This is a genomic window from Jannaschia aquimarina, from assembly GCF_000877395.1.
Lineage (GTDB): Bacteria > Pseudomonadota > Alphaproteobacteria > Rhodobacterales > Rhodobacteraceae > Jannaschia > Jannaschia aquimarina.
The window spans coordinates 1-53623 of the sequence record NZ_JYFE01000013.1 but is presented as its reverse complement, the minus strand read 5'-3'; the positions used below and the strand labels follow the sequence as shown (position 1 = coordinate 53623).

The 53623-nt window shown below is 67.9% G+C and carries 52 protein-coding genes and 1 tRNA gene; 36 read left to right on the top strand and 17 right to left on the bottom strand.

Translation table 11 applies throughout. From position 1 onward, the window contains the following. Positions 1–115: 115 nt before the first annotated feature. Positions 116–1963 (bottom strand): ABC-F family ATP-binding cassette domain-containing protein, encoded by a 1848-nt coding sequence (locus tag jaqu_RS02175; protein ID WP_043917299.1) that lies wholly within the window; start codon positions 1961–1963, stop codon positions 116–118. A 169-nt stretch (positions 1964–2132) separates the two neighbouring features. On the opposite strand from jaqu_RS02175, the gene ndk reads away from it, so the two are divergent. The 3 genes from ndk (at position 2133) to jaqu_RS02160 (ending at position 4582) form a co-directional block, all read left to right on the top strand. Further along, positions 2133–2555 carry a nucleoside-diphosphate kinase gene (gene ndk / locus jaqu_RS02170; RefSeq protein ID WP_043917298.1) on the top strand — a complete coding sequence of 141 codons (423 nt, stop codon included), beginning with the start codon at positions 2133–2135 and terminating at the stop codon, positions 2553–2555. 94 nt (positions 2556–2649) lie between these two features. Continuing rightward, positions 2650–3162, top strand: coding sequence for a DUF2383 domain-containing protein (locus jaqu_RS02165; protein ID WP_043917297.1), 513 nt, complete (start codon positions 2650–2652; stop codon positions 3160–3162). 64 nt (positions 3163–3226) lie between these two features. Further along, entirely contained in the window at positions 3227–4582 is a 1356-nt protein-coding gene (locus jaqu_RS02160) for an MATE family efflux transporter (protein ID WP_043917296.1), read from the top strand. A gap of 213 nt (positions 4583–4795) precedes the next feature. Here jaqu_RS02160 and jaqu_RS02155 read toward each other — a convergent pair whose 3' ends face one another. Both jaqu_RS02155 and jaqu_RS02150 read right to left on the bottom strand, forming a co-directional pair. Then, on the bottom strand, positions 4796–5257 hold the full coding sequence (locus jaqu_RS02155) for a DNA polymerase III subunit chi (RefSeq protein ID WP_043917295.1): 462 nt from the start codon (positions 5255–5257) through the stop codon (positions 4796–4798). Then, positions 5250–6728: a leucyl aminopeptidase gene (locus jaqu_RS02150; protein WP_043917294.1), complete on the bottom strand. Its 1479-nt coding sequence runs from the start codon at positions 6726–6728 to the stop codon at positions 5250–5252. Before jaqu_RS02150 ends, jaqu_RS02155 begins: the two co-directional genes overlap by 8 nt. A 122-nt stretch (positions 6729–6850) precedes the next feature. On the opposite strand from jaqu_RS02150, the gene lptF reads away from it, so the two are divergent. The 6 genes from lptF to rsmA are packed head-to-tail and all read left to right on the top strand — an operon-like array spanning position 6851 to position 14213. Beyond that, complete coding sequence (gene lptF, locus jaqu_RS02145; protein ID WP_043917293.1) at positions 6851–7975, top strand: LPS export ABC transporter permease LptF; 1125 nt, start codon at positions 6851–6853, stop codon at positions 7973–7975. Beyond that, the gene (gene lptG / locus jaqu_RS02140; protein WP_043917292.1) at positions 7972–9066 is read left to right on the top strand and encodes an LPS export ABC transporter permease LptG; all 1095 of its coding nucleotides are present in this window, start codon (positions 7972–7974) and stop codon (positions 9064–9066) included. Before lptF ends, lptG begins: the two co-directional genes overlap by 4 nt. Further along, the gene (locus jaqu_RS02135; RefSeq protein WP_043917291.1) at positions 9063–11186 is read left to right on the top strand and encodes an LPS-assembly protein LptD; all 2124 of its coding nucleotides are present in this window, start codon (positions 9063–9065) and stop codon (positions 11184–11186) included. Before lptG ends, jaqu_RS02135 begins: the two co-directional genes overlap by 4 nt. Before the next feature lie 11 nt (positions 11187–11197). Then, on the top strand, positions 11198–12409 hold the full coding sequence (locus jaqu_RS02130) for a peptidylprolyl isomerase (protein WP_052500722.1): 1212 nt from the start codon (positions 11198–11200) through the stop codon (positions 12407–12409). Further along, positions 12406–13383 (top strand): 4-hydroxythreonine-4-phosphate dehydrogenase PdxA, encoded by a 978-nt coding sequence (pdxA, locus tag jaqu_RS02125; RefSeq protein WP_043917289.1) that lies wholly within the window; start codon positions 12406–12408, stop codon positions 13381–13383. The genes jaqu_RS02130 and pdxA overlap by 4 nt, the downstream gene beginning before the upstream one ends. After that, positions 13380–14213: a 16S rRNA (adenine(1518)-N(6)/adenine(1519)-N(6))-dimethyltransferase RsmA gene (gene rsmA / locus jaqu_RS02120; protein ID WP_043917288.1), complete on the top strand. Its 834-nt coding sequence runs from the start codon at positions 13380–13382 to the stop codon at positions 14211–14213. Before pdxA ends, rsmA begins: the two co-directional genes overlap by 4 nt. Positions 14214–14529: 316 nt before the next feature. Here the strand turns inward: rsmA and jaqu_RS02115 are convergent, their stop codons facing one another. The 3 genes from jaqu_RS02115 to prfA form a co-directional block, all read right to left on the bottom strand. Next, on the bottom strand, positions 14530–15216 hold the full coding sequence (locus jaqu_RS02115; RefSeq protein ID WP_043917287.1) for a DUF4167 domain-containing protein: 687 nt from the start codon (positions 15214–15216) through the stop codon (positions 14530–14532). A 160-nt stretch (positions 15217–15376) separates the two neighbouring features. Continuing rightward, a complete protein-coding gene (gene prmC / locus jaqu_RS02110; protein ID WP_043917286.1) occupies positions 15377–16270 on the bottom strand; it encodes a peptide chain release factor N(5)-glutamine methyltransferase in 894 nt (297 codons plus the stop codon). After that, positions 16267–17322, bottom strand: a complete 1056-nt coding sequence (gene prfA, locus jaqu_RS02105) for a peptide chain release factor 1 (RefSeq protein ID WP_043917285.1) — start codon at positions 17320–17322, stop codon at positions 16267–16269. Before prfA ends, prmC begins: the two co-directional genes overlap by 4 nt. A gap of 103 nt (positions 17323–17425) precedes the next feature. On the opposite strand from prfA, the gene jaqu_RS02100 reads away from it, so the two are divergent. After that, positions 17426–17638: a hypothetical protein gene (locus jaqu_RS02100; protein WP_043917284.1), complete on the top strand. Its 213-nt coding sequence runs from the start codon at positions 17426–17428 to the stop codon at positions 17636–17638. Between the two features lie 91 nt (positions 17639–17729). On the opposite strand, the gene jaqu_RS02095 is transcribed toward jaqu_RS02100, so the two are convergent. The 4 genes from jaqu_RS02095 to jaqu_RS02080 form a co-directional block, all read right to left on the bottom strand. Further along, the gene (locus tag jaqu_RS02095; protein WP_052500721.1) at positions 17730–18254 is read right to left on the bottom strand and encodes a DUF1499 domain-containing protein; all 525 of its coding nucleotides are present in this window, start codon (positions 18252–18254) and stop codon (positions 17730–17732) included. A 107-nt stretch (positions 18255–18361) separates the two neighbouring features. Continuing rightward, positions 18362–19543 (bottom strand): glycerate kinase type-2 family protein, encoded by a 1182-nt coding sequence (locus jaqu_RS02090; RefSeq protein ID WP_043917283.1) that lies wholly within the window; start codon positions 19541–19543, stop codon positions 18362–18364. Between the two features lie 117 nt (positions 19544–19660). After that, positions 19661–19747 (bottom strand) — tRNA-Leu (locus tag jaqu_RS02085). A 78-nt stretch (positions 19748–19825) separates the two neighbouring features. Continuing rightward, complete coding sequence (locus jaqu_RS02080) at positions 19826–21490, bottom strand: peptidoglycan-binding domain-containing protein (protein WP_043917282.1); 1665 nt, start codon at positions 21488–21490, stop codon at positions 19826–19828. Positions 21491–21612: 122 nt separating this feature from the next. Between jaqu_RS02080 and lipB the strand changes: the two genes are divergently transcribed. The 17 genes from lipB to jaqu_RS01995 all read left to right on the top strand — a co-directional run bounded on the left by lipB (position 21613) and on the right by jaqu_RS01995 (position 37327). After that, positions 21613–22275: a lipoyl(octanoyl) transferase LipB gene (gene lipB / locus jaqu_RS02075; protein WP_043917281.1), complete on the top strand. Its 663-nt coding sequence runs from the start codon at positions 21613–21615 to the stop codon at positions 22273–22275. Between the two features lie 65 nt (positions 22276–22340). Beyond that, on the top strand, positions 22341–22859 hold the full coding sequence (locus jaqu_RS02070; RefSeq protein ID WP_043917280.1) for a hypothetical protein: 519 nt from the start codon (positions 22341–22343) through the stop codon (positions 22857–22859). Between the two features lie 130 nt (positions 22860–22989). Then, positions 22990–24663: a cytochrome c oxidase subunit I gene (locus jaqu_RS02065; RefSeq protein WP_043917279.1), complete on the top strand. Its 1674-nt coding sequence runs from the start codon at positions 22990–22992 to the stop codon at positions 24661–24663. Further along, positions 24663–25181: a DUF2244 domain-containing protein gene (locus jaqu_RS02060; protein WP_043917278.1), complete on the top strand. Its 519-nt coding sequence runs from the start codon at positions 24663–24665 to the stop codon at positions 25179–25181. Before jaqu_RS02065 ends, jaqu_RS02060 begins: the two co-directional genes overlap by 1 nt. Before the next feature lie 131 nt (positions 25182–25312). Further along, positions 25313–26095 (top strand): ABC transporter ATP-binding protein, encoded by a 783-nt coding sequence (locus jaqu_RS02055; RefSeq protein ID WP_043917277.1) that lies wholly within the window; start codon positions 25313–25315, stop codon positions 26093–26095. A gap of 27 nt (positions 26096–26122) precedes the next feature. Beyond that, positions 26123–26881, top strand: a complete 759-nt coding sequence (locus jaqu_RS02050) for a transporter substrate-binding domain-containing protein (protein ID WP_043917276.1) — start codon at positions 26123–26125, stop codon at positions 26879–26881. A gap of 38 nt (positions 26882–26919) precedes the next feature. Next, entirely contained in the window at positions 26920–27633 is a 714-nt protein-coding gene (locus jaqu_RS02045; protein WP_043917275.1) for an ABC transporter permease, read from the top strand. 4 nt (positions 27634–27637) lie between these two features. Then, positions 27638–28330 (top strand): ABC transporter permease, encoded by a 693-nt coding sequence (locus jaqu_RS02040; RefSeq protein WP_052500720.1) that lies wholly within the window; start codon positions 27638–27640, stop codon positions 28328–28330. Positions 28331–28336: 6 nt separating this feature from the next. Next, positions 28337–29122, top strand: a complete 786-nt coding sequence (locus jaqu_RS02035; RefSeq protein WP_043917273.1) for a dimethylarginine dimethylaminohydrolase family protein — start codon at positions 28337–28339, stop codon at positions 29120–29122. 81 nt (positions 29123–29203) lie between these two features. Next, positions 29204–29857: a TetR/AcrR family transcriptional regulator gene (locus jaqu_RS02030; protein ID WP_043917272.1), complete on the top strand. Its 654-nt coding sequence runs from the start codon at positions 29204–29206 to the stop codon at positions 29855–29857. Then, positions 29854–31032, top strand: a complete 1179-nt coding sequence (locus tag jaqu_RS02025) for a pyridoxal phosphate-dependent aminotransferase (protein ID WP_043917271.1) — start codon at positions 29854–29856, stop codon at positions 31030–31032. The genes jaqu_RS02030 and jaqu_RS02025 overlap by 4 nt, the downstream gene beginning before the upstream one ends. Next, entirely contained in the window at positions 31029–32618 is a 1590-nt protein-coding gene (locus jaqu_RS02020) for a 5-guanidino-2-oxopentanoate decarboxylase (protein WP_043917270.1), read from the top strand. The genes jaqu_RS02025 and jaqu_RS02020 overlap by 4 nt, the downstream gene beginning before the upstream one ends. Positions 32619–32671: 53 nt before the next feature. Then, entirely contained in the window at positions 32672–34126 is a 1455-nt protein-coding gene (locus jaqu_RS02015) for an aldehyde dehydrogenase family protein (RefSeq protein WP_043917269.1), read from the top strand. 5 nt (positions 34127–34131) lie between these two features. Beyond that, the gene (locus jaqu_RS02010; protein WP_043917268.1) at positions 34132–34872 is read left to right on the top strand and encodes an SDR family oxidoreductase; all 741 of its coding nucleotides are present in this window, start codon (positions 34132–34134) and stop codon (positions 34870–34872) included. A 40-nt stretch (positions 34873–34912) separates the two neighbouring features. After that, on the top strand, positions 34913–35836 hold the full coding sequence (locus jaqu_RS02005) for a bifunctional riboflavin kinase/FAD synthetase (protein ID WP_043917304.1): 924 nt from the start codon (positions 34913–34915) through the stop codon (positions 35834–35836). After that, positions 35826–36311 carry a YcgN family cysteine cluster protein gene (locus tag jaqu_RS02000; RefSeq protein WP_089268357.1) on the top strand — a complete coding sequence of 162 codons (486 nt, stop codon included), beginning with the start codon at positions 35826–35828 and terminating at the stop codon, positions 36309–36311. The genes jaqu_RS02005 and jaqu_RS02000 overlap by 11 nt, the downstream gene beginning before the upstream one ends. A gap of 2 nt (positions 36312–36313) precedes the next feature. Beyond that, a complete protein-coding gene (locus jaqu_RS01995) occupies positions 36314–37327 on the top strand; it encodes a threonine aldolase family protein (protein WP_089268367.1) in 1014 nt (337 codons plus the stop codon). A 13-nt stretch (positions 37328–37340) separates the two neighbouring features. On the opposite strand, the gene aac(6') is transcribed toward jaqu_RS01995, so the two are convergent. After that, a complete protein-coding gene (aac(6'), locus tag jaqu_RS01990; protein WP_043917266.1) occupies positions 37341–37784 on the bottom strand; it encodes an aminoglycoside 6'-N-acetyltransferase in 444 nt (147 codons plus the stop codon). Between the two features lie 77 nt (positions 37785–37861). On the opposite strand from aac(6'), the gene jaqu_RS01985 reads away from it, so the two are divergent. The 3 genes from jaqu_RS01985 (at position 37862) to jaqu_RS01975 (ending at position 42264) form a co-directional block, all read left to right on the top strand. Next, on the top strand, positions 37862–38188 hold the full coding sequence (locus jaqu_RS01985) for a DUF2834 domain-containing protein (RefSeq protein ID WP_043917265.1): 327 nt from the start codon (positions 37862–37864) through the stop codon (positions 38186–38188). Between the two features lie 39 nt (positions 38189–38227). After that, the gene (lysA, locus tag jaqu_RS01980; RefSeq protein WP_043917264.1) at positions 38228–39499 is read left to right on the top strand and encodes a diaminopimelate decarboxylase; all 1272 of its coding nucleotides are present in this window, start codon (positions 38228–38230) and stop codon (positions 39497–39499) included. Positions 39500–39678: 179 nt separating this feature from the next. After that, the gene (locus jaqu_RS01975; protein WP_043917263.1) at positions 39679–42264 is read left to right on the top strand and encodes a DUF4175 domain-containing protein; all 2586 of its coding nucleotides are present in this window, start codon (positions 39679–39681) and stop codon (positions 42262–42264) included. A gap of 24 nt (positions 42265–42288) precedes the next feature. Here the strand turns inward: jaqu_RS01975 and jaqu_RS01970 are convergent, their stop codons facing one another. Continuing rightward, positions 42289–43212: a zinc-ribbon domain-containing protein gene (locus tag jaqu_RS01970; protein WP_043917262.1), complete on the bottom strand. Its 924-nt coding sequence runs from the start codon at positions 43210–43212 to the stop codon at positions 42289–42291. A 159-nt stretch (positions 43213–43371) separates the two neighbouring features. On the opposite strand from jaqu_RS01970, the gene jaqu_RS01965 reads away from it, so the two are divergent. The 3 genes from jaqu_RS01965 to jaqu_RS01955 are packed head-to-tail and all read left to right on the top strand — an operon-like array spanning position 43372 to position 45781. Then, positions 43372–44049: a cell division ATP-binding protein FtsE gene (locus tag jaqu_RS01965; protein ID WP_043917261.1), complete on the top strand. Its 678-nt coding sequence runs from the start codon at positions 43372–43374 to the stop codon at positions 44047–44049. Then, positions 44046–45005, top strand: coding sequence for a cell division protein FtsX (locus jaqu_RS01960; RefSeq protein ID WP_316243052.1), 960 nt, complete (start codon positions 44046–44048; stop codon positions 45003–45005). Before jaqu_RS01965 ends, jaqu_RS01960 begins: the two co-directional genes overlap by 4 nt. After that, positions 45005–45781, top strand: coding sequence for a lysophospholipid acyltransferase family protein (locus jaqu_RS01955; RefSeq protein ID WP_043917260.1), 777 nt, complete (start codon positions 45005–45007; stop codon positions 45779–45781). The genes jaqu_RS01960 and jaqu_RS01955 overlap by 1 nt, the downstream gene beginning before the upstream one ends. Positions 45782–45978: 197 nt before the next feature. On the opposite strand, the gene jaqu_RS01950 is transcribed toward jaqu_RS01955, so the two are convergent. The 5 genes from jaqu_RS01950 to jaqu_RS01930 all read right to left on the bottom strand — a co-directional run bounded on the left by jaqu_RS01950 (position 45979) and on the right by jaqu_RS01930 (position 51854). Next, positions 45979–46782: a trypsin-like serine peptidase gene (locus jaqu_RS01950; RefSeq protein WP_052500719.1), complete on the bottom strand. Its 804-nt coding sequence runs from the start codon at positions 46780–46782 to the stop codon at positions 45979–45981. A gap of 258 nt (positions 46783–47040) precedes the next feature. Then, entirely contained in the window at positions 47041–47841 is an 801-nt protein-coding gene (locus jaqu_RS01945; protein ID WP_043917259.1) for a trypsin-like serine peptidase, read from the bottom strand. Between the two features lie 56 nt (positions 47842–47897). Then, the gene (gene glcF / locus jaqu_RS01940; RefSeq protein WP_043917258.1) at positions 47898–49301 is read right to left on the bottom strand and encodes a glycolate oxidase subunit GlcF; all 1404 of its coding nucleotides are present in this window, start codon (positions 49299–49301) and stop codon (positions 47898–47900) included. Next, positions 49301–50365: an FAD-binding protein gene (locus jaqu_RS01935; RefSeq protein ID WP_043917300.1), complete on the bottom strand. Its 1065-nt coding sequence runs from the start codon at positions 50363–50365 to the stop codon at positions 49301–49303. The genes glcF and jaqu_RS01935 overlap by 1 nt, the downstream gene beginning before the upstream one ends. Positions 50366–50420: 55 nt before the next feature. Next, positions 50421–51854, bottom strand: a complete 1434-nt coding sequence (locus jaqu_RS01930; protein ID WP_043917257.1) for an FAD-linked oxidase C-terminal domain-containing protein — start codon at positions 51852–51854, stop codon at positions 50421–50423. A 105-nt stretch (positions 51855–51959) separates the two neighbouring features. Here jaqu_RS01930 and jaqu_RS01925 point away from each other — a divergent pair, with 105 nt between their 5' ends. The 3 genes from jaqu_RS01925 (at position 51960) to jaqu_RS01915 (ending at position 53587) form a co-directional block, all read left to right on the top strand. Then, positions 51960–52634 carry a DUF599 domain-containing protein gene (locus jaqu_RS01925; protein ID WP_236687721.1) on the top strand — a complete coding sequence of 225 codons (675 nt, stop codon included), beginning with the start codon at positions 51960–51962 and terminating at the stop codon, positions 52632–52634. Further along, positions 52635–53045 (top strand): CopD family protein, encoded by a 411-nt coding sequence (locus jaqu_RS01920; protein WP_043917255.1) that lies wholly within the window; start codon positions 52635–52637, stop codon positions 53043–53045. It abuts the gene before it with no gap. 197 nt (positions 53046–53242) lie between these two features. Further along, a complete protein-coding gene (locus jaqu_RS01915; RefSeq protein WP_043917254.1) occupies positions 53243–53587 on the top strand; it encodes a hypothetical protein in 345 nt (114 codons plus the stop codon). The last annotated feature ends 36 nt before the right edge of the window (positions 53588–53623 follow it).

Sequence of the window (53623 nt, the reverse complement as noted above, 5' to 3'; positions counted from 1 at the left end):
GCTGCCGTGCGGGCCGCGCAAGGCGGCGCGCAACCGGTCCGTCTGCCGATCGTGCAGACGGGGGGTGCACAGGGGGTGCACGGGGGGTGCACAGCGGATTTCCGCCGATCGGGGCTCAGGCCTCCGCCCGTTCGAGCTTCTCCGCCGCCGCCATCCAGAGCGCCTCGGCCCGGTCCGCCGCCTCGTTCACCTCGGCATATTTGCGGTTCCAGACCTCCAGCTCGCCCACCTTGTCGTCGGCATACATGCCCGGATCGGCAAGCTTCTTCGCCAGCTTGTCGCGCATGGCCTCGATCTTCGCGACCCGCTCCTCGCACCGCCTCACCTCGGCGCGCAGCTCCAGGATACGCTCCCGGGAGGGCTTGGATTTTTCCTTTTTCTTCTCGGGCCTTCCGGATCGATCTTCACGTCCCAGAAGCTCCCCGCGATAGCTCTCCAGATCACCTTCGTAGGGCGCGACCCGCCCGCCCTTCACCAGCCACAACCGGTCTGCCACGAGGCTGAGAAGGTGCATGTCGTGGCTCACCAGAACCACCGCGCCCGAATAGGCCGTCAGCGCCTCTACCAGCGCCTCGCGGCTCTCGATGTCCAGGTGGTTCGTCGGCTCATCGAGAATCAGCAGATGGGGCGCATCCAACGTCCCGAGAAGCAAGGACAATCTCGCCTTCTGCCCACCCGAGAGGCGCCCCACCTCCACCTCCGCATGGTCCGCCCCCAGCCCGAACGTCGCCAGTCGCGCCCGCAATTTCGCCGGGGCTTCATCGGGGCGCTCCCGACGAAGATGGTCCAACGGCGTCTCGTCCAGATGCAACGCATCCACCTGATGCTGCGCGAAATACCCGATACGCAGCTTGGAGGAGGCATGGCGCCGCCCCTCCGCCGCCTGAAGTTCGCCGACCAAGGCCTTGGACAGCGTCGATTTCCCCTCGCCGTTCCGACCCAGCAGGGCGATCCGGTCGTCCTGGTCGATCCGCAGGTCCAGCCGCCGCAGCACAGGCGGCCCGTCGTAGCCGACCGATGCGCCCTCCATCCGCAGGATCGGCGGCGCAAGCTGTTCGGGCTCGGGGAAGGTGAAAACCGTCCGGGCCGCATCCTCGGGCGCGCGGATCGTCTCCATCCGCTCCAGCATCTTGACCCGGCTCTGTGCCTGTTTGGCCTTGCTCGCCTTGGCCTTGAAGCGATCCACGAAGCTCTGGAGATGCGCCCGCCGCACTTCCTGCTTGGCGGCTTCGGCCGCCTGCACCGCACGCCGCTCGGCCCGGGTCCTCGCAAAGGTATCGTAGCCGCCCGTATAAAGCGTCAGCCGCTTGTCCTCGAGATGCAGGATGTGCCCCACGGCCCGGTTCAGAAGCCCCCGGTCGTGGGAAATGATGAGCACCGTATGGGGATAGCCGGCGAGATATTGCTCCAGCCACAGCGCCCCTTCGAGGTCCAGGTAGTTCGTCGGCTCATCCAGCAAAAGCAGATCCGGCGCCGAGAACAACACCCCCGCCAGCGCCACCCGCATCCGCCACCCGCCCGAGAAATCGCGCGTCCGCCGCACCTGCGCCGCCTCGTCGAAGCCCAGCCCGGCCAGGATCGTCGCCGCCCGTGCCTCGGCCGACCAGGCGTCGATGTCGGTCAACCGGGCCTGTACGTCTGCGATGCGGCCCGGGTCGGTGGCCGTCTCGGCCTCCGCCATCAGCGCCGCGCGCTCGGTATCGTGAGACAGGACCGTCTCGACCAGCGTACGGTCGTCGGCCTTGGCCTCCTGCGCGACACCGCCGACCCGCGCCCGCTCCGGCAAGGAGATCTCGCCTGCATCGGGTGTCAGCTCCCCCCGGATGAGGCGGAACAGCGTCGTCTTTCCCGTCCCGTTGCGACCCACGATGCCCACCTTGTGGCCAGAAGGCACGGTGACGGACGCCCCCTCCAGCAAGGGGCGGCCCGCGACGGAATAAGCGAGATCGTTGATGCGCAACATGCGCGCGGGGTGGCCCGCCCGACGGCCCGCGTCAACTCCCCCTTCTCCGCTTTCCAAATATCCCGGGGAGCGCGAGGGGCCGGCCCCTCGCCCCGCTTCGGGATGCGCCCTGTTTCCTTCCCCCCGCCCCCCTGCTAAGCGCCGCGCCAAACACCTGACGGAGACCACGATGGCCACGCAACGCACCTTCTCGATCATCAAGCCCGACGCCACCAAGCGGAACCTCACGGGCAAGATCACCGCCAAGTTCGAGGAGGCCGGCCTGCGCGTCGTCGCCTCCAAGCGCATTCACCTGACCAAGGCTCAGGCCGGCGAGTTCTATGCCGTCCACAAGGAGCGGCCCTTCTTCGACGAACTGACGACCTTCATGGCGTCGGCGCCCATCGTCGTGCAGGTGCTGGAAGGTGAAGATGCCATCGCGAAGAACCGCGAAGTCATGGGCGCCACCAACCCCGCCGAGGCGGACGAAGGCACCATCCGCAAGGAGTTCGCGCTGTCCATCGGCGAGAACTCGGTCCATGGCTCCGACGGGCCGGACACCGCCAAGGAAGAGATCGCCTTCTTCTTCTCGGAACTCGAGATCGTCGGCTGAAGCCGCCCGATCCGAACGATGGACGGGGCCCGCATGGGCCCCGTTTTGCATCCGGCCCCCGGAACCGGCGGCGCCTGGCCCACGTTGGCCGCCTATGCAGGACGATCTTCCCGCCAGCCCGGCCCAGCTTGCCCCGAACCATATCGCCGCGACCGAGGTCGCCGACGTCGATGGCAGCCGTGATGGGGCCACGGAAGAGGCCCTGCGCGACGCGCTGACCGCGACGCTCGACGCGCTCGAAGGCTACCGGGCGATGGAGGGACATGTCGCGCCCGACCTCCAAGGCCTGATCCGGGATTGGCGCGAGGCCCATGAGGGCCATGCCGCAGAGCTCGAGCGCGCCCTCCTCAGGCAGGGCGGCGTGGATGACGAAGGCTCCATGATGGGAACACTGAACAGCGTCGTCGTCACGACGCGCGGAATGCTCGTCGGGATCGACCGCGCGGCGCTCGGGCCGATCGCGAAAGGCGAGCAACGGACGATCGACGCCTATGCGAAAGCCGCCGACAGGGTCGCGTCGCCCGCGGTGCGCGAGATGCTGAACGGGCATCGGACCCGTCTCGTCCACCTTGCCAACCGGACCCAGGACATGGCCGACCGCGCCTGACGCGAGCGCGCCTTCGCATCCCGCCGGTGTTGCCAGACAGCGCGACCGGGCGTAGCACTCGCCCATGGAGTTCCGCCAGCATATCGCTCGCACTCTGACGCTGGGTCTGCCGCTCGTCGGAAGTCAGGTCGCGCAGGTTCTGATCGGCGTGACCGATACCGCGATGCTGGGCCGCTACTCGGTCGAGGCGCTGGCGGCGGGCACGCTTGGATCGACGGCGTTCTTCACGATCTACCTGCTCTGCTCCGGTTTCGCGATTGCGGTGATGAGCCTCGCCTCCGATGCGGCGGGCCGGGAAGACGAGCGGTCCGTGCGGCGCGCCGCGCGGATGGGCCTGTGGCTGTCGGTTCTGGCCGGGCTGGCGCTCATGCCTGTCCTGTTGGCCTCCGAGCCGATCCTGCTGGCGCTGGGCCAGGCGCCCGACATCGCCGAGGGCGCGGCGGCCTATCTCTCCATTGCCGCTTTCGGCCTGATCCCCGCACTGATCTGGACGACCTTCCGCTCGCATCTCTCGGCACTGGAACGGACGCGCATCGTTCTCTGGGTGACCATGGCGGGGGTTGCCGTGAACATCTTGCTGAACTGGCTCTTCATCTTCGGAAATCTCGGGATGCCCGAACTCGGCGTCCAAGGCGCCGCGCTGGCCAGTGCGGGCGTGCAGGTGACCATGGGTGCGCTGCTGGCGCTCTACTCTGCCAAGGGTCCCGACATGGCGCGGTGGGACCTCTTTCGCAATTTGCAGGTCTTCGACCAAGAGGTCTTCGTCCGATTGGCGCGGCTCGGCTGGCCCATCGGCCTGACCCACGTGTCCGAGGTCGGGCTCTTCGCGGCCGCGGCGCTGATGATGGGCGCGCTGGGCACGATCGAGTTGGCGGCGCACGGCATCGCGATCCAGATCGCGGCGGCCGTCTTCATGGTGCATCTTGGGCTCAGTCAGGCGGCCACCGTGCGGGTCGGCCGGTTCTGGGGGGCGGCGGATGCGCTGGGCCTGCGCCAGGCGGCGCTCTCGGCGCTCGTCCTGTCGGGGATCGCGGTTGTGCTGGCAACGGCGGTCTATCTCGGGGCGGGCCACTTTCTAATCGGCCTCTTCCTCGACCGGTCCGAGCCGGACGCGCCCGCCATCCTCGCACTGGGCGTGACGCTGCTGACCTATGCCGCGCTGTTCCAGCTGGTCGACGCGCTGCAGGTCATGGCGCTCGGCTTCCTGCGGGGGATGCAGGACACCCGGCGGCCGATGATCTACGCCATCGCGGCCTACTGGATCGTGGGCATCCCGATCAGCTACGGCCTGGGCTTTCCGGGCGGGATGGGGCCTGTTGGCATCTGGCTGGGCCTCGTCATCGGCCTGTCGGTCGCGGGCATCGCCCTGATCGTCCGGTTCTGGCGCATGGCGCCGCCCGTGGCGCCCCTGCCCGCCTGAGCCCTAGAGGGCGACTGGATCGGCCGGCGGGCACGCCGTCACGGCCCCGCAGGGCGCAGGCGCCGCCGGTTCGCGGATCGGGAGGCCCGGCAGGATGGGCGAAATCGGAACCAGGCTCGCCTGCGCGGCGGTCGTCATGAGGATGAGGGCGAGACAGGTCTTCATGGCGAACCAAGCCGCCCGAACGCGAAAGGTTCCCGAAGCCGGGCCGTTTCAGACGTTCTTCGTCGCCTTCTCTTCCCACTTGCCCGATTCCTCGGACCAGTAGCGCGCGCCCACACCCGCGCCGGTCAGCATTGTCCATTGCGCCCGCGCCCGCGCCAACGCGTCTCCGTCCATCCCGTCGAACAGGATGCAGACCCGCTTTAGCGGCGCGACCTCCTTGGGCGCGACCTCCGCCCCGGCCAGGGCCATCACGCAATGCGGGTCGTTGGCCGCCACGCCTGAGGTCAGGAGGACCGGCTGGCGCGCGTCGTGCGCGCCTCCGGCCAGCCCGTGGGGAAGAAACCGCTCCTTCGGACCGAGCCAGAGCTGTTCATCCAGCGCCTCCAGCAACTCCGGATCCGGGGCGCGCACCGCGACGCGCCACCCCTGCGCCAGCGACCGCTCCAGCAGGACGGCCAGCGTCTGATCCACCGGCCGTCGCGTCAGGTGGTAGAAATAGGCCTCACCCATCGGTCTCGTAGTCGCGGACCAGCCGGTCCAGCGCCCTGACACCCCAGCCGGACGCACCTGCCGGAGACAGATCGGTGCTCTTTTCGAGGCTGGCCACGCCTGCGATGTCGAGATGGATCCACGGCGTCCCATCCTTGACGAAGCGTTGCAGGAACTGTGCCGCGGTGATCGAGCCTGCGGGCCGCCCGCCCACGTTCTTCATGTCCGCCACGCTGGACTTGAGCTGCTTGTCATAGGCCTTGCCCAGCGGCATCCGCCAGGCGCCCTCGCCCTCGGTCTCCGCGGCCTTCAGGAACGCGTTACAGAACTTGTCGTCATTCGAAAACACGCCCGCATTCTCGTAGCCCAGCCCGATGATGATGGCCCCGGTCAGGGTCGCCAGATCGACCATGCCGACGGGCTCAAACCGATCCTGCGCGTACCACATCACGTCGCACAGCACGAGGCGCCCCTCGGCATCGGTGTTGATGACCTCGACCGTGTCGCCCTTCATCGAACGGACGACGTCGCCGGGCCGCTGGGCGCGGCCGTCGGGCATGTTCTCGACCAGGCCGACCAGACCGACCACGTTGGCCTTGGCACCACGCTTGGCGATCGTGTGCATCGCCCCCGCGACGGTGCCCGCGCCACCCATATCCATCGTCATGTCTTCCATGCCCGCGGCGGGCTTGAGGCTGATGCCGCCGGTATCGAAGACCACGCCCTTGCCGATCAGTGCGAGCGGCTTCTCGTCGCCGCCGCCCTTCCACTGCATGACGACGACCTTCGACGGGCTTTCCGAGCCCTGCCCGACCGCCAGCAGGGTGCGCATCCCCAGCTTTTCCAGATCGGTCTCTTCCAGCACCTCGACCTCGACGCCCAGATCCCGCAGCGCCTCGAGGCGAGTGGCGAATTCGGTCGTAGTCAGGATGTTGGCCGGCTCGTTGACCAGATCACGTGTCAGGAACACGCCCTCGACCTGCGCGGACAGGTCGGCGAACTCCGCCCCGACCTCGTCGGGCTTTGCCGCCAGCACGGTAATCGCGGGCGCCCCCTTGCCCGCATCGTCGCCCGTCTTGTGGACGTCGAAGGCATAGCCGCGCAACGCCGCCCCCTGCACCAGCGCGGCGAGGTCGCGCTGCGCGTCGCCGACGATGGCCAGCGCGTCCTTGCCACCCGCGGCGGCCCGGATCGCGGCACCGGCCCGGCGCGCCTGTCCCGCTTCGGGCCGCCGGGGCAGACGACACAGCACGACCGCCTTGGCCGCCATGTTCTGGGGAAAGCGCAGGACCGTCGCCTCCCCGTCCGACATCTTGTCGAAGGCCTCGCTTTCGACAGCGCGCTTGAGCGATCCGCGCGTCAGCCGGTTCACGCGCCGCGCCCCGGGCGAGAGCGTGCCTTCGGCCGGGACGAGGACGGCGACGGCGCCCTCGAGCTCGGCAAGAGAATCGAGATCCATGGCACGGAAGGTGACGGCGGCGGGGGTGGTCATAGGGCTCTCCGGGATCGGTTTCGCAGCGGAACGTAATGCCCGCCGCGCCGGGATGCCAGACGCCCTTCCCGTTCGGGCGCGCCGCCGCTAGGAAGAGACGACCAAGAGGGACCGCACGAGACGTGGGCACGTTCGACCGATACCTGTCGGGCCAGCTTCTGCTGCAGTTCGGCTTCTTCGCGCTGGTCCTGGTGGCGGTCTACTGGGTGAACCGTGCGATCGGGCTGTTCGACCGGCTGATCGAGGGCGGATCATCGCTGGCCACCTTTCTGCAATTTACCGCCTTGGCGCTGCCGTCGGTCATCGGGGCCGTCCTGCCGATCGCCGCGCTGGTGGCCACGCTCTACGGCATCAACCGTCTGTCGTCCGACAGCGAGATGGTGGTCGCGCAGACGACAGGCCTCGGCCCGTGGCGCCTGGCTCGTCCGGTTGCCGTCTTCGGCCTGGCCGTGGGCGCGATGGCCGCGATCCTCGCCCACGGGTTGGAGCCGCTGGCCCGCACCGCGCTGGCCGAACGCGGGCAGGAGCTCAGCGCCGACGTCACCGCCCGTTTCCTGCAAGAGGGCGAGTTCCTGCATCCCGGCGACGGCGTCACCGTCTACGTGCGCGAGATCGCCGAGACGGGCGAATTGCTGGGCCTCTTCCTGCAGGATCGCCGCGACGGCGAGACCCATACCAGCTACACGGCCGAGCGGGCCTATCTGGTCCGCGGCGAGGCGGGCGCCCGCCTCGTGATGCTGGAAGGCATGGCGCAGACGCTGGAGCTTCGGACCCGCAACCTCATCACGACGACTTTCGCCGATTTCGCCTACGATCTGGCTGGGCTGACGGGCGCCGACACGACCCGCAGCCGGGACCCGAGGGAACTGCCAACCGGCGCGCTTCTGGCCGCCGGTCCCGAGGCGCAGGCCGCGACCGGCGCAGCGGTCGCCGAGCTCCGCTACGAAGGCCATGCCCGCATCGCCGAGCCGCTCTTTGCCGCGCTGCTGCCCCTGCTCGCATTGGGGTTCCTGATGCTGGGGGGCTATTCTCGCCTCGGTCTCTGGCGCCAGATCGGCGGTGCGGTGCTGGCGGCGGTGGTGCTTCAACTGCTGTCCAACGTGGCCGAGAACCGCGCGCTCGACGACGCGGGCCTCTGGGGGCTGGCCTACGTTCCTGCGGTGCTAACCGGCCTGCTGGCCTCGATCCTGCTCTGGCGGGCGACGCTGGGCCCCCGGCCCTTGCGCCGGATCCGGTCGGCCGCGTGATCCTTTCGCTCTATATCGCGCGGCGCTTCCTCTCGCTGGTCGGTCTGGTCTGCCTCGTCTTTACCGGCCTTCTGCTGCCCATCGACCTGGCGGAACAATTGCGCCGCCTGGGCGACGACGGGGCCAGCTTCGCCGACGGTTTGCGGCTGGCCGCGCTGAACCTGCCCGCCGCGCTCTACCAGATCCTGCCGCTGATCGTGATCCTGGCGACGCTGGCGCTGTTCCTGTCGCTCGCCCGGTCGTCCGAACTCGTCGTGATCCGCGGCGCGGGGCGATCGGCCCTGCGCGCGGTCATGGCCCCGGCTCTGGCCGCGATGGCCCTGGGCGTCGCGGCACTGCTGGTCGTCAATCCCATCGTCGCGGCCACCCAGACCGCCTACGAGCGGGAGGTCGACCGCTTCCGCACCGGGATCTCCTCGATCCTCTCCATCAGCGAAGAGGGCGTCTGGCTCCGTCAGGGCGACGAGACCGGCCAGACGGTGATCCGGGCCGCCCGCTCCTCGCTGGACGGGACGATCCTCTTCGATGCCAGCTTCCTGAGCTTCGACGGCGACGGTTCGCCGGAGATGCGGATAGACGCCCGGCGGGCTGAACTAGCCTCGGGCGAGTGGCAGATGAACGGCGCCAAGATCTGGCGCCTCGACCGCGGCAATCCCGAAGCGCGCGCCCGCATCGAACTGGCCTACGCGCTGCCCTCCAGCCTGACGATCGAGCAGATCCGCGACAGCTTCGGCGTCCCGTCGTCGATCCCGATCTTCGAGTTGCCCGACTTCATCCGCCAACTGGATGCGGCGGGCTTTTCCGGCCTGACCCACCGCGTCTGGCTGCAACTGGAACTGGCCAATCCCGTGATGCTGGCGGCGATGGTCCTGCTGGGCGCCGCCTTCACGATGCGTCACAGCCGCGCGGGCGGCACCGGCATCGCGATCCTGACCGCCCTCCTGCTGGGCTTCGGCACGTTCTTCCTGCGCAACTTCGCGCAGGTGCTGGGCGAAAGCGGCCAGATCCCCGTCATCCTCGCGGCCTGGGCCCCGCCAACGGCAGCCGCGATGCTCGCCGTCGGCATCATCCTGCATCTGGAGGACGGATGATACGCTGGCTCCTCCTCTGGCTCGTGCTGCTGACGGGTCCCGCCTTTGCGCAGGACGGCCCCGCGACGCTGGTCGCCGACCGGATCGACTTCGACCCGACGCGGCTCGTCGCAACCGGCTCGGTCGAGATCTTCGCCGAGGGCCGCGTCCTGCGCGCCAGCCGCGTGACCTATCTGCGCGACGAGGACCGCCTGATCGTCGAAGGCCCGCTGACCCTTGTCGACGGGCCCGACCGGATCCTGGTGGCCGATTTCGCCTCGCTGGGCGCCGAGCTTCGCGACAGCGTCCTGCAGGGCGCGCGCCTCGTGTTGAACCAGAAGCTTCAGATCGCCGCCGCCCGGATCAGCCGCGACGGAGACGGCCGCTACACCCAGGCCTATCAAGCCGTCGCCTCGTCCTGCGAGGTCTGCGCCGAGAACCCGGTGCCGCTCTGGCAGATCCGGGCCCGCCGCATCGTGCAGGACGAGGCCGAGAACCAGCTCTATTTCGAAGGCGCGCGCTTCGAGGTGCTGGGCGTGCCCGTCGTCTGGCTGCCCGTCATCCGCCTGCCCGGACCGGGGCTCGAACGCTCCAACGGGTTCCTCGCGCCGCGCTTCTCCTCGGACGACCGGCTAGGGACGGGCGTGACGGTTCCCTATTTCATCGCGGTCGGCCCGTCCCGGGATCTGACCGTCGCGCCATTCGTGACCAACACCGGAACGCGCGCGCTGAACCTGCGCTACCGGCAGGCCTTCGACCGGGGCACGATCGAACTCAATGGCGCCATCGCCCGCGACGACACGCGGCCCGGCGACACGCGGGGATACCTCTTCGCCGACGGCACCTTCGCGCTGCCCAGCGACTACACGCTCGAATTCGAGATCGAGCAGGCCAGCGACGATGCCTTCCTGCTGGATTACGGCATCAGCGAAGAGGATCGCCTCGAAAGCAGCGTCCGCGTCTTTAAGGTCGAACGCGACCGCCGCACCTCCGGAGAGATCATCGCGATCCGTACCCTTCGCGAAGGCGAGCGGAGCGACACGCTCCCCTCCCGCGTGGTCACGGTGACCAGAGAGCGGCGGCGCGCGCTATTCGGCGGCATCGCGACCTGGCAACTGGAGGCGCATGGCCGCGAGCGTCCCGTCAGCCGCCCGCCTCCGGGCTTCGGTCCCGGCGCGGCCCGGGACGTGGCCCGCGGCTCGGTCTCGGCGGGCTGGCGGCGCTCCTGGGTGACGGGGGCGGGGGCCGTCGTCTCGGCCTTCGGCGAGGTCCACGCCGACGCCTACCGCGTGACCCAGGACCCAAGCTTCGGCGACGACATCGAGGGCCGCGTCGTCCCGTATGCAGGGCTCGAAGTGCGGCTGCCACTGGCCCGCGCGGGCGCGAACGGTGTCCACCATGTGATCGAGCCTGTGGCCGCCGTTGTCTTCGCCCCCACCTCCCGCAACGAGGTTCCCAACGAGGATTCGCTCACGCCGGAATATGACGAGGCCAACATCTTCTCGACCTCGCGCTTTCCCGGCCGCGACGTGCGCGAGCTTGGCAATCACATCAATATCGGCCTCGGCTACACGCGGACCGCGCCGTCCGGCTGGCAGATCTCCGGTTTCGCCGGCCGCACGATCCGGGACCGCAACTCGAACCAGTTCCGCAGCGGCACCGGCCTCGACAGCAAGGCGTCCGACTGGCTCGTCTCGGTCGGCGCGACCTACGACGACCGGTTCAGCCTGCTCAGCCGCTCGCTCTTCGACGACCAGCTCGACTTCGCCCGCTCCGAGACGATCCTGCGATGGTCCGGCCGCCGGCACGAGCTCGAGACGCGCTACACCTTCCTCGACGCCGATGCCGAGGCGGGCCGACCCCGCGACACGTCCGAATGGGGGCTCGATGCAGCCTACGACCTGGCCCGCGACTGGACGGGACGCGCCAACTGGCGCTATGACTTCGTCACCAACGATGCCAGCCGGGCCGGGCTCGGACTGACCTATCGCTCGGATTGCGTGACGGTGGACTTCGACGTCGAAAGGCGCTTCACGTCCTCCGTATCGCTGGAGCCGACGACGCGGTTCGGTCTGTCGGTCGAACTGGCGGGCTTCGGGGCGGACGACAGGCCGAGGGCGCGCAGACGCTGCGGATTATGAGGGGCGGGAGCATGGGAATTCTGGCACGGCTGGTCGCCGTCTTTCTGGTCGCGCTGGCCGCCATCACGGCGCCCGCCACGGCGCAGAACCTGTTCGAGACGGTGGCCACCGTCGACGACCGGCAGATCAACCGCTTCCAGGTCGAACAGCGGGCCCGCTTCTTCGCCCTGCTGCGCGCGCCAAACGCCGATTTCGAGGGCGCGCGCGACGTGCTGATCGACGAGTCGCTACAGGTCGACGCCGCCCGCCGCGCCGGGATCGAGGTGACGCCCGAGGCGCTGGACGAGGCGATGGTCGAGTTCGCCGCCCGGGCCAACCTGACCCCCGACCAGTTTGTCCAGGCGCTGGAGGCCAATGGCGTCTCTCCGGAAACCTTCCGAGACTTCATCCGCAACGGCCTCTACTGGCGCCAACTTGTCCAGGGCCGGTTTGGCCCCCGCGCGCGCCCCAACGAGGCGGAGATCGAGCGGGCGCTCGCCCAGGGCAATTCCGCCACCGGCATCCGCGTCCTGCTCAGCGAGATCGCCATTCCCCTTACGCCCGAGAACCAGGACGAAGTGACGGCCCTCGCCCGCCAACTCTCCCAGAACCTCTCCGGACAAGACGCGTTCCAGCGTGCGGCGCGTCAGTATTCCCGCGCGCCCTCGGCCCAGCGCGGCGGGCGCCTAGACTGGCTGCCGCTCTCGCAACTGGCGCCGCCCATCGCCGCGCAGGTTCTGGCACTTGGCCCCGGTCAGGTGACCGAGCCGATCAACCTCGGCAGCTTCATCGGCATCTACCTGTTGCGCGACCTCGACGAGGGGCAGCTTGCCGTCCCGGACACGCTGTCCATCGACTATGCCGAGTACCGCATCCCCGGAGGCCGCTCCGAAGAGGCGCTGTCGCAGGCCGCCCGCATCCGCGAGCGGATCGACACCTGCGACGACCTCTACGGCATCGCCAAGGGCCAGCCCGAGGGCACGCTCCTGCGCGAGGTTCGCGCCGTGGGCGAGTTGCCCGACGACCTGCGCCAGTCGCTCGCCACGCTCGACCCCGACGAGACCACGACGCTCCTGTCGGGCAACGGCGTTCTGCGCCTTGTGATGCTCTGCGGCCGCGTCACCGAACAGCCCGAAGGCGCGTTCGAGCAGATCGGGCAGCAGCTTCTGAACCAGCGTCTCGTGAGCTACGCGCAAGGCTACTTGGAAGAGTTGCGCGCCGACGCGGTGATCGAGATCCGATGATCGACCGGCGCGCCCCGGTCGCCGTAACCTGCGGCGAACCGGCCGGGATCGGTCCCGAGGTCGTCGCCAAGGCCCGCGCCGTCGGCGGAGAGGTGCCGTTCTTCGTCATCGGCAATCCCGCCCATTTCGACGGCCACGGCGTCATCATCCGCGAGATCGACACGCCGGAAGAGGCCGCGACCGACGCGCTTTGCGTCCTGCCCCACGACATCCCCGGCCCCGCGACCCCCGGCCACCCCGATCCCGCGCAGGCGGCGGGCGTCATCTCGGCCATTGCCCGCGGGGTGGAGCTAGCATCGAGCGGCGCCGCCTCGGCCATCTGCACGGCGCCGATCAACAAGAAGGCGCTCAAGGACGGCGCGGGCTTCCCCTATCCGGGCCATACCGAATACCTCGCCGCCCTGTGCGGGGATGCGGACGTGGTGATGATGCTCGCCTGTCCGGACCTGCGTGTCGTCCCCGCGACGATCCACATCGCGCTGGAGGACGTGCCCCGCGCCCTGACTCCCGAGACGCTGGAGACCTGCCTGCGCGTGACCAATGCTGGTCTACGCCGCGACTTCGGCATCGCCGCCCCGCGCATCGCCGTGACCGGCCTGAACCCTCACGCCGGCGAGGGCGGCACGATGGGGCGCCAGGAAACCGACTGGATCGGCCCCCTCGTCGACCGCCTCGCGCCGGAACTGGGCTGCTTCGGCCCGCTGCCCGCCGACACCGCCTTCCACGCCGTCGCCCGCGAAGGCTATGACGCCGCCGTGGCGATGTATCACGATCAGGCGCTGATCCCGATCAAGACGATCGACTTCGCGGGCGGCGTGAACGTGACGCTGGGCCTGCCCTTCATCCGTACCTCGCCCGATCACGGCACCGCCTTCGATATCGCGGGCACCGGTCAGGCCGACCCGACCTCGATGGTGGCCGCGCTCCGCCTCGCCTGGGAGATGGCCGGCCGCCGCGCCACGGCCCCGGCGTGAGCCGTATCGACGCCCTGCCCCCTCTGCGCGAGGTCATCGCCGCCCATGACCTGCGCGCGAAAAAGCAGCTCGGCCAGAATTTCCTGCTGGATCTCAACCTGACCGCCCGGATCGCGCGCACTGCAGGGGTCGAAGGTGCGCAGGTGCTCGAAGTCGGTCCGGGCCCCGGAGGCCTGACCCGGGGGTTGCTGGCCGAAGGCGCCGCAAAGGTACTGGCCGTGGAAAAGGATGCCCGCTGCCTGCCCGCCCTCGCCCAGATCGCCGAGGCCTATCCCGGCCGCTTGGACGTCGTGAACGGCGACGCGCTCGATATCGACCCGGCCGACCATCTGACGCCGCCATGGAAGGTCTGCGCGAACCTGCCCTACAATATCGGGACCGAATTGCTGATCCGTTGGCTGACGCCGCCGACATGGCCGCCGCCCTGGTCGTCGCTCACGCTGATGTTCCAGAAAGAGGTGGCCCAACGCATCGTGGCCGAACCGGGCGGCAAGGCCTATGGTCGCTTGGCCGTGCTGGCCCAGTGGCGCTGCGACGCGCGGATCGCCCTGACCCTGCCGCCAGAGGCCTTCGTCCCCGCCCCCAAGGTCCATTCGGCCGTGGTCTACCTGACCGCCCTGCCCGAACCGCGGTTCGAGGCCGACGCGCAGGTGCTGGAACGGGTCGTTGCGGCAGGCTTCAATCAGCGCCGCAAGATGTTGCGCGCCGCCTTGAAGGGGCTGGCGCCGAATATCGAGCATCGGCTCCGCGCGGCGGGCATCGCGCCCACCGACCGCGCCGAGACGGTGCCCCTGGAAGCCTGGTGCGCGCTGGCGAGAGAAATGGGCTGACCCCTTCGCGCGCGCTCGTACGATCCAAAACCCTGGATCGACGATCCGCCCCCCGATCCGTTTTCTTGGGACCCAAGGACGTCCGACACCGCCGGGCCAGCCCCGGCAATCCACCGGCCAGACCCTGCAGGGTGGTTCAAATCACCCGGCCACGCCGAGTGAAGCCATGGTCAATCGGGTAAGCGCTCGGAAGCCAAATCGACGCGACACCGACGCGTAGATGTCTCGCGTCAGTCTTGGAAAAGCCGCGTATCCCCTGCCGACACCGATGTAGCCGTCAGGATGGCACGAGGGTATCCCCGATCGGCCTGCCCGCTCAGGAAGCTTCGGCCTGCGCCGCCTGATCGCCCGCATCCTCCGCCTTGGGCTCTTCGGCCTTCGGGGCCTTGCGACGCGTACGACGCTTGGGCCTTTCTTCCTCTGCCGCACTCACCTCCGGCTGGGCTTCGGCCTTGGCTTCCGGCGTCTCGACCAGACCGCTGTCGCCGTCCGGCTCGATCACGTCCGGCTGCCGGTCCTCGTTGCGATCGCGCCGGCCGCGGCGCCCGCCGCCCTGGCCCCGGCCCTCGTCCTGGTTGCGTCCGCCACGCGGATCGCCGCCCTGTCCGTCCTGCTGGTCCCGCTGCTGCTGGCCGCCCTGCTGATCCTGGGGCTGACCGCCGCCCTGCTGGTTGCCGCCGCCCTGTTGGCCACCTTGCTGACCGGCCTGAGGGTTGTTCTGCTGTCCGCCCTGCTGCTGTTCGCGCTTGGCATCCATCTCCTTCTGGGCCTGGGCCAGCAGGCGGGTGTAATGCTCCGCATGTTGCTGGAAGTTCTCGACCGCGACCCTGTCGCCCGCAAGCTGGGCGTCACGGGCAAGCTGGTTGTACTTGTCGATGATCTGCTGTGGCGTTCCGCGCACCTTCCCCTCGGGACCGGAGCTGTCGAACACCCGGTTGATAATATTGCCGCCAGAGGGACGGTTGCGGTTCTTATTCCGCGAACGGGACTTCGAGCTTCTCATGAAATGGCTTTCGAGTGGTTTTGCCGCGCCGCCCCTTGCCGGGGACCTGGCGCCTGTTTGCTCTCGGGCGAAAGCCGGGGGTGCACGTGAGGCTGTGCGCCGCATCCGGCTGTGAGGTGGTTATGGGTATGTCTCAGGACGTTTACAAGCCGAAATCGCCTCATGCGGGCGGTTTTTCGCCCGTCACGATGCGGTCGCGCCCGTCCAGATCGGGCAGAACCGCGATGTGGACCAGACCGGCCGCCAGAAACAGGTCCCTGACCGCAGCGGCTTGCGTCGGGCCGATCTCGACCATCAGGCGGCCGGCGGGCTCAAGATGCGCGGGGGCGTCGCGCGCGATGATGCGATAGGCCTCCAGCCCGTCGCCGCCCGGCGTCAGAGCGATGCGCGGCTCATGCAGCACCTCGGGCGACAATGCGGCCATCTCGGCCTCGGCGATATAGGGCGGGTTCGAGACGATCAGGTCGAACGTGCCGTCGACCCCGTCCAGCCAGTCGGACCGGGCGAAGGCCGCACGGTCCGCGACGCCGGCGACTTCGGCGTTGCGCGCCGCCACATCCAGCGCCTCGGCGCTGATATCCACGCCAAGCCCCGTCGCGTCCGGCTGCTCGTGAAGCAGCGACGCCAGGATGCAGCCCGATCCCGTGCCGAGATCCAGCACGCGCTCGAACGGGACCGGCGGCCAATCGGCCTCGGGCAGGCGTGGCCAGCGTGCGGGATCGGCCAAGGCGTCGGCGGGCAGATCCGTCGCGGCCCGAACCAGCGTCTCCGTCTCCGGACGCGGATCGAGCACGGCGGGGGTGACGATGAAATCGTGCATCCAGAACGCGCGCCGCCCCGTGATCTGCGAGACGGGTTGCCTCCGGATGCGCCTCTGCACCGCATCCTCGTAGATCTGCGCCACGTCCTCCGGCATGATGCCCGCCGCGCCAATCCAATCCTCGATCAGGCCCACGAACAGCGCGGACGCATCGCGCGCCGGGTCGGGCACGCCCGCCGCGGCCAGCCGCCGCCGGGCCGAGGCCATGGCCCGCGCCACATCGGTTTCGCTCATGCTTCCATCTCGGCCAGTTGCGCCGCCTGCGCGTCCGCCGTCAGCGCGTCGATCACTTCGTCCAGATCGCCCTGCATCACCTGCCCCAGAGAATAGAGCGTCAGGTTGATCCGATGATCCGTCATACGGCCCTGGGGGAAGTTGTAGGTCCGGATCCGTTCCGATCGGTCGCCCGACCCGACCTGGGCCTTCCGATCCGCCGACCGCTCCGCATCCGTCGCGGCGCGTTGCGCATCGTAAAGCCGCGCGCGCAGCACCTGCATGGCGATCTCGCGGTTGCGATGCTGGGACTTCTCGGAGGACGTCACGACCAGACCCGTGGGCAGGTGCGTGATCCGCACGGCCGAGTCGGTTGTGTTGACGTGCTGGCCGCCCGCCCCGCTGGCGCGCATCGTGTCGATCCGCAAGTCGCTGGCGGGGATGTCGATCTCCACCGCCTCCGCCTCGGGCAAGACCGCCACCGTCGCGGCAGAGGTATGGATCCGCCCGCCGCTCTCGGTGGCGGGCACGCGCTGGACCCGGTGCACGCCGCTTTCGAATTTCAGCCGGGCGAAGACGCCGTCGCCCTCGATGCGCACGACCAGCTCGCGCACGCCGCCCAGATCGGTCTCCTGCCGTTCGACGACGTCCCAGCCCCAGCCCCGGGCCCCGGCGTAGCGGCGATACATCGCCTCGAGGTCGCCCGCGAAGAGCGCCGCTTCCTCACCGCCCGTGCCCGGCCGTATCTCCAGGATGGCTGGGCGCGCATCGGCGGCGTCTCGCGGCAACAGGGCAAGGCGCAGCGCGTCCGAAGCGGCCGCCTGCCGGGCCTCAAGCTCGGCAAGCTCCGCCTGCGCCAATTCCGCCATCTCGGGATCGTCCAGCATCGTGCGCGCGTCGGCGATCTGCACGTCCAGGGCACGCCAGTCGCGCACCTGATCGGCGACAGGCTTCAGCTCGGAATATTCCTGCGTCAACGCACCGATCTCCGATCCATCCGCGCCCGCGTTCAACCGCGCTTCGAGGAACTCGAAACGTGCGAGGATCTGGTCGAGGCGGTCTTCGGGGATCATGGGACGGCGCCTTGCCCCGCAGGAGCCATAGCGTCAAGCGGTCACGCCAACGGTCGCACACGGCGCGATTGCCGGAATCGCCCCGGAATGCTAACCTTATGTCATGAGAACGATAGCGCTGCTGACCCTGCTCGTGCTGCCGTTACCCTCGGCTGCCGAATTGCCCTGCCAATGCCGAAGCACGCAGGGGGAACTCTTCGATGTCGGCTCGCAGGCCTGCCTCACCGTCGATGGACGCAGCTTCATGGCCCTTTGCGCCATGAGCCAGAACGTCACCATCTGGCGCGATACCGGATCGCCCTGCGTCACCGGCTAGGCCGTATCATTCGATCGTCGGGCCCATTTTCGGCGGCCTACGGCAGGAATCATGACCGCAACCTCGGAAACGCAGCCGCCGATTTCGACGGCTATTGCTGCTCCAACGCCTCCAGCCAACGCTCTACGCGCGCACGGTTCACGCCCGCATCGGAATAGCCGTAGCGGGACCGGCTCCAGATCGTCAGGCGTGAGCCGTCTCCGGCCGCCTCCGCCTTGACGGAAATCGCGTCCGGAAACTGCATCAGGTCCGACCGCTGGACATAGGTCACCAGCCCCTCTTCGGGCGATCCGGCCAGCCGTTCGGTGTTGGGCTCCGCGAGGGCGATCTCATCCAGCCGCGCCAGCAGCGCGGCCGGAGCCTCCGCCCGCATGACGGGTTCCATATCGCCACCTTCGGCGACGACGAACTCGTTCGGGCGGCCGGTGCGGCTGCCGCTCTCCGGGTCCACATGCCAGTCTTCGGCTTCCATGCCCGAATAGCGGATCCAGGCCGCGCCTGCGGTCGCCGCAAAGGCGGCGGCTCCCAGGGCAAGGACGGTTCTTTTGTTGCTCGGCACGATCACCTTCCTCTGGACGGTGTGCTGAGTGACGATTTTCACGGTGCGCATGATCATGCGAGAGGGTTCACCTCCCGGCACGGCCTTTGCACGGCGTCACGATCGCCCAAATGGGACGGCTCGCGCCCGCGGCAAGAGACAATCGAGGCGGGCTCGACCGGTTGTCACCGCACCCGGAGGATCTGAAGGTCTGCCACGTTCGTCCCCGTCCCGCCGATCCGCAACAGGGCCCCGGCCGCATCCAGAACCGGGTAGCTGTCGTTGCGCGCCAGTGCCGCCGCGGGGTCGAGTCCCGCCGCGCGGATCCGCGCGACCGTCCCATCGTCGACGACCGCCCCCGCCGCATCCGTCGGCCCGTCGCGGCCATCCGTCCCGCCCGACAGAAAGGCCCAGGGCCTGTCCAGGTCCTCCAAGGCCAATGCGACCCTCAAGGCAAGCTCTTGGTTGCGCCCGCCAAGACCGTCGCCACGCAGCACGACGGTCGTCTCACCCCCCCACAGCGTCGTCCCCGGGCCACGCCGCGCCGCCGCCGCAACCCGCCGGGCGGCCTCGGCCACGTCGCCGGTCAGCGGGATTGGATCGGCCATCGCACCGGGGGCCGCCTCGGCCATCGCCGCGACCGAGAGGGCGTTCGATCCCACCAACCGCCATGTCGAAACCGGGACCTGTGCCACCGGGGGCCTTCGCAGCGCCGCCCGGACCGAGGCCGGCACGCGGTCCCACAGGCCAGCCCGTTCCAGCACCTCGCGTGCGCCGCCTACGGGCGGCACCGTCGGACCCGAGGCGATGATCGCCGGGTCGTCCCCGATCACGTCCGAGAGCAGCAACGCCTCGACAAAAGCCGGCGCCGCCGCCCTTGCCAGCCCGCCTCCCTTGATCCGCGACAGGGCCTGACGCACCGCGTTCATCGCGTCGATCTCCAGCCCCGCCCCCAGTAGCAGGCGCGAGACCTCTGCCTTATCCTCCAGCGAGACCCCCTCGACCGGGGCCACCGCCAGAGCGGAACCGCCGCCCGAGATCAGCACCAGCGCCCGGTGCCCCTCGGTCAGGGCCTCGGCCGCTTCCAGCAGCGCCGCCCCCGCGCGGGCCGAGCTTTCGTCCGGAACCGGGTGGGCGCCGTACATCACCCGCGCGCCCGGCAGATCGGTCCGATTCTCCGGATTGGTGACGACCAGCGCCGGGATGTCGGGAAAGCGCGTCAGCGCGGCGCTGGTCATCGGAACGGCTGCCTTGCCCAGCGCGAGGATCGCGTCCGGAGCGGCGTCGATCACGGCCTCGCGGACGGCGCGATCCGGATCGGCGCGTCGGACGCCGGCCATGAAGATGTCGATGAGATCCCGCCGCATCCCGGGCCCTGTCTGCACGATTGTCTGCACGATTGTCTGCACGGGGGGTGTACAGGGGGTGCACAGGGGGTGCACGTGACATTCTTGCCGATGGGGTGTGACGGGTTTGCCGAAAGGTGGTGCGGCTGAGAAGACTCGAACTTCCACGGGAGTTACCCCACAGCGACCTCAACGCTGCGCGTCTACCAATTCCGCCACAGCCGCATCGCCTTTCGGTCCGGCCCCTCTAGCCGGTCGGTCGGGCGGGCTCAAGGGGTCTTGAGCCCGCCGTCACAAGAGGCGTCAGTCGGCGGGTGCGCCGAAGGTCGGCAGGGCCACCGAGGCCGGAACAGGCGTCGCGGGCGAGGCCGCCGCGGCACCGTCAGCCGCGCCGGACGCCCAGGTCAGCAACGCCGCACGATCGGTCTGGCCGGGCGCGAAGACCGGCGTGGCCCCTCCCTTGAGCGCGTCGATGGCGCGGCCGTACCAGGCGGCGGCACGGGCGCGATCCGCGTCTGCACCGAAGCCCTGCGCCACATGGTGGCCAAGAAGTTCCGCGTGAGCATCCGAGCCCAGCGCGACCAGCAGAAGCGCCGCACCCAGAGCGATTTCGGTGTCGTCGGCCCGGTAGCCAGCACCGAGGCAAACGGTCGCCGTATCCCGCAGTTGATCCGGCGTCAGGCCCGCGCCGAGCACCACCTGCGTCACGCCGGACATGACATCGTCCATCGTACCGCTGGCCAGCGCGGCGACGGGCTGAGCCATGACCGGCTTGAACGCCTCGCATTGGGCGGCGGCCTGTTCCGGCGCCACGCCGAGCGCGTCCAGCCGCTCCTGCGTGGAAAGGATCGAATGCGCGCGGGCAAGGCAGAACTGCTCGGCCAGAGCGACGGAGCGGTCACCGCCGGACTGGGTCACGGGCCCGCCGCGCGTCGTCGTCAGCAGCGTGACCTTCTCGCAATGACCCGCCAGAGAAGCCTGGACCGGAGCGGCCGGGGCCGGTGCACCGAAGGTCGGCAGCGCCGCTGCGACGGTGCCTGCGGCGTTCGGCGCGGTCGGCGCGGGTACGACCGGCGCTGGCGCCACCGCCTCTCGCGTCTGCGGCGGTGCGTCCGAGAGCCGGCAGGTCGCGCCCACACATTCGAACGAAGCGGGCGTCGGTGAATAGGTCAGCAGGTTGTTGCGTGCGTATCCGTCGGCGGTCGAGGCAAAGACCAGCACCTGGCAATCGTTCGCCCCGCACCAGTAGGACGAGCCCGAAAGCGCGGTGTCGATGATGTAGTCGTTGCGACCGTCGCCATTCATGTCGGCGAGTTGAATGAAGCCCGCGCGCTGCAGCAGTTGCTCGGCCGACGGGTCGGAGGAAGCGGCGATCTCGTCCACCGCGCGGCTGACCTCTGCAGGCAGGCCTGGATAGTTGGAGGTCGAGGCGACGGTGACACCCCCGCTCATCCGGGCGTACTGATCCTTGAGGACGGCGCGCTGGCCGATCTGCGAGGTCGAAATGAGCTTGGCGACGTCCGGGGCGCCGGACAACGCACGCGAATGAGCGGACAGGAGGACCGAACGTTCGAATTCCGTCAGCGTGCCGTCGGAGGGCAAGGCGAGGAACGCCTGCATCCCAGAGATCGCCGAGCGGGACCGTTGACCCAGCACGCCATCGGCTCCGCCGGCATTGAAGCCGAAATAGTTCAGCGCGGTCTGAACGTCGCGGTTCTCCTGTCGCTGGGCGGCGGTCATGGCCGGGCGCGAGGAACGGGTGCGCGTCGACCGGTTGGTCGTCGATCGCCGGGTCGTCGTGCGGCGCTTGTTGCGTTCGTGGTTGACGATGGCACCGCCTATGATGCCTCCGATCAATCCGGCAGCGACATCGTCAGCCCCGGCGCGGGCGGGCGTAGTGGTCATCGTGGTGACGGGCATCGCGACGGCGAATGCCGCCACCGTCGCGAGCAAGCGATTGCGGAACATGATCCTCTCCCGGTAAACAAGGTCCCCTGTGGGGGCGACCCTACGTGCGCCTCGCGCGCTGACCTAACGGAAACTCGTGTCAAGGTAATGAAAACCCCACCTCGCCCCTCTGGAAAGCAGCCATGTCATCCGTGATCGGAGTGGCCCCGGAATGGATCGTCTCGGATCGGCCAGTCGCCTATCCGGATGCGCTGGCTGCAATGGAGACCCGTGTCGAGGGCATTCTGAACGGCACTGCGTCCGAGGCGATCTGGCTTCTGGAGCACCCGCCACTCTACACGGCCGGGACGTCGTCGCGGCGCGAGGATCTGCGGGATCCCAACCGCTTTCCGGTCCACGAGGCACGCCGTGGCGGGCAATACACCTATCACGGCCCGGGCCAGCGCGTCGCCTATGTCATGGTGAACGTTGGACAACGCGGCCACGACGTGCGCGCTTTCGTGCAGACTCTGGAAGGCTGGGTCATCGCTTCATTGGCGGAATTCGGGTTACGCGGAGAGGTCCGCCCGGGCCGCGTGGGCGTCTGGATTGCGCGCCCCGACAAGCCTCCCCTGCCCGACGGGAGCCCGCGGGAGGACAAGATCGCCGCCATCGGTATCCGCCTGCGCCGCTGGATCAGCTTTCACGGGATCAGCATCAATGTGGAACCTGATCTGAGCCATTTCGACGGCATCGTTCCCTGCGGTATCGAGGGACATGGCGTGACCAGCCTGGTCGATCTGGGCCTGCCCGTGACGATGGGCGATCTGGACGACGCCCTGCGAAAGACCTCTCCGTTCCGGTAACGCCTTGGCGACGCCGCATTCTCGTCCGTCTTGCCTGTCACCTTTTCCGCGAGGCGGACCGAGTGATGATGAAGACGTTGAGCAACCTCCTGTTCGGGCGCGATGTGACGCCGTCCGATTCGGATGTCGTCCTCCGGGTCCCCCCATCCTGCCCAACGGCCGAACCGATCGACCCCGATCTGGCAACGATTTGCGCGGCACGCCATCGCGGCACGACGCCGCGATCGGCCTATTCGCGGGGTCTCGCGGAGCTTGTGGCAGACGAGGAACTCGGCGGCCCGGAGGGTGACCTTTTCTTCCTGCTGCCGCTCGGGGTGTTGGCGGCGCGAGGCGACGCGAACCCTTCGGACGCGCCCGCCTACGTAGCGCTGAGCGACGCGGAGAAAGGCGCAATCGGCGCCCTGCACGCCGTTCTGATCCGACCTGCCGTCGATCCGAATTCTCCGCTCTCGGCCTTCGTTGCGCGGAGCCTGCCCCTTCTTGGCCACCCCGGCACGCTGCTGGCGCATAGGGGTGACGAGACCGGCGCGTTGGCCGAGACGGCCCGGATCCTCTCCGAATGGCCGAGAGACGCCGCAGCCTGATGGCCTGTCCACTGCGACGATTTTCCCGGTCCCCGCGCGTTGCATGGGCCGGACCGCCCCGCTAGAAGCCGCGCAGAACGACCGGGGCCCGTGCGTCCCGTCTCATGACTGAGCAGAAACGGAGCACCGCATGGCCGACGCCGCCATCTCGGGCCACGACCACCACGAGAAGCCAGGCTTCTTCACCCGGTGGTTCATGTCCACGAACCACAAGGATATCGGCATCCTCTACCTGATCGTGTCCGGCTTTGCCGGGTTCATCAGCGTGGCGATGACCGTCTACATGCGCCTGGAGCTGATGGAGCCGGGCGTGCAGTACATGTGCATGGAGGGCTGGCGCCTGACGGCTGCCGCGGCGGGCGAATGTACCCCGAACGGCCATCTCTGGAACGTGCTGATCACGGGCCACGGCATCACGATGATGTTCTTCGTGGTCATTCCGGCGCTGTTCGGCGGCTTCGGCAACTACTTCATGCCGCTGCATATCGGTGCCCCCGACATGGCCTTTCCGCGGCTGAACAACCTGTCGTTCTGGCTCTTCACCGCGGGCACGTCGCTGGCCGTGCTGTCGCTGTTCGTGCCGGGCGGCAACGGACAATTGGGTTCCGGCATCGGTTGGGTGCTCTACCCGCCGCTATCGACGACCGAAGCCGGCATGTCGACCGACATCGCCATCTTCGCGGTGCACGTGTCTGGTGCCTCGTCCATTCTGGGCGCGATCAACATCATCACGACGTTCCTGAACATGCGCGCGCCGGGCATGACACTGCATAAGGTGCCGCTCTTCGCCTGGTCGATCTTCGTGACCGCGTGGCTGATCCTTCTGGCCTTGCCCGTCCTGGCCGGCGCCATCACGATGCTGCTGACGGACCGCAACTTCGGGACCACGTTCTTCGATCCGGCGGGCGGTGGCGACCCGGTGCTGTACCAGCACATCCTGTGGTTCTTCGGCCATCCCGAGGTCTACATCGTGATCCTCCCGGCGTTCGGGATCATCTCCCATGTCGTGTCGACTTTCTCGCGCAAGCCGATCTTCGGCTACCTGCCGATGGTCTACGCCATGGTCGCGATCGGCGGTCTGGGCTTCGTCGTCTGGGCGCACCACATGTACACGGTGGGCATGTCGCTGACGCAGCAGGCCTACTTCATGGTCGCCACGATGATCATCGCGGTGCCCACGGGGGTGAAGATCTTCTCTTGGATCGCGACGATGTGGGGCGGGTCGATCAAGTTCGATACGCCGATGCTGTTCGCCATCGGGTTCATCTTCCTGTTCACCCTGGGCGGCGTCACCGGCATCGTCCTGAGCCAGGCGGGCGTGGACCGAGCGTATCACGACACCTATTACGTGGTCGCGCACTTCCACTACGTGATGAGTCTGGGCGCCGTCTTCGGCATCTTCGCGGGCTTCTATTACTGGATCGGCAAGATGAGCGGCCGCCAGTACCCGGAATGGGCCGGCAAGCTGCACTTCTGGGCGTTCTTCATCGGTGCGAACATCACCTTCTTCCCCCAGCACTTTCTGGGCCGTCAGGGGATGCCGCGCCGCTATATCGACTACCCGGACGCCTTCGCGCTGTGGCACTATATCAGCTCGTGGGGCGCGTTCATCAGCTTCGCCTCGTTCCTGTTCTGGATCGGTATCGTGGTCTACACGGTAACCCGCGGCCAGAAGATCGCCGCCAAGGCCTACTGGGGCGAGCATGCGGACACGCTGGAATGGACGCTGCCGAACCCGCCGCCGGAGCACACCTTCGAGCAGCTTCCCACCCGCGAGATGTGGGAACGCACGCCGCATCACTGATGCCGTTCGAGGTCACGCAGAAAAACCTGGAGGCCCCGGCATCGTCCGGGGCCTCCCTCTTGGCGGTGAGGCTCTGGCCCTATTCATCGCTGACACCGACGGGATTCGTCTGGGCCATGGGCCTGTTCTTCGGTCTGATCGCCATTCCGGTTCTGTCGCTGGTCGGCTCGCTCGTGCTTTGGGGGATCCTTCCCTTCGCCCTCGGGGTGGGCGGATTGCTGTGGTACGCGCTCAAGCGGTCGTGGCGGGATCGGACCATCGAAGAAATCTTCGAGCTGACGGCCGACACCGCTCGCCTGTCACGCCGTGACCCGTCAGGCGCCACCCGCGACTGGGAGGCGAATCCATATTGGGTGCGTGTCGAGCTGCACCCCAAGGATGGCCCGGTCGAGGATTACCTGACGCTCGAGGGCGGACCGCGAGCCGTCGAGATCGGCGCGTTTCTTACCCCCGAGGAAAGACGGGACCTGCGCGAAGTGCTGATGGACGCCCTGGGCGCGGCCAGGGCGGTACGCTGAGCCGGCTGGGCGGGACCCGCCGTCGCGTAACCCCATCGCCCCGCGCGGCGCGCCATTGACCCCGCCCCCGGCCCGCGCCTACCAATCAACCCCGACGGAGCGCTCAGACGCTCCACGACCGGGGAAGCCTTTTGCCGACAGACGACGCGACCGCCACGCCGGCCATCGAAGTGCGCGACCTGCACAAGTCGTTCGGGGATCTCGAGGTCCTGAAGGGCGTCTCGATGACCGCGCGCGACGGGGACGTGGTCACACTGATCGGAGCATCGGGGTCCGGAAAATCAACCTTCCTGCGCTGCATAAATATGCTCGACCAGCCTTCGGCCGGAGAGATCGTGCTGGCCGGAGAGGCCTTGTCGATGAAACCGGGCAAGGGTGGGCTGGTCGCTACCGACCGAAAGCAGCTTGAACGGTTTCGCGCGCGCCTGGGCATGGTGTTCCAGCAGTTCAATCTCTGGCAGCACATGACGGTCCTTCAAAACGTGGTCGAGGGACCGATCCAGATCCTGAAGGTGCCGAAGGCCCAAGCGCGCGAGCGTGCCGAAGCGCTTCTGAACCGCGTCGGCCTTTGGGACAAACGCGACCAGTATCCGGCCTTCCTGTCAGGCGGTCAGCAACAGCGGGCCGCGATCGCGCGCGCGCTCGCAATGGAACCGCGCGTGATGCTGTTCGACGAGCCGACCAGCGCGCTGGACCCCGAACTGGTGGGCGAGGTGCTGCGCGTGATCCGCTCGCTGGCCGAAGAGGGTCGGACGATGATCCTCGTCACGCACGAGATGCGCTTTGCGCGCGACGTCTCGTCTGAGGTCATGTTCCTGCGCAACGGCCTCGTCGACGAGCGCGGCGCTCCGGATCAGGTCTTCGACGCCCCCGAAAGCGAGCATTGCCGCCGCTTCGTTCAATCCGTCCACTAGAGACGACAACCCCGACAGGAGAGACCCATGAAGAAGATCGTCACCTTGGCCGCAGCCGCGGCGATTTCGGCCACCGCCGCCACCGCCGACGTCAAGATCGGCATCTCGGCCGAAGCCTACCCGCCCTTCGCCGAAAAGGACGCCGCCGGAAACTGGGTCGGCTGGGAGATGGAGATCATCGACGCCGTCTGCGCCGCCATGGAGGAGGAATGCGAGGTCGTCCCCGTCGCATGGGACGGCATCATCCCGGCGCTGCTGTCGGGCCGGATGGACGCGATCATGGCGTCCATGTCGATTACCGAAGAGCGGATGCGCACCATCGACTTCTCGGACAAGTACTACAATACGCCCGCCGTCATCGTGGCGGCGAAGGACAGTGAGATCTCGGGCGATCCCGCCTCGCTGGACGGAAAGATCGTCGGTGTGCAGGTTTCGACCATCCATGCCAACTACGTCGAGAAGCATTTCGAGGAACAGGCCGAGATGAAGGTCTACCAGACATTCGACGAGCATAACCAGGATCTCGTGGCGGGTCGCGTCGACGCGGTCGTGGGCGACAGCCTCGCCTTTCAGGACTTCCTCTCAAGCGATGCCGGTCAGGCCTACGAGGTGAAGGGCGAGTTGAACGACGAAGAGGTGTTCGGCCCAGGTGTCGGCGTCGGGCTGCGCCAAGGCGAGGACGAGTTGAAGGAGCGGTTCAACGCAGCGATCCGGCAGATCCGCGAAGACGGCACGTATGATGAGATCTCGAACAGGTATTTCGACTTCGACATCTACGGCGGTTGAGCCGTCTTGGGGGGCGGGCGACCGCCCCCTGATCCTGCATGGAGCAGGTCTTCGAATATCTCGCGTTCAGCGCGCCGGGCTGGGGCGGCAACCTGCTGCGCGGGCTGGTTTCGACGTTGCAGATCGCGCTTGGGGCCTATGCGCTAGGGATGTCGATCGGCATCCTAGGCGCGCTGGGAAAGATCCATGGCGGCCCGATCCTGCGCGGAGCGCTGGAGGTCTACACGACGCTGATCCGCGCCGTGCCCGAACTCGTCCTGATCCTGCTGCTGTTCTACGCCGGACAGGATGCCATCAACGTGATCCTGACGTCGCTGGGCTTCGAGCGGGTCATTCTCGACGGGCTATGGGTCGGCATCTACGTGATCGGCTTCGTGCAGGGCGCCTATTCGACCGAGGTCTTTCGGGGCGCGTTCGGCGCCGTGGCTCCGGGCCAGATCGAGGCCGCGCGCGCTATCGGGATGTCCCGCCTGAAGGTCCAGACCCGCGTGGTGATCCCGCTCATGCTGCCCTTCGCCCTGCCGGGCCTCGCGAACCTGTGGCTGATCACGACCAAGGACACCGCTCTGCTGGCCGTGGTGGGCGTGAGCGAATTGGCCCTGGAGACGCGGCAGGCCGCAGGGGCAACGCGGGCCTACTTCCTGTTCTACGTGGCGGCGGGATGCCTCTATCTGCTGGTCACGCTGGTCTCGAACCAGATTTTCGCCTGGCTGGAACGGCGCCTGCGTCGCGGCCAGCCGGTGCAGGGCTGAGCCGATGCAGTGGTATTGGCTGCCAGAATACCTGCCCGCCTTCGCCGAAGGTCTGTGGCTGACGGTCCAGCTTCTGACATTGGCCATCGTCTTCGGCATGGCGCTCGCCGTTCCCATCGGGCTGGTGCAGGTGACGGGGCCGCTTCCGCTGGCCTGGCTGGCGCGGGGCTTCTGCACGGTGATCCGGGGCACGCCCCTGCTGATCCAGCTTTGGCTGATCTATTACGGGCTCGGATCGCTCTTCCCGTTCGTTCCCGCCATCCGTGAGAGCTTTCTCTGGCCGATCCTGCGGGACGCGTTCCCCTATGCCGTCTTCGCCTTCACGCTGTCGGTCGCGGGCTACGAGGGAGAGGTGATGCGCGGCGCCTTCCGGGGCGTCCCCAAGGGTGAACTGGAGGCAGCACGTGCCCTCGGGATGTCACCCTTTCAGGTGCTGCGCCGGGTCTGGCTGCCGCGCGCGCTGCAAAACGTGTTCCCGACGCTGGCGGGCGAATTCATCCTGACGCTGAAGGCCACCCCTCTGGCCGCGACGATCACCGTGTTCGAGGTCTACGGCATCGGAACCATCGTCCGGCAAGAGACCTTCCGCATCTACGAGCCGCTGCTCTTCGTGGCGGCCATCTATCTGGTCTTGACCGGCATCCTGATCCTTTTCTTCCGATGGATGGAGAGCCGTATGCCCCGCCGCCGCGCCTGAGGTCAGATGTCCGCGATCCGTTTCACCCACGCGATCACCCGCCGCCCCGCCCGGTCCGCCGTGGACGGATTGCGCGCCGTGGATATCGGCGCGCCGGACCTGCCGCGCCTGGCTGCCGACCACGCCGACTATGTCGCAGCCCTGCGGGCGACGGGGGCCGAGGTGATCGAACTGGGGCCGCTTGCGGCCTATCCAGACAGCCTCTTCGTGGAGGATGTGGCGCTGTGCCTGCCTCAGGGCGCGATCGTGATGCGCCCCGGCGCGCCCTCCCGTCTTGGCGAGGCCGCCGAGATCGCGCCGCATCTGCGGGCGCTCTATTCCACCGTCGCGCGGATCGAGGGACCGGGCTTCATCGAGGGCGGCGACATCCTCGTGACAGGACACGAGATCCTGATCGGCCTCTCCGAGCGAACTGATGAGGCGGGTGTCGATGAGTTGCGCGCCATCGTGGAGCCCTGGGGCCACGCGCTTCGCGTCGTCGAGACGCCGCCGGGGATCCTCCACTTCAAGACCGATTGCTCGCTTCTGGACGAAGGCACCGTGCTGGCGACAGAGCGCCTCGCAGCCTCGGGCTGTTTTGGCGGCTACGACGTGATCCACACCGCCCCCGGGGAGGAGGCGAGCGCCAACGCGATCCGCTTCAACGAGGTGGTCCTGTTTCCGGCAGGTTTTCCCGAAACGCAGGCGCGCCTTGTGGCGGCCGGCTACGATGTGCGGCCGATCGGCAATACCGAGGCGGCCAAGCTGGACGGCGGCATGTCCTGTCTGAGCCTGCGGTTCACGCCGAGCTAACCGGCGACGCCGGATCGGTGTTGCCAGGTCGATTGGCTACTGTTACGCATCCGCACAACAATTACTCATCCGTATAGCAAGATGCCTGCAGCCGATGCCAAGGATCGCCGCGCCTTCGTGCGCGAAGCCCCCGACCGCCGTCGGCAGGATCTGATCGAAGCGACCCTCGCGCTGATCGGAGAGCACGGCTTCGAGGCAGCCACCGTTCGCGCCATCGCGGAGCGGGCGAACGTGACCCAAGGGCTGATCCGGCATTATTTCCAGACCAAGGATGACCTGATCTGCGCTGCCTATGCGCAGCACATGGAGGCGATGACTGGCCTTGGCCTCGCTCCGGCGGATGGCCCGGGCGATGCGCTGGACAGGCTTCGAAAGGTCCTGGCGGCCAGCGTTCGGGCAGAGGTGGCGAACCCGCGCAACCTGACGCTGTGGGCGTCCTTCATCGCCCGCGTTCCGGCCAGCGATCCCATCCGGCAAACGCACGAACGGACCTATCTCGCCTTTCGCGATGCGTTGCAGACGCTGATCACCGACGCCTTGGCAGAGACAGGCTGCCCTGTCCCCGCCCGAGACGCGCGCCGCCTTGCGATCCTGTGCAACGCGGTGATCGACGGTCTTTGGATCGAGGGCGGCGCGTTGCCCGACCATCTGAGCGAGGAAGATCTCGTGACCCTCGTCCTCGATGCGGCCTCGACGCTCCTGTCACTCCCTCTCTCTCGCGGAGATCGCCCATGAAGACCACGTCCGTCACCCGGAGGCTTGCCGGATCGGGCGGCGCGAAATGGGCCATGCACACGAGGGCAGTGGCATTGACCGAGGCAGGTCGCGACGTGATCGCCCTGACCATCGGCGAACCCGACGTCCCAGTGCCCGCCTCCCTGTGCGACGCGGCGATCGAGGGCATCCATGCCGGGAGGCTGGGCTATTCCAGCGGTCGCGGAGAACCGGGGCTGCGCAATGCGCTTGCCGCGCATTACACCGCGCGCACCGGACGAAAGATCGGGCCGGAGTCGATCCTTTGCGTGCCGGGCACCCAGACCGCCTTGTACCTTGCGCTTCAGGGGGTGGCCGAGGCCGGTGACGAAGTGATGGTCGGCGATCCGATGTATGCGACCTACGAAGGGGTGATCCGCGCCAGCGGCGCAGGGCTCGTTCCCGTCCCTCTCGCGCCGGACGCGGGCTTTCTTCTGCGGGCGGAAGATCTGGCAGCACGCATCACGTCGCGCAGCCGTGCGATCCTGCTGAACACGCCCCACAATCCGACAGGCGCCGTTCTGACGGCGGAAGATATCGCCGAGATCGGTGAAGTCGCGCGTTCGCACGATCTGTGGATCATCTCGGACGAGGTCTATGCGGACCTCATCTTCGATGACCATCCCTTCGCCTCGCCGCTTGCGCGGGCCGATCTGGCGGAGCGGACCATCGTCGTCTCGTCGATCTCCAAATCACATGCCGCGCCCGGCTTTCGCAGCGGGTGGTGCGTCGCATCACCGGCCTTCGTCGACGCGGTCCTGCCGCTGGCCGAAGCGATGCTCTTCGGCAACCAACCGTTCATCGCGGACATGACGGCCCGCGCGATCCGCGAGGGGTCTCCGGTATCGGCGGGGATGCGCGCGCGCTTTGCGGCACGGGCGGATCGGTTGGCGAACCGTCTTGCGGCGGCGACACCCCTGCGCGTCCACCGCCCGCAGGCCGGCATGTTCGCGCTGATCGATGCAGGGCCGCTGGGCATAGACGGCACGGCCTTCGCGGAGCGTCTGCTGGAGGAGGCAGGCGTGGCGGTGATGCCGGGCGCCTCGTTCGGCAGCAGCCTCGACGATTGGGTCCGCGTTGCCCTGACGGTCGAGGACACCCGGTTCGACGCGGCGATCGACCAGATCGTCGCCCATTGCGCGGCCCTCGCCGCATGAGCCAGCGGACGGTCGGTCAGGCCCTCGTCGCCGCTTTGGAAGCACGGGGCGTCGACACGGTTTTCGGCATCCCCGGGGTCCACACGATCGAACTCTATCGCGGGCTTGCAGGCAGCGGCATCCGGCACGTGACGCCCCGGCACGAACAGGGCGCCGGATTCATGGCGGACGGCTATGCGCGTGTGTCCCGCAAGCCGGGCGTCTGCTTCGTGATCACAGGGCCGGGGCTGACGAACGTGGTCACGGCCATGGCGCAGGCACGGGCGGATTCGGTGCCGATGCTTGTGATCACAGGCGTGAATCCCGTCGAAACCCACGGCCGGGAAGACGGGCATCTGCACGAGCTACCTGACCAGCTTGGCCTGATCCGACAGATCGCCCTGCATGCGGAGACGTTGCGCAGACCCGGCGACGTCGCCGATACGGTGGCGCGGGCATTCGACGCGATGAGCCGAGGACGTCCGGGCCCCGTCGCGATCGAGGTGCCGATCGACGTTATGGCTATGCCTGCAGAGGCGGAGACCGGGATCCCCGTAGCCGACCAGCATCAGGTGCCCGATCCCTCCGTCATCGCCGAGGCCGCACGAACCCTGAGCGGCGCGGATCGGCCACTGATCGTGGCGGGCGGCGGCGCGGTCGACGCCGACGGGCCGCTTCGCGCGGTCGCCGAGGCGCTGAACGCGCCGGTCGTGACCACGGCCAACGGTCGGGGCCTGATGGGCGGTCATTCCCTGCGCGTTCCGGCCAGCCCCAGCTTGCCAGCCATTCGCGCGGCGCTTTCGGACGCAGATGCCGTGCTCGCGGTGGGCACGCAGATGGGACCGACCGATTGGGATATGTATGGCGATGGGGACCTGCCCCGGCTCACCCATCTCGTCCGGATCGAGATCGACGCCGCGCAGATGGAGCGCAACTTTCGCGCCGACACGCCGATCGAGGGCGACGCGTCGGACACGCTCACCGCGTTGCTCCCCCTTCTCGCCCGGCGGGGCGCGGACGGGGCAGCCCGCGCGGATGCGTTGCGGCGCGCGGCGTTGGTCGACGTAAGCCCCAACTACCGTCCGATCTGCGAGATGCTGGCGATGCTCTACGCCCGCTGGCCCGACGCACTGGTCGTGGGCGATAGCACGCAGCCGGTCTATGCGGGAAACCTGTATGTCGACGCGCCGCGCCCGGGATCGTGGTTCAACAGCTCGGGCGGCTTCGGAACGCTGGGCTACGGCGCGCCTGCGGCGATCGGTGCGAAGCGGGCCGCGCCCGACCGACCTGTGATCTGTCTCACCGGCGACGGCGGCCTTCAGTTCAGTCTGTCCGAACTGGGCACCGCCATGGACGAGACGGCTCCGGTCGTTTTCGTCGTCTGGAACAACCGGGGATACGGCGAGATCGAGACGTATCTGCGCCGCGCCGGGTTGCCACCTATAGGGGTGCGCCCCTCCCCGCCCGATTTCGATGCATCGGCCGAGGCCTACGGCCTGCAGGCGGAGCGGATCGAGGACATGGCCGATCTGCCAGACGCGGTGGCCCGCGCGCTCGCATCAGGGGCGCCTGCCCTGGTGGATCTGGTCGTGCCACGCGGCGGGTGATTGCGTCGGGCCGCCGCTGCCCCCTACGCTTGGCCGAAAACAGGAGACTGCCCGTGACCATCCGCCCGCTCGAGCTCGATCCGTCTCATTGCCTGATCGGCGGACGATGGGCGCCTTGCGAGAGCGGTCAGACATTGGATCTGAGCAACCCGTCGGATGGCAGCACGCTGTGCCCTATCGCGCGCGGCGGTGCAGCGGATATCGACCGCGCCGTGACCGCAGCCCGGGAGGCGCGGCGAGGGGCGTGGGGGCGGATGACCGCACCCGAGCGGGGACGCATCCTCGCCCGGATCGGGACCCTGGTGACAGAGAATGCCGAAGAGCTGGCGCGGCTGGAAGCCATGGACGTGGGCAAGCCGCTGCGTCAGGCGCGCGCCGATGTGGCGGCTCTCGCACGCTACATGGAGTTCTATGCCGGCGCGGCCGACAAGCTGCATGGCCAGACCATCCCCTATCTTGACGGCTACACGGTCTACACGTTGCGTGAGCCCCATGGCGTGACCGGCCACATCGTGCCCTGGAACTATCCGATGCAGATCATCGGCCGCTCGGTCGGCGCGGCCTTGGCGGTCGGCAACGCCGCCGTTCTGAAGCCGGCCGAAGAGGCCTGTCTGACTGCGCTCGCCTTCGCGGAACTCGCACGCCGGGCGGGCCTGCCCGACAGTGCTTTGAACGTCGTCCCCGGCTTGGGCGAAGAGGCGGGCGCGGCACTGGCGAGTCATGGGGGCATCGACCATATCTCGTTCACCGGCTCCGTCGCCGTGGGCCGCCTGATCCAGCGCGCCGCGGCCGAACACATCGTTCCCGTGACGCTGGAACTGGGCGGCAAGTCTCCGCAACTCGTCTTCGACGACGCCGATCTGGACGCCGCCCTGCCGTTTCTCGTGAATGCGGGCATTCAGAATGCGGGTCAGACGTGCTCGGCCTCCTCTCGCATCCTCGTGCAGCGCGGTGTTTACGACAGGGTGCTGTCCATGATGGCGGACCGATATGCGGCGCTGCGGTGCGGGCCCGCGCTGGCGGACCTGGACGTCGGGCCGTTGGTCTCCCCGCGTCAGAAAGAGATCGTCGAGGGCTTTCTGGCCCGTGGCACGGACCTAACGGTCGCCGCGCGTGGAGAGATCGCGGCGGACGCTCCTGATGGCGGGGCATATCTGCGCCCGACGCTTTTTGCGGACGTGCACCCGGATCACGCGCTGGCGCGAGAGGAGATCTTCGGCCCGGTGCAAGTCCTGATCCCGTTCGAGACCGAGCAAGAGGCGACGGAGATCGCGAACGGCACCGATTACGGATTGGTAGCATCGGTCTGGACGCGGGACGGAGCGCGGCAGATGCGACTGGCGAAGGCGCTTCGTTCCGGCCAGGTCTTCCTGAACAACTACGGCGCGGGCGGCGGGGTGGAGCTTCCCTTCGGCGGCACAGGCCTGTCGGGTCACGGCCGCGAGAAGGGGTTCGAGGCGCTTTACGGGTTCACCACGCTCAAGACCGTCGCGGCATTTCACGGGTGAGACGCATGAGACTGAAAGACAAGACGGCCATCGTGACAGGCGGCGCCTCCGGCTTCGGCGCCGGCATCGTGCGCAAATTCGCCGCAGAGGGCGCGCGCGTCCTGATCGCGGACCTGAATGGCGATGACGCCGAGGCGCTGGCCGAAGAACTGGAGCAGCATGCGACCGAGGCGGATGTGTCGGACGGTGCGAGCGTCGGCGCAATGGTGCGAGAGGCGCAACGGCTCTTTGGGGAGGTCGACATCCTGGTCAACAATGCCGGTATCACCCATCTGCCCGCCCCGATGGAGGAGGTGAGCGAGAGCGATTTCGACCGTGTCTTCGCGGTCAATTGCAAATCGGTCTACCTGACCGCCCGCCATGCCGTGCCGCTGATGAAGGCACGGGGCGCAGGCGCGATCCTGAACGTCGCCTCCACCGCGGGCGTTTCACCCCGGCCGCGCCTCAATTGGTACAATGCCTCGAAGGGCTGGATGATCACCGCGACCCGCGCCATGGCGGTCGAGCTGGCGCCCGAGGGCGTGCGCGTCAACGCCCTGAACCCCGTCGCAGGCGAGACGCCCCTGCTGAAATCGTTCATGGGCGAGGACACGCCTGAGATCCGCGCGAAGTTCCTGTCCACGATCCCGCTGGGCCGCTTCTCGACACCCGAGGACATGGGCAACGCCGCCTGCTTTCTGTGCTCGGACGAGGCCAGCATGATCACCGGCGTCTGCATGCAGGTCGATGGCGGCCGCTGCATCTGACGCGCTTGCACCCGCCGCGCGCCCCCCTTACCCCGGCCCCATGCACTTCGTCCGCGATCCGGCCCAGCTTTCAGATGCCTTGCGCGGCGCTTCGGCCGCGATCGGCAATTTCGACGGCGTGCATCTGGGACATCGTCACGTCATCGATCTGGCACGGCGCGACGGCGCACCGCTGGGCGTCATGACGTTCGAGCCACACCCCCGCGAGGTCTTTGCCCCCGATGGCCCGCCCTTCCGGCTGATGAACCCGGCCGCGAAGGCGTCGCGGCTGGCAAAGATCGGCGTCGATGTCCTGTTCGAGTTGGATTTCCGGACGATTGCCCCCCTGACGGCCGAGGCCTTCATGTCCGAGATCATCGCCCGCGATCTGGGTCTCTCGCGCGTCGTCGTCGGTGCCGACTTCCGTTTCGGCAAAGGCCGGGCGGGCGACGTGGAGGCGCTGCAAGCGGGCGGCGCGGCGCACGGATTCGATGTGACCGTTGCCGACCTGATCGAAGGGCCGGTGGGCGAGGTTTCCTCGACTGCGATCCGCTCGGCCCTGACCGAAGGCCGCCCCCGCGATGCCGCGGCGATGCTGGGCCATTGGCACCGAATCGAGGGTCCCGTGATCCACGGAGAGAAGCGCGGCCGCACCTTGGGCTGGCCGACCGCGAACATGGCGCTGGACGGGCTGCACCTGCCCCAGCTTGGCGTCTACGCCGTCCTGGTCGACATCCTGTCCGGCCCCCATGCTGGCGCCCGAACCGGCGTCGCGTCCCTGGGCGTGCGGCCGATGTTCGGTGAAAACCGTCCGAACCTGGAGACGTTTCTGTTCGATTTCGACGGCGATCTCTACGGCGCGCCGCTCTCGGTCGCGCTGGTCGAGTTCCTGCGCCCCGAGGAGAGGTTCGACGGCCTCGATGCGCTGATCGCGCAGATGGAGCGTGACGGCGCCGCTGCGCGGGAGGTGCTGGTTGCCCTCTGACCCGATCCGGCGGGACGGCTTGCGTCCCCGCTTCTGGGAGATGCCGCTGGACGCTCTGACGCCGATCGAATGGGAGGCGTTGTGCGATGGATGCGGCAAGTGCTGCCTCAACAAGCTCGAAGACGATGAAACCGGCGAAGTCGCCCTGACCCGGATTGCGTGTCGGCTGTTCGACGATTCGACCTGCCGCTGCACATCCTACGAGACGCGATTGTCGTATGTGCCCGAATGCGTGGTGCTGACGCCCGCCTCCCTGCCGGAGGTGGCGTATTTCATGCCCGAGACCTGCGCCTATCGCCGACTTCACGAGGGCCGCGCCCTGCCCGTCTGGCATCCCTTGCTCACCGGCGACCCGATGTCACCCCATGCGGCGGGCGCCTCTCTGATGGACGAGACCGTTAACGAGACGCTTATCCCGGAAGCGGCGGATTGGGAGGATTTCGTCATCGAAGAGCCGTTGGGGGACACGTCATGAACCTGAACTTCGCCTCGGACAATACCGGGCCCGTCGCCGGTCCGGTCATGGACGCGATGGTCGCCGCGAATGCGGGCGGCACCATGCCCTACGGCGCCGACCCGTGGATGGACGAAGTTCGGGACGGATTGCGGAGCCTGTTCGATTGGCCCGAGGCCGAAGTTTTGCTCGTCTCGACAGGCACGGCCGCCAACGCTCTGGCTCTGGCGACGCTGGTCGAGCCATGGGAGGCGGTCTTCTGCCACCGACTCAGCCACGTGGAAGCCGACGAATGCGGGGCGCCCGAATTCTACACCGGCGGTGCGAAACTCGTTCTGGTCGACGGTGAAGATGCCAAGATGGCGCCGGAGGCGCTGGATGCAGCCGTCAGTCGAACGGGCGGCAGCGTCCATGGTGTCCAGCGCGGCGCGATCAGCCTGACCAACGTGACCGAGGCGGGGACGATCTACACCTTGGCGGAACTCGATGTCCTCTGCTCATATGCTAGGGAATTGAACCTCCCCGTACATCTCGACGGGGCGCGCTTTGCCAATGCATGCGCCGCACTGGATTGCAGCGCCGCCGAGATGGTGAGAGGCGCGGACATTGTCAGCTTCGGCGGCACCAAGAACGGCTGCATGGGGGTCGAGGCGATCGTGATGCGCGATCCGTCCAAGGGCTGGCAGGCGGCGCTCCGCCGCAAACGGGCCGGGCATCTCTGGTCCAAGCACCGCTTCCTGTCGGCACAGATGGCCGCCTATCTGCGGGACAACCTCTGGCTCGAGAACGCGCGCGCCGCGAACGCCGCCGGGCAGCGGCTGGCGCAGGGCCTGCGAACGATCGGAGCGGAGATCGTGCATGAGCCGGCCGCGAACATGATCTTCGCGCGTCTGCCCGCCGAGGCGCATCACCGCGCCCAGAAGGAGGCACAGTACTACCTGATGGACGACCAGGAGCGACCGCTCTGCCGTCTGGTCTGTGATTTCACCAAGACGGACAAGGAAGTCGACCGGCTGCTCGAGCTGTTCGCTGGATAACGGCGCCCGGCGATCAGAGCTTCGTCCGGAAGCACACGACACGCACCGTCTCTTCGAAACCGAGTGTTCGGTGGAACGCGTGACTGGCGATGTTGTCGATATGAGCGTCGGAGGCCAGCTCCGTGCATCCCCGCTCCCTTGCCCAGGCCCGGACCGCGTCCAGAAGCAATGCCCCGACCCCCTCCCGTCGATGGTCGGGCGCGACGTAGATGCCTTCGAGGAAGGCCACCGGCGAGGTTTCGCATCCGTTCACGTGGTCGCGGCGCAGGGTGGCCTCGGAAAAGGCGAAGGGGCCTCTCCCGTCGTCGTGGACGAAAACGCAGCCATTGACCGGCATCGCCTCGAGGAGGGCCGCAGCCTCTTCCCGATGAACGGCTTGTGACGTTCCAGGCCAGAGACGCGCGCGCAACGCCACCCAGTCTTCGATATCAGATGGCGTCGCGATCCGTACGGGCATCCAGCGAATATCGCGCCGATCCCTTGTGCCGACAATGCCGCCCTCGCCTTCCAGGCGCGCCCCGCTACCTCCGGCTCATGGGCACATTCTCACCTCTCCGCATCCTCTACCTGATCCTCTGTATTGTCGGGATCATACTGCCGTGGCGCTACTTTCTCGCGTGGTTTACCGAGAACGGTTGGAGCCTCGGCGCCATGGTCGATGCCTGGCACGCGAATGCGGCGTCCAGCGGTCTGGTCTGGGATCTGACCGTCGCGGCGGCCGCGCTGACCGTCTGGATCGTTCACGAAGCGTATACGCGACGGGACTGGCTGCTGCTGGCATCGATCCCGGCGACCTTCGGTGTCGGTGTCAGTCTTGGGCTGCCTTTGCACCTCTTCCTGCGCGGAAGACGAGAGGCGTGAGACTAGCGCGGACGGAAAAGGCGCGCTAGGGGCGCGGCCATGGACCATTTCCTCTATCGCGACGGCATTCTGCATGCCGAGGACGTGCCCCTGCCCGAGATCGCGGCCTCGGTCGGCACGCCGGCCTACGTCTATTCGGCGGCGACCCTGCTTCGGCATTACAGGCTTTTCGACGAGGCTCTGGATTGGGGTCCGCATCTGGTCTGCTACGCGGTGAAGGCCGCCAGCAACGTGGCCTTGTTGAAGCTTCTGGGCGATGAGGGCGCGGGCATGGACGTGGTCTCGGAAGGTGAATACCGACGCGCCCGCGCGGCCGGTGTGCCCGGCGACCGGATCGTCTTCTCGGGCGTGGGCAAGACGCCGGGCGAGATGCGGCACGTGCTCGAAGGCGGCATCCGGCAGATCAACCTGGAAAGCGAGCCGGAATACCGGATGCTGTCCGAAATCGCGTCGAACATGGGGATCGAGGTCCCGGTGACCGTCCGCGTGAATCCGGATGTCGACGCCAAGACCCACGAGAAGATCGCCACCGGCAAGTCCGAAAACAAGTTCGGCATCCCGATCGCCAAGGCCCGCAACGTCTATGCGGAGCTTGCCACGCTGCCCGGCCTTCGGGTCGTCGGCATAGACGTGCATATCGGCAGCCAGTTGACCGATCTGGACCCGTTCCGGCTGGCCTATCGCAAGGTCGCTGACCTGACCGAGACGTTGCGTGCCGACGGGCATACGATCGACCGGCTCGATCTGGGCGGCGGCCTGGGGATCCCGTATGAACGCTCGAACCTCGCGCCGCCGGTTCCATTGGAATACGGGCAGGTCGTCCGCGACGAGGTCGGTCATCTGGGCTGCGAGATCGAAATCGAGCCCGGGCGGCTGATCGCGGGCAATGCGGGCGTCCTGCTGGCCTCGGTCATTTTCGTAAAGGAAGGCGAAGGCCGTGACTTCCTAATCCTCGACGCGGCAATGAACGATCTGATCCGGCCCGCCATGTACGGTGCGCACCACGATATCGTCCCCCTCCGAGAGACGGCCGCCGGAGCCGAGATGCATCCCTACGACGTCGTCGGGCCGGTCTGCGAGTCCGGTGACACGTTCACGAAGGCGCGTCTCCTGCCGCCGCTTGCCCCCTCGGACGTCGTCGCCTTCCGGTCCGCCGGAGCCTACGGCGCCGTGATGGCGAGCGAGTACAACTCCCGTCCGCTGGTCCCAGAAGTCCTCGTGCGTGGAGAGAACTGGTCCGTCATCCGGCCCCGGCCCAGCTACGACGAGATGATCGCGCGGGAAAGCGTGCCGGCCTGGCTTGACGGCTAATCAGTGCCGCATTTCAACGCGGCGGCGTTCTGACAATGCGGAAACCTTGGCCAGTGCGGCTCAGGATAGGCCGGACGGCCTGCGGCCAACCCGCTCACATCCATGTCAGACTGCGATCCGGGGTTGGTGTTCCCACCTCCCGCGCCTAGGTTGGTCAAAGACCGACCGGAGTATGCCTCTTGTCCGACCCGACCGATCTGCGCGCACATGTGACGCGCCAGTTGCGACTGACCCGTGTCGGCCTGTGGGCTGAACGGATCACGCGATGTTTTTGGCCTGCCTGGACGACCGCATTCCTTGCGGCGGCGGTTTGGGCATCCGGCGTGGTCCCTCCGTTGTGGGAAGGGTCGCTTCTCGTCGCTCTGGGCCTGCTGTTCCTGACCTGCCTGATCTTCGGGGCGCGCGCCTTCCATGCTCCGACCGAGGGTGAGGTCAGGGATCGCCTCGACGCGACATTGCCGGATCGACCGCTTCAGGGTCTCAGCGATACCCAGGCCGTTGGCGCCACGGACGCGGCCTCTGCCGCCGTGTGGGAGGCCCACAGGGAACGCCTGCGGAACCGGCTGGGCGAGGCGCAAGCCGTTCCCCCGGACCTGCGCGTGTCGCGGCGGGATCCCTATGCCCTGCGCTATCTGGCCGTAATGCTCGCCGCCGTGGCGATCCTGTTCGGAACGCTGTGGCGGGTCCCGGCGGCGCCCGTGCTTCCGGGCGGTGAAGGGCAGGCCATCGCCGAAGGCCCGGTCTGGGAAGGATGGCTTGAGCCGCCGCGGCATACCGGGCTCCCGACGCTCTACCTGAACGAGGTCGCGTCCGGCCCGGTCGAGGTGCCCGAGGGAACGCGGGTCACCCTGCGCCTGTATGGCGAACCGGGCGCGCTCTCCGTGTCGGAGACCGTTTCGGGCCGGGGAGAAACCGCGCCATCCGATCCGCTGCAAGAGTTCGACGTCACTCAGTCCGGCACGATCGCCATCTCCGGCGGCGAGGATGAGCCGCTCTGGACACTGACCGTTGCGCCCGACGCGTCGCCGACGATCGCGCTGGCCGGAGAGCCGGATTTCGAGATCCCGGGCAGTCAGGTCATTCCGTGGGAAGCGACGGACGATTTCGGGATCGTCGCCGCACGAGCGACCTTCACTCTGGATCTCGCGTCGGTCGAGCGTCGGTACGGGCTCCAGCCAGACCCTGAGGCGCGAGAGCCGGTGACGGTGGATCTTGCGTTGCCGATTGCCGGCGATCGGACCGAGATCAAGGAAGTCGCGCGGCTCGATCTGTCCAAGCATCCCTTCGCGGGTCTTCCGGTGACCGCACAGCTCGAAGCGGACGACGCGGCGGGCCAGACGGGGACGTCCAGCGAGACGATGATCCTGCCGGCGCGCCCGTTCTACGACGCCGTGGCCGGTGCGCTGATCGAAATGCGCCGCGACCTGCTCTGGTCACGGGAAAATCGCGCCCGGTCCGCGCGGCTGCTGCGCGCCATCACCTGGCGCGGCGACGACACGTTCGACAATCCGTCCGCGTTCCTGATCGTCAGGATGGCCATCCGACGGCTGGAAGGACAGCCTGACCTGACGGCCGAAGCGCGCGATGAACTGGCCGAGATGTTGTGGGAAGCCGCGATCCGGCTGGAAGAGAACTCCCTCGACAGCGCCCTCCAGAGATTGCGGCAGGCGCAGGAGCGGTTGTCGGAGGCGATCCGGCAAGGCGCGTCCCCCGAAGAAATCGCGCGGCTCACCGAAGAGATGCGCCGGGCCATGGACGACTACACCAGACAGCTCGCCCAGCAACAGCAGCAGGGACAGCAGGGTCAGCAGCAGGCCCAGGGCGAGACGCAGGAAATCACGCCCGACATGCTGGACCAGATGATGGAGCGGATCGAGGAATTGATGCGCCAGGGCCGCGTTGCCGAGGCGCAGGAGCTGTTGCGCCAGCTTCAGGAGATGATGGAAAACCTTCAGGTCACGCAGGGTCAGGGTGGCCAGGGACAGGGACAGCCGGGCGAGCAGGCCATGGACGATCTGCGCGACACATTGCGGGATCAGCAGGAACTGTCGGACGAGGCTTTCCGAGAACTTCAGGAACAGTTCGGCCAGCAACAGGGCCAACAGCAAGGTCAGCAAGGGCAGCAGGGCCAACAAGGGCAGCAGGGCCAACAAGGGCAACAGGGCCAGCAGGGCCAGCAGCAAGGTCAGGGTGGTCAGCCGTCGGGTCGGCCGGGGAATGAGCAGGGGTCCGGATCGGGCTCTCAGGTCGGCCGCGAAGGCGGAGGGCGTTCTCCTGCCGAACTGGCCCGTCGGCAGGAAGAATTGCGCCGGCAACTCGACGCTCTGCGGGAAGGTCTGGGCGGCAATGGCGAGGGAGTGGATGACGCTCTGGACCGTGCCGGCCGGGCGATGGATCAGGCGCAGCGCGACCTTGAAAGCGGAAATCTGGGCGGCGCACTGGACGATCAAGCACAGGCCATGGACGCCCTGCGCGACGGGATGCAAGAGCTCGGTCGCCAGCAGGCCGGTGAGCAGGGCGAGAATGACGGTGCACGCGGCGAAGGGCAGGCAGCGGGCCGGCCGGGCGACGGTTTCCGTCGCGATCCGCTCGGACGTCAGAGCGGCGAAGGTGCGCGGCTCGGCACGGAAGACAGCCTGCTGGGTGGGCCGGACGGGGCACGCCGCGCGCAGGACCTGCTGGACGAGATCCGGCGGCGGCTCGGCGAACGCGCCCGACCCGAGGACGAGCGCGACTACCTTCGCCGCCTGCTGGAACAGTTCTGAACGGGAAAGGTCCGGCAGTCCGGTTCAGGATGGCGTGGACAGCCACTCCGTCAGGGACTCGGCGCCGCCCGCGAGGATCGAGCGAAGCTGATCCACCAGCCCCACATATTCCGTCAAAGGCTGGATCAGGGCAGGTATCGCATCGGCAAGCTGGGGTGCAGCGAGATAAACACCGATCAGGACGATGAAGACCAGAAGCACAGCGAGGAATCCTGTGCGGAACCCGCTGCGTCCGTCGCTTTCGGAGATCGCAGCATCCTCGGCGGCATCCTCCGCAGCCGCCTGCTCGATCGCCCGTTCATCTGGTTTGAGCGTCTCGTTGATCTCTTCGATGTCCGGCAAAAGGTTGCGCCGTGACGCCGCAGAGATGACCTCGACCGAACCTTGCCCATCATCCTGTGCTGCCTCGGCGAGAGCAGCGGAAATGGCCGCATCTTCCTCGGACAGCCCGGGATCGGCCTTCTCTGGCGCATCCGGATCCGAAACCGGCGTCTTGTCACGCGACCGGGCGATCGTGGCCGCAGCGGCCATGCGGGCGCGCTCCCTCGCTCCACGCTCCTCCGGCGTATCGTCATCCGGTGGGGCCGCGGTGTCGGGGGCGGTTTCGGGCAAGTCGGACGGGATCCCAGACGCGCCCCTGCCTTCGGCGGCACGGGCGCGGCTCTCGTATTCCCGCTCTTGCCGCAGGATTTCGAGGACGGCGTCGTCGGTGGTCCCGGCGGCCGGCTTTTGCGCCGGTTCGCTGGCGCGGGGTTCGGGTGCCCGGGGTTCAAGCTCCGGCGGAGGCGGCGCGGCATCCGCGCCGGCCAGCGCTTCCTCTGCCACCGGCTCCGGTTCCTGGAACCAGCTCCCGCCGCAATTGGAACACTGAACGTCGCGTCCCTCCGGAGGGATCAGATCGGCGGCGACATCGTATTTGGCGCCACAACTCGGGCAGATCAGGCGCATTGCCGGCAGATTCCTCGCCTCTTGGTCGTCGCCAGACTAGCGACGGTCTGTCGCTCCGCAAGGCGCCGTCCCTGCGGGCGGTATAAGCCCGTGACCCGTTTGCAAGATTGCGGCGCCGATGTGGCGCTGGCATACGGCCCCGAACCAGGCAGGATGACCATGATCGAGCTTCGGCAGGCAGGCTACAGCTATGGGCGGGGCGCGACCTTGAGCGACCTCGACCTGACGCTTGCCCCCGGCTCGTTTCACTTCCTTACCGGCCCGTCCGGGGCGGGCAAGACCACCCTTCTCAAGCTGCTCTACGGTGAATTGAAGCCCAGTTCCGGGGCGGCGCTGCTATTCGGTCAGGATAGCCGCAAGGTCGATCGGGACGGATTGGCGAGGATCCGCCGGAAGGTCGGCGTGGTACATCAGGATTGCCGATTTCTCGATCATCTGAGCGTGGTCGACAACGTCGCCCTGCCGCTTCAGGTCACGGGCCGCGACCCGTCGGCCCACGCAACGGACCTGGCCCAGTTGCTCAGTTGGGTGGGTTTGAGCGCCCGCGCCGAGGCTCGCCCCCCGGAACTGTCGGGCGGAGAGCGGCAGCGCGCCGCCCTCGCCCGCGCGGTCATCATGGATCCGGATGTGCTGCTTGCCGACGAGCCGACCGGCAATGTCGATGCCGAGATGTCCCAGCGCCTCCTGACGCTGCTGACCGAGTTGAACCGCATGGGGAAGGCGGTGGTCGTGGCGACGCACGATATGGGGCTGATCCGCGCCGCGAAACCTCTGGTGCAGGCACGGATCCTGCGGCTCGCCGGCGGCAACCTCCAAGCGGCCGGAGCCGAGTTGTGAGTGCGGCGACAACCGCGAAGTACCTGACGCGGCTGGCGGCGCAGGGGGCCGGGTGGACGGCGCGCCGGACCGGCGCCGGGCTGACGCGGGCGGTCGAACTGGCCTTGGGGGACCGGGACGCGGATCGTGTCGTGCCGCCGACCGGACACACGGTCTGGCTGACCGTGCTGGCTTCTGCGGCGATGGCATTCCTGGCGGTCTTCGCACTCGCCTTCGCGCTGGCCGTCGACCAGGTGGCCGAGGGCTGGTCCGAGGAGCTATCCCGCGCCCTCACGGTGCGCCTGCCCCCAGGGGCCGACGACCAGCTGGCGCGGACGATGGAGATCCTGTCGACGACGCCCGGTATCGCGTCGGCCACACAGATCGACAGCACCTCGCAGGCAGACCTGTTGGAGCCATGGCTCGGGACCGGCCTGGATGCGTCATCGCTGCCCCTGCCGCTTCTCATCGACGTGCAGAGCGACGAGGGCCTGGATCTGCGCGGGCTCGCATTGCGGCTGCATGCCGAGGTGCCCGAGGCGGTCCTCGACGATCATGCGACGTGGCGCGCGCCTCTGATCGAGGCGGCGGCGGGCTTGCGTGCAGTCGGATGGCTGGCCCTCGCGCTGATCGCCGGGACGGTCGCGGCCATCATCACGCTGGGGGCACAATCGGCCCTCGCGGCCAATGCCGAGGCGATCCGGGTCCTTCGTCTGGTCGGCGCGCGGGACGGCTTCGTGATCCGTGCCTTCACCCGGCGTTTCACCCTGCGCGCGCTGGCTGGCGCGGCGGCGGGGACGGTTCTGGGTGGGGTCGGGCTTTACCTGCTGCCCGCTCCGGGCGCGGTTCTCCCGCAGGGGCTTGCATTGTCCGGCGCAGGGTGGCTTTGGCTGGTCCTCATCCCGCTTCTGGCGGGCTTGGTCGCGCTGCTGGCAACGAAGCGGGCCACCGCCCGCGCCTTGGGAAGGTTCGAGTGATGCAATACGCAAGAAGCCTGTTCTTCAATGTCGCGATGTACGCGATGTTCGTCCTTCTGGGCTTCCTGTTCGCGCCTTGGGCCCTCTTCTCGCGCAAGGGCGCGCGCACCGCATGCAGCACCATCGCCAAGTTCATCCTGCGCATTGCGGACCCGGTGATCGGGCTGCGCTGCGAAGTGCGCGGGACGCCCCCTGAGGGACAGGTGCTGGTCGCCGCAAAGCATCAGAGCTTTCTGGATATCCTGATGATCTGGGATGCGCTTCCGCGTCCATTCTTCATCATGAAGGCCCTGCTCCGCTTCGTGCCGGTCTGGGGCCGCTACGCGATCCTGCTGGGCTGTATCCCCGTTCATCGCGGCAAGCGGTCCGAGGCGATCAAGCGGATGCTGCAAGAAGTTCGCGCGGGCGAGCGGGCGGGCGGGCAGCTTGTCATCTATCCCCAGGGCACCCGCGTCGCGCCGGGTGCGCATATTCCCTACAAGGTGGGTACCTTCGCGCTCTATGAGCAACTGGGGCAGCCCTGCGTGCCGGTCGCCTGCAATGTGGGCGTCTTCTGGCCAAAGCGCGGGCTACTGCGAAAGCCCGGAACGGCCGTCATAGAGTTTCTGGAACCGATACCGCCGGGGCTGGACCGTGCGACCTTCATGGCTGTGCTCGAAGCAAGGATCGAAGGCGCGTCGAACCGACTGATGGCGGAGGCAGGATTTCCCGTCTCCGAGTTGCCGCAGGCCATGGGAGATCCGATCGCGGCGGCTGCCCACGAGACGGTTCATTAGAACCTATCGTGAAGACGTACTCCGGCGGGGCACCCCCGTTCGGCCAGCTGCGCGTCAAGCTCGGATCTTCGCGATCTTGCCGTGGCAGAGATGCCTGGCCCAATGCAGGCGCCTCCGCGCACCCTCTCCGCCAAGCCATCGGCCAGGTCGAGCCAGGTCCAGACTGTGGACCGGTCGGGCTCGGCGCTGATGATCTGTCAGTCCGAAGAGGTCGGGCGGACCTCGCGGGGGCGCACCGTCTTGTTCCCGACGGGGGCCAGCGCGGGGGTCCGGGCGAATTCCGACAGCAAGGCCTCGAATTCCCCCTCCATCACGGCAGCCAATGCGACGGGCTTGTCGTCCCAGGCCGCCTTGGCGGAAATGACCGACACGATCCGCACCTCGTCGCCCTGGCGAACGAAGACGGGGGCGCCTGACGATCCGAAATCGACCGAGCAGCTCAGCACCAGGATGTCCCGATCCCGGGTGAGCACCTTGCAGGACTCCTCGCGCGATGGCGCCTCGGCACGGTCTTTCGCGTAGCTGACGACCTGCACCTCGTCCCCTTCGCGGATCGCAAGATGGGTGCGGAACGGTTTCACATGCGTTGCGCGTACGGGACGGTCGAGTTCCAAGAGGGCGAGATCGCTGCCGATGACAGAGAGGCGGTCGACGTCCTCGATCGCGTAGTCGGGATGGACCACGATCCTGCGGATGCCGCGATAGGCCTCGGCCCGGCCATAGCGAAGACCGGCGCGGAACTGAATCTTTTCGGGAGGGACCGGCTTGCCTGTCGCATTGTCGTAAAGGCAATGAGCCGCGGTCAACACGATGTCGGACGTCACGAGCGCCGCCGTGCAGAACCCGTCACCGCCAAAATCCAGTCGTCCGACCGCTTCCCAGCCACGGGACTGGTCGGCCGTCGCCAGGATTTCCATGCGCGTGTCTTCCGCATATCCCACACCCGCGATCAGAAGAACCGCCAATGCGGCCTTCGCCACGATGTCCAACAGATTGCGCACCTGACCACTCCTGTCCTGCCACGGTCGGGGATGACCGGACAGTCGGGCCGGGCTTTGTCGGGTATGGCGCGGCGACGGGGTATTTCGGGGGCGGTTTGTGCCGGCTTGGGCGGCAATGGGGCCGCATCGGGGGGAATGCGGCAAGGCCCGGTTCAATCCGCCCCGTTCTGGCGCCGGGTTTGCCAAAGGCGCGTCGACATTCCGTCTCGAACAGCCGTAGCCGTCCCGATGCGCCGCCCCGCGGCAGGCGCCGTCAGCTCAATTCGTGGGCGGGCGCTGGAACCGGATCGCGCCCGACCGCTTGCCCACCTCGAGACGTTTCGCGCCGGCCGAAACGAGGTTCGTCGCGCGGCGCAACTCGTAGCTGAGCCGCTTGAGCCCCTCCTCCACCGTGACCGCGAAAGAGGCTTCCCGGCCGTCCCAGCTTCCCCCGGCTGAAATGACCGAGACGATGCGCAAGCCCTGAGGTGTCGCGACGAAGACCGGCGCGCCCGATGAGCCGAAATCCGCATCGCAGTCGAGAATGAGGACCCGCGGAGCCCGGTCGAGGACAGAACAGGCTTCCTCGATCGAGGGCGCATCGGATCGGCCCCGCCCGTAGCTGACGACGCGGACGGTATCTCCGACCTCCAGCCGGCCGCTCACCTCGAAGGGCTGCACGCGCGGCAGATCGAGGCTGCGATCGAGCTCCAGAAGCGCAAGGTCGTGGGAGACGCTTTGATGCGTCGGTTTCGGCCCGGGACGGTAGGCGGGGTCGATGACCATGCGCCGGACGCCCCGGCGCGCCGCCTCCTCGCCGTTCCGAAATGCCGCGCGGAAGGTGATCGTCTCCTGGTTAAAGGCCTCGCCCGTCTCGCCATCCGTGACGCAATGCGCCGCCGTCAGGACGAGTGTGGGCGTCACTAGCGCGCCGGTGCAATAGCCTTCCCGCCCCAGATCGATCCGTCCGACGCCTTCGAGCCCGCGGAGATCCGTCGCCGTGTCCAGCCGTCGGAGCGGCCCTTCCGCCGCGGCGGGGAGAGACATCGCGAGCGAGAGGATCAGGGCTGCAAGACGCATTGGGGGGTACTCCGATAGTTCTTCCTACCGGTGTGCCGCCCGAAATCGGCGAAACCCTAGCGTAACTTTGGCACCGCCGGGGCCTTCGGCATCTGTCCGGAAACGGATTCGATCGCCGGTGGAACCGGTCCTCCGGTCGCCCAGTCGAGCAATTCCACGGTGTGGACCACGGGCGCCGAGGCGGCCGATCCGATCTGCATCATACACCCGATATTGCCCGCGGCGATCACGTCGGGCGCTCTCTCCTCCAGCGTGGCGACCTTGCGGGCCTTCAACTCGCCGCTGATTTCAGGCTGCATCAGGTTGTAGGTCCCCGCGCTGCCGCAGCACAGGTGGCTGTCGCGCGGCTCGACCACCTCGAACCCGGCCCGCTTGAGCAGGTCCTTCGGTGCCGCCTTGATCTTCTGCCCATGCTGGAGCGAGCAGGCGGCGTGGTAGGCCACGCGCATCGGCCCCTGCCCCTCGGCATCGGGGCGGCGGGAGGTGGGCACGCCCGCGATGCCGGTCTTCGCCGGACGCGGCGGCGTCTCGAACGGGAAGTCGGCGGGCAGAAGGTCGACGAGCACCTCGCTGACATCCTTGGCCAATCCAGCGATGGCCGCCGCCTTTTCGGCCAGGGGATCGCTTCGGAACATATGGCCGTAATCCTTGACCGTCGTGCCGCAGCCCGACGTGTTTATGACGATCGCGTCCAGTCCATCGCCCTGCATCTCGCGGTGCCACGCCTCGATATTGGCGGCGGCGAAGCGGTGGCTTTCCTCGGTCTTGCCCATGTGATGGGTCAACGCGCCGCAACACCCGGCCCCCTCGGCCACCACGACCTCGGCGCCCAGCCGCGTCAGCAGGCGGATCGTCGCGTCGTTGATGTCGGTGTTCAGCGCCTTCTGCGCGCAACCCGTCATCAACGCGACGCGCATCTTCCGCTCGGGCACGGCGAAGGTCTGGGGGTCGTCGTTGCGGCTGACCGGCGGGATTGTGTCTGGCGCCATCGCCAGCATGGCCCGCAGGCGCGCATCGGGCATAAGCCGAGCGAAGGGCTTGCCGATCTTCGCGCCCAGCAGCGCCACGCGGAAGCGCATCGGATAGGGCAGGATCTGTGCCAACACCCAACGCAGCGCACGGTCGTGCCAGGGGCGGGTATAGGTCTGCTCGATATACTCCCGCGCATGGTCCACGAGATGCATGTAATGCACACCCGAGGGGCAGGTCGTCATGCAAGCCAGGCAGGACAGGCATCGGTCGATATGCTTGACGGTCTGGGCATCGGCGGGCCGCCCCTCTTCGAGCATCTGCTTGATCAGGTAGATACGCCCCCGCGGACTGTCGAGCTCGTCGCCCAGCACCTGATATGTCGGGCATGTCGCCGTGCAGAAGCCGCAATGCACGCAGGCGCGCAAGATCTCGTTGGACCGCGCGGTGGCGGGGTCGGTCAGCTGGGCGGGGGTAAAGGTCGTTTGCATCAGGCGGTCTCGGTCATCGGGGAGAACAGGCCGCGCGGGTCGAACCTGGCGCGGATACCGGCTTCCAGGGCAGCGACCGATCCGGACTGCGGCGCGGTGTCGGCTGCCCCGGTCACCCGGCTCGCGTGCCCGTCGAAGGCGGGCAGCGCCGCGCGCAGGTCGGTCCCTGCCGCGACCCGCAGCCAGACCAGCCCGCCGCCCCAGTCCATCTGCGCGGCCTCCGCTCCCACGGCGGCGATCAGGGCGGGGGCTTGGCTCGGGCGACAATGCACCCGCCAAACGTCGCCCGGCCCTGCGACCGCGCGGGCGTCGCGCAGGTCGGCCCACGGATCATCGACCGTTTCGGCCAAACCCCAGGGCGCAAGCACTTCCAACAGCTTGCCGGTCCTGTAGGCGACCGAGCCTTCCAACCCCTCAACCCGCAGGAAGGTCCCCGCCTCGGTCCACGCCGCACCCGAGACCTCGAACGGAGAGCCGAGTGCGGCTGCCATCGCGGCCATCGCCGCATCCGCATCCAGCCCGTCCAACCGCAGCGTCGCCTGAGACTGCGCGGCGGGCAGCACCTTGAACGCGACTTCGGTGAGGATGCCAAGCGTGCCCCGCGCACCCGCCTGCAGCTTCACAAGATCGTAGCCGGTGACGTTCTTCATGACCCGGCCGCCATTCTTGACGACCGCCCCTTCGCCGGTGACGAACCGAACTCCGATCAGGGCGTCCCGGCAGGCGCCCACCTGGACCCGGCGCGGCCCCGAGACGTTCATCGCGACGGCGCCGCCGATGGTCGGCTCCCCGTCCGTGCCCAACAGCGGACGGTGATCCATGGGCTCAAATGGCAGGCGCTGCCCCTCGCCGGCAAGCGCCGCCTCGACCTCGGCCACGGGCGTTCCGGCGCGCGCGACCAGCGTCAGAGCCCCGGGCTCGTAGAGCGTGATCCCCGTCAGGCCGCGCGTGGTCAGCGGCTCTCCGTCGCCCGGCAGATGCCGCGTGGCGCCGCCGCGTATGGAAAGAGGCCCGTTCGCGCCGCGCACGATCTCGGCCAGTTCGTCTTCGCTCCGGGGTGTCAGCACCGCGCGCTCCTTCTTCTCGGCCCAAATACTCCCGCCGGAGGCGTCAGCGCGCTCAGCCTGCGCGCCGGTCGGCGGTGACGTCCAGCGGGAACACCTTGGCCGGGTTCAGCAGCCAGGACGGATCGAACACGTCCTTGACGCGCATCTGCATCTCCATATCGGCAGCGTCGAACTGGTGGCTCATGAGATCTCGCTTTTCGACACCGACCCCATGCTCTCCAGTCAGGCAACCGCCGACCTCGACGCAAAGCTTCAGGATCTCGGCGCCCATCTCCTCGCAGGTTTCCAGATCGCCGGGCTTGTTGGCGTCGAACATGATGAGCGGGTGCATGTTGCCGTCGCCCGCATGGAAGACGTTGCCCACGCGCAGGCCGTATTTCTCGGACAGATCCGAGATGCCGCGCAGGACGCGGGGAAGCTCGCTGACGGGGATCGTGCCATCGAGGCACATGTAATCCGCCACGCGGCCCGTCGCGCCAAAAGCGGACTTGCGGCCCAGCCAGATGCGCTGGCTTTCGTCCTCGGAGGTGGAGCGCCGCAACTCGACCGGGTCGTGACGGCGGGCGATCTCTTCGATGGTGGAGAGCTGCTCCTCGATCTCGGCCTCTGATCCCTCGACCTCGACGATCAACAGGGCCTCGCAGTCGGGATAGCCCGCGCCAGCGAAATCCTCGGTGATGCGGATGATGGGTCGATCCATGAACTCGATGGCCACTGGCAGGACGCCCGCCTTGATGATGTCGGCGACGCAGGCGCCCGCCACCTCGTTGCTGTCGAAACCCATGAGCACGGGACGTGCGCCCTCGGGCTTGGGCAGGATACGCAGCGTCGCCTCGGTCACAACGCCCAGCATCCCCTCGGAGCCGCAGACCACGCCCAGCAGGTCCAACCCGCCCGCATCCATATGCGCCCCGCCCAGATCGACGATGGTGCCGTCCATGAGGACCATGCGCACGCCCAGCAGGTTGTTGGTCGTCACGCCGTATTTCAGGCAATGCGCGCCGCCCGAGTTCATCGCGATGTTGCCCGCGATGGCGCAGGCTAGCTGCGACGAGGGGTCGGGGGCGTAGAACCAGCCCTCGTGCTCCACTTCTCCGGTGACAGAGAGGTTGGTGCGCCCCGACTGAACGCGGATGAAGCGGTCGGCATAATCGACCTCGAGCACGTCGGTCAGGCGGGAGGTGCCCAAAATGACGCTGTCCGCCGTCGGCAGCGCGCCGCCTGCCAGAGACGTGCCCGAGCCACGGGGCACCACCGGCACCTCCATCTCGTGGCAGACCTTGAGAACGGCGCTGACCTCTTCGGTCGTCCGGGGCAGAACGGCGGCGAGCGGCGGACAGCGATAGGCCGTGAGCGCGTCGCATTCGTACGCCTTCAGCTCCTCGACGGTGTGAATGACGGCGTCCCCGGGCAGGACCTCGCCGAGTCGGGTGACCAGAGCGTCCTTCTTTGCAAGCGCGAAGTCGTCGACGGGGGGCATTTCCATGGCACGTCCTCAGAGGGGGCGGGAATTGGTAAGATTATTAGACCAATTTCCGGGGGAGGCAAAGCCCGCATTCCGCGCTAGGGCTGCGGCATGCTGTCGGACGTCGTGGATTCCTTCGCTTTTCTCGATGCGCTGGCGCTTGCGCTGTTTCTGATCGCCTGGGGCGGGACGGGATGGGTGGTGGAGCATCCGCCGGCCTCCCGCTTATCGGTGAGCGTTCTCATGGCGCAATACCGGCGCGACTGGATGGTCGAGATGCTGACCAGGCAGCCGCGGATCTTCGACGCCGCCATCCTGTCGAGCCTGCGGCAAGGCACCACCTTCCTGGCCTCGGCGGCGATGATCGCGGTGGGCGGCGTGCTGGCACTGGCGGGCAATGCGGAGCAACTCCAGAGCCTCGCCACGGGCGTGGGCGAGGGGTTGCAGCCGGTCGTCTTCTGGCAGGCCAAGCTGGCGCTGGTGGCGTTGCTGCTGGCAAGCGCGGTCTTCAAGTTCATCTGGTCGAACCGACTGTTCGGCTATTGCGCCGTCGTCATGGCCGCCGCGCCGAACGATACCGGCGATGCCCGGGCGACCCGGCGCGCGGCACAGGCAGCGGAAATTAACATCCGCGCCGCCGTGAACTTCAACCGCGGGCTGCGCGCGGTCTACTTCGCCCTGGCGGGGCTGGCCTGGCTGATCGGCCCCCATGCCTTGTTGCTCGCCACGCTGGTGACGCTATGGGTCGTGCTCAGCCGGGAATTCGCCTCGGCCTCCCGGACGGTGCTGCTGGAGAAGTGAATGGATTGGGCAAAGATCTTCCACCTGCTCTGCGTGTTCGGCTGGATGACCAGCGTCTTCGCCGTACCGCGCGCACTGATCTATTGGCGCCGTGAATGGGAAAGGCTGGGCGAGCGGGGCCCGCTGGCGGATCTGACCATGCGGCTCTACCGCTTTTCGGGCGGACTGGCGGTGATCGGGGTCGTGCTGGGTCTGTGGCTCGCGCATCTCTGGGGCTGGCCTGGCTGGACGCATCTGAAGACGGCGCTCGTGGGACTTCTGGCAGTACATTACGGCTGGACCGGACGGCTGGTTTTCCTGGCGCGGCGAGGCGAGTTTCCCCATTCCGACCGTTGGTTGCGGGTCTTCAACGAGGTCAGCGTCCTGGTCTTTCTGGCCATCCTCTGGGCGGTGGTCGTCAAGCCGTTCTGAGCGGTCATCAAATCTGACCAATCCGCCCACTATTGCCGGAATGCAACGTGCACCCCCCGTGCACCCCCCGTGCACCCCCCGTCTGCACAAACGGCGCCGGGCCGATGTCCGGACGGCACAGAGGAACCGGTCAGGCTTTCTGCCGATCACGCAGGCGCGATTGGACAGGCGGCCGCGGGCGGGGCACGGTGCGGCGCATGAGATTTCTGTTGCCGCTGATCCTGCTCTCCGCCCCCGCTTTCGCCGATTCGCCTGTCGTGGAGGCCGTCGAGGCCACCCGCCAGGGCGACGCCTGGCGCTTCGACGTGACCGTCAGCCATCCCGATACCGGCTGGGACCATTATGCAGACGGCTGGCGGGTCGAGGCCGAGGACGGCACCGAGCTGGGAATGCGCGTGCTGCATCATCCCCATGTGGAGGAGCAGCCCTTCACCCGGTCTCTGTCGGGGGTCGCGATCCCGGATGGGACGGCACGGGTGGTCGTGCGGGCGCGGGACAGCGTCCATGGCTGGGGCGAAGGCATGACCGTGGACCTGAACTGAACCGGATCGGACGGGGCATCGAACCCCGTCCGATCC

Coding starts and splice junctions, on each gene's coding strand:
- jaqu_RS01915 (WP_043917254.1), top strand. CDS start 53,243: ATGAGATTTCTGTTGCCGCTGATCCTGCTCTCCGCCCCCGCTTTCGCC.
- jaqu_RS02090 (WP_043917283.1), bottom strand. CDS start 19,543: ATGCGGCGGGATCTCATCGACATCTTCATGGCCGGCGTCCGACGCGCC.
- jaqu_RS02175 (WP_043917299.1), bottom strand. CDS start 1,963: ATGTTGCGCATCAACGATCTCGCTTATTCCGTCGCGGGCCGCCCCTTG.
- jaqu_RS02130 (WP_052500722.1), top strand. CDS start 11,198: ATGGGAATTCTGGCACGGCTGGTCGCCGTCTTTCTGGTCGCGCTGGCC.
- jaqu_RS02160 (WP_043917296.1), top strand. CDS start 3,227: ATGGAGTTCCGCCAGCATATCGCTCGCACTCTGACGCTGGGTCTGCCG.
- lipB (WP_043917281.1), top strand. CDS start 21,613: ATGTCATCCGTGATCGGAGTGGCCCCGGAATGGATCGTCTCGGATCGG.
- jaqu_RS01955 (WP_043917260.1), top strand. CDS start 45,005: ATGCAATACGCAAGAAGCCTGTTCTTCAATGTCGCGATGTACGCGATG.
- jaqu_RS02080 (WP_043917282.1), bottom strand. CDS start 21,490: ATGTTCCGCAATCGCTTGCTCGCGACGGTGGCGGCATTCGCCGTCGCG.
- jaqu_RS02070 (WP_043917280.1), top strand. CDS start 22,341: ATGATGAAGACGTTGAGCAACCTCCTGTTCGGGCGCGATGTGACGCCG.
- jaqu_RS01930 (WP_043917257.1), bottom strand. CDS start 51,854: ATGGAAATGCCCCCCGTCGACGACTTCGCGCTTGCAAAGAAGGACGCT.
- pdxA (WP_043917289.1), top strand. CDS start 12,406: ATGATCGACCGGCGCGCCCCGGTCGCCGTAACCTGCGGCGAACCGGCC.
- jaqu_RS02025 (WP_043917271.1), top strand. CDS start 29,854: ATGAAGACCACGTCCGTCACCCGGAGGCTTGCCGGATCGGGCGGCGCG.
- jaqu_RS02050 (WP_043917276.1), top strand. CDS start 26,123: ATGAAGAAGATCGTCACCTTGGCCGCAGCCGCGGCGATTTCGGCCACC.
- jaqu_RS02020 (WP_043917270.1), top strand. CDS start 31,029: ATGAGCCAGCGGACGGTCGGTCAGGCCCTCGTCGCCGCTTTGGAAGCA.
- jaqu_RS02065 (WP_043917279.1), top strand. CDS start 22,990: ATGGCCGACGCCGCCATCTCGGGCCACGACCACCACGAGAAGCCAGGC.
- ndk (WP_043917298.1), top strand. CDS start 2,133: ATGGCCACGCAACGCACCTTCTCGATCATCAAGCCCGACGCCACCAAG.
- jaqu_RS01970 (WP_043917262.1), bottom strand. CDS start 43,212: ATGCGCCTGATCTGCCCGAGTTGTGGCGCCAAATACGATGTCGCCGCC.
- jaqu_RS02150 (WP_043917294.1), bottom strand. CDS start 6,728: ATGACCACCCCCGCCGCCGTCACCTTCCGTGCCATGGATCTCGATTCT.
- jaqu_RS01985 (WP_043917265.1), top strand. CDS start 37,862: ATGGGCACATTCTCACCTCTCCGCATCCTCTACCTGATCCTCTGTATT.
- jaqu_RS02040 (WP_052500720.1), top strand. CDS start 27,638: ATGCAGTGGTATTGGCTGCCAGAATACCTGCCCGCCTTCGCCGAAGGT.
- jaqu_RS01920 (WP_043917255.1), top strand. CDS start 52,635: ATGGATTGGGCAAAGATCTTCCACCTGCTCTGCGTGTTCGGCTGGATG.
- jaqu_RS02155 (WP_043917295.1), bottom strand. CDS start 5,257: ATGGGTGAGGCCTATTTCTACCACCTGACGCGACGGCCGGTGGATCAG.
- jaqu_RS02010 (WP_043917268.1), top strand. CDS start 34,132: ATGAGACTGAAAGACAAGACGGCCATCGTGACAGGCGGCGCCTCCGGC.
- jaqu_RS01965 (WP_043917261.1), top strand. CDS start 43,372: ATGATCGAGCTTCGGCAGGCAGGCTACAGCTATGGGCGGGGCGCGACC.
- jaqu_RS02100 (WP_043917284.1), top strand. CDS start 17,426: ATGAGAACGATAGCGCTGCTGACCCTGCTCGTGCTGCCGTTACCCTCG.
- jaqu_RS02060 (WP_043917278.1), top strand. CDS start 24,663: ATGCCGTTCGAGGTCACGCAGAAAAACCTGGAGGCCCCGGCATCGTCC.
- jaqu_RS02035 (WP_043917273.1), top strand. CDS start 28,337: ATGTCCGCGATCCGTTTCACCCACGCGATCACCCGCCGCCCCGCCCGG.
- jaqu_RS02005 (WP_043917304.1), top strand. CDS start 34,913: ATGCACTTCGTCCGCGATCCGGCCCAGCTTTCAGATGCCTTGCGCGGC.
- jaqu_RS02115 (WP_043917287.1), bottom strand. CDS start 15,216: ATGAGAAGCTCGAAGTCCCGTTCGCGGAATAAGAACCGCAACCGTCCC.
- jaqu_RS02045 (WP_043917275.1), top strand. CDS start 26,920: ATGGAGCAGGTCTTCGAATATCTCGCGTTCAGCGCGCCGGGCTGGGGC.
- jaqu_RS01945 (WP_043917259.1), bottom strand. CDS start 47,841: ATGCGTCTTGCAGCCCTGATCCTCTCGCTCGCGATGTCTCTCCCCGCC.
- lysA (WP_043917264.1), top strand. CDS start 38,228: ATGGACCATTTCCTCTATCGCGACGGCATTCTGCATGCCGAGGACGTG.
- prfA (WP_043917285.1), bottom strand. CDS start 17,322: ATGATCCCCGAAGACCGCCTCGACCAGATCCTCGCACGTTTCGAGTTC.
- jaqu_RS02030 (WP_043917272.1), top strand. CDS start 29,204: ATGCCTGCAGCCGATGCCAAGGATCGCCGCGCCTTCGTGCGCGAAGCC.
- jaqu_RS02165 (WP_043917297.1), top strand. CDS start 2,650: ATGCAGGACGATCTTCCCGCCAGCCCGGCCCAGCTTGCCCCGAACCAT.
- prmC (WP_043917286.1), bottom strand. CDS start 16,270: ATGAGCGAAACCGATGTGGCGCGGGCCATGGCCTCGGCCCGGCGGCGG.
- jaqu_RS02135 (WP_043917291.1), top strand. CDS start 9,063: ATGATACGCTGGCTCCTCCTCTGGCTCGTGCTGCTGACGGGTCCCGCC.
- glcF (WP_043917258.1), bottom strand. CDS start 49,301: ATGCAAACGACCTTTACCCCCGCCCAGCTGACCGACCCCGCCACCGCG.
- jaqu_RS02095 (WP_052500721.1), bottom strand. CDS start 18,254: ATGATCATGCGCACCGTGAAAATCGTCACTCAGCACACCGTCCAGAGG.